Annotated in this window: 59 protein-coding genes and 1 pseudogene (2 of these 60 cut by a window edge); 23 read left to right on the forward strand and 37 right to left on the reverse strand. The window is 35.7% G+C overall.

Annotation, left to right across the window (positions count from 1 at the left end):
* A protein-coding gene (locus IPH52_01695) for a DUF393 domain-containing protein (protein MBK7053755.1) crosses the window boundary here: on the forward strand, window positions 1-61 show its final stretch. Its footprint begins 389 nt before the window's first position; 61 of the gene's 450 nt are visible here — the last part of the coding sequence; its start codon lies beyond the left edge, outside the window; it ends in the stop codon at window positions 59-61.
* Window positions 62-173: 112 nt separating this feature from the next.
* Window positions 174-821 (forward strand): hypothetical protein, encoded by a 648-nt coding sequence (locus IPH52_01700; GenBank protein MBK7053756.1) that lies wholly within the window; start codon window positions 174-176, stop codon window positions 819-821.
* Here the strand turns inward: IPH52_01700 and IPH52_01705 are convergent.
* Window positions 802-1482: an SPOR domain-containing protein gene (locus tag IPH52_01705; protein ID MBK7053757.1), complete on the reverse strand. Its 681-nt coding sequence runs from the start codon at window positions 1480-1482 to the stop codon at window positions 802-804. The two genes, IPH52_01700 and IPH52_01705, sit on opposite strands and share 20 nt — an antisense overlap.
* Window positions 1483-1914: 432 nt before the next feature.
* On the opposite strand from IPH52_01705, the gene IPH52_01710 reads away from it, so the two are divergent.
* The 4 genes from IPH52_01710 to IPH52_01725 all read left to right on the forward strand — a co-directional run bounded on the left by IPH52_01710 (window position 1915) and on the right by IPH52_01725 (window position 6582).
* The gene (locus tag IPH52_01710) at window positions 1915-3474 is read left to right on the forward strand and encodes a restriction endonuclease (GenBank protein ID MBK7053758.1); all 1560 of its coding nucleotides are present in this window, start codon (window positions 1915-1917) and stop codon (window positions 3472-3474) included.
* A 106-nt stretch (window positions 3475-3580) separates the two neighbouring features.
* Complete coding sequence (locus IPH52_01715; GenBank protein MBK7053759.1) at window positions 3581-4096, forward strand: hypothetical protein; 516 nt, start codon at window positions 3581-3583, stop codon at window positions 4094-4096.
* 115 nt (window positions 4097-4211) lie between these two features.
* Window positions 4212-4508: a hypothetical protein gene (locus IPH52_01720; protein ID MBK7053760.1), complete on the forward strand. Its 297-nt coding sequence runs from the start codon at window positions 4212-4214 to the stop codon at window positions 4506-4508.
* The gene (locus IPH52_01725) at window positions 4486-6582 is read left to right on the forward strand and encodes a hypothetical protein (GenBank protein MBK7053761.1); all 2097 of its coding nucleotides are present in this window, start codon (window positions 4486-4488) and stop codon (window positions 6580-6582) included. Before IPH52_01720 ends, IPH52_01725 begins: the two co-directional genes overlap by 23 nt.
* 2 nt (window positions 6583-6584) lie before the next feature.
* Here IPH52_01725 and IPH52_01730 read toward each other — a convergent pair whose 3' ends face one another.
* The 3 genes from IPH52_01730 to IPH52_01740 are packed head-to-tail and all read right to left on the reverse strand — an operon-like array spanning window position 6585 to window position 7842.
* Window positions 6585-7367: a hypothetical protein gene (locus IPH52_01730; protein ID MBK7053762.1), complete on the reverse strand. Its 783-nt coding sequence runs from the start codon at window positions 7365-7367 to the stop codon at window positions 6585-6587.
* On the reverse strand, window positions 7364-7615 hold the full coding sequence (locus IPH52_01735) for an SH3 domain-containing protein (GenBank protein ID MBK7053763.1): 252 nt from the start codon (window positions 7613-7615) through the stop codon (window positions 7364-7366). The genes IPH52_01730 and IPH52_01735 overlap by 4 nt, the downstream gene beginning before the upstream one ends.
* 14 nt (window positions 7616-7629) lie before the next feature.
* On the reverse strand, window positions 7630-7842 hold the full coding sequence (locus IPH52_01740) for a hypothetical protein (GenBank protein MBK7053764.1): 213 nt from the start codon (window positions 7840-7842) through the stop codon (window positions 7630-7632).
* A 166-nt stretch (window positions 7843-8008) separates the two neighbouring features.
* Between IPH52_01740 and IPH52_01745 the strand changes: the two genes are divergently transcribed.
* The 4 genes from IPH52_01745 (at window position 8009) to IPH52_01760 (ending at window position 10879) form a co-directional block, all read left to right on the forward strand.
* On the forward strand, window positions 8009-9163 hold the full coding sequence (locus IPH52_01745; GenBank protein ID MBK7053765.1) for a cytochrome c554 and C-prime: 1155 nt from the start codon (window positions 8009-8011) through the stop codon (window positions 9161-9163).
* A gap of 279 nt (window positions 9164-9442) precedes the next feature.
* Window positions 9443-10135 carry a 1-acyl-sn-glycerol-3-phosphate acyltransferase gene (locus IPH52_01750; GenBank protein ID MBK7053766.1) on the forward strand — a complete coding sequence of 231 codons (693 nt, stop codon included), beginning with the start codon at window positions 9443-9445 and terminating at the stop codon, window positions 10133-10135.
* A gap of 16 nt (window positions 10136-10151) precedes the next feature.
* The gene (locus IPH52_01755; GenBank protein MBK7053767.1) at window positions 10152-10595 is read left to right on the forward strand and encodes a CBS domain-containing protein; all 444 of its coding nucleotides are present in this window, start codon (window positions 10152-10154) and stop codon (window positions 10593-10595) included.
* Window positions 10596-10600: 5 nt separating this feature from the next.
* Complete coding sequence (locus IPH52_01760) at window positions 10601-10879, forward strand: HNH endonuclease (GenBank protein ID MBK7053768.1); 279 nt, start codon at window positions 10601-10603, stop codon at window positions 10877-10879.
* Here IPH52_01760 and IPH52_01765 read toward each other — a convergent pair.
* From IPH52_01765 to IPH52_01800, 8 genes and pseudogenes are all read right to left on the reverse strand, one after another.
* Window positions 10876-12165: an HDOD domain-containing protein gene (locus IPH52_01765; protein MBK7053769.1), complete on the reverse strand. Its 1290-nt coding sequence runs from the start codon at window positions 12163-12165 to the stop codon at window positions 10876-10878. The genes IPH52_01760 and IPH52_01765 overlap by 4 nt on opposite strands.
* A gap of 6 nt (window positions 12166-12171) precedes the next feature.
* Window positions 12172-12369, reverse strand: coding sequence for a hypothetical protein (locus IPH52_01770; GenBank protein MBK7053770.1), 198 nt, complete (start codon window positions 12367-12369; stop codon window positions 12172-12174).
* Between the two features lie 141 nt (window positions 12370-12510).
* Window positions 12511-13428, reverse strand: coding sequence for a glycerophosphodiester phosphodiesterase (locus tag IPH52_01775; GenBank protein MBK7053771.1), 918 nt, complete (start codon window positions 13426-13428; stop codon window positions 12511-12513).
* Window positions 13429-13540: 112 nt separating this feature from the next.
* Window positions 13541-14392, reverse strand: coding sequence for a hypothetical protein (locus IPH52_01780; GenBank protein ID MBK7053772.1), 852 nt, complete (start codon window positions 14390-14392; stop codon window positions 13541-13543).
* Between the two features lie 6 nt (window positions 14393-14398).
* The gene (locus IPH52_01785) at window positions 14399-15667 is read right to left on the reverse strand and encodes a phosphoribosylamine--glycine ligase (GenBank protein ID MBK7053773.1); all 1269 of its coding nucleotides are present in this window, start codon (window positions 15665-15667) and stop codon (window positions 14399-14401) included.
* A gap of 1 nt (window position 15668) precedes the next feature.
* Window positions 15669-18321, reverse strand: a pseudogene (locus IPH52_01790) (valine--tRNA ligase).
* Between the two features lie 37 nt (window positions 18322-18358).
* Window positions 18359-18613, reverse strand: a complete 255-nt coding sequence (locus IPH52_01795) for a hypothetical protein (protein MBK7053774.1) — start codon at window positions 18611-18613, stop codon at window positions 18359-18361.
* A gap of 116 nt (window positions 18614-18729) precedes the next feature.
* A complete protein-coding gene (locus IPH52_01800; GenBank protein ID MBK7053775.1) occupies window positions 18730-19155 on the reverse strand; it encodes a (4Fe-4S)-binding protein in 426 nt (141 codons plus the stop codon).
* Between the two features lie 465 nt (window positions 19156-19620).
* Between IPH52_01800 and IPH52_01805 the strand changes: the two genes are divergently transcribed.
* Complete coding sequence (locus tag IPH52_01805) at window positions 19621-19914, forward strand: hypothetical protein (protein MBK7053776.1); 294 nt, start codon at window positions 19621-19623, stop codon at window positions 19912-19914.
* Here IPH52_01805 and pyrE read toward each other — a convergent pair.
* From pyrE to IPH52_01820, 3 genes are all read right to left on the reverse strand, one after another.
* Window positions 19907-20461, reverse strand: a complete 555-nt coding sequence (pyrE, locus tag IPH52_01810) for an orotate phosphoribosyltransferase (protein MBK7053777.1) — start codon at window positions 20459-20461, stop codon at window positions 19907-19909. The two genes, IPH52_01805 and pyrE, sit on opposite strands and share 8 nt — an antisense overlap.
* A gap of 354 nt (window positions 20462-20815) precedes the next feature.
* The gene (locus IPH52_01815; protein MBK7053778.1) at window positions 20816-21910 is read right to left on the reverse strand and encodes a ferritin-like domain-containing protein; all 1095 of its coding nucleotides are present in this window, start codon (window positions 21908-21910) and stop codon (window positions 20816-20818) included.
* A 33-nt stretch (window positions 21911-21943) separates the two neighbouring features.
* Window positions 21944-22522: a TetR/AcrR family transcriptional regulator gene (locus IPH52_01820; protein ID MBK7053779.1), complete on the reverse strand. Its 579-nt coding sequence runs from the start codon at window positions 22520-22522 to the stop codon at window positions 21944-21946.
* A 137-nt stretch (window positions 22523-22659) separates the two neighbouring features.
* Here IPH52_01820 and IPH52_01825 point away from each other — a divergent pair, with 137 nt between their 5' ends.
* Window positions 22660-23376, forward strand: a complete 717-nt coding sequence (locus IPH52_01825; protein MBK7053780.1) for an HAD family hydrolase — start codon at window positions 22660-22662, stop codon at window positions 23374-23376.
* Window positions 23377-23545: 169 nt separating this feature from the next.
* On the opposite strand, the gene IPH52_01830 is transcribed toward IPH52_01825, so the two are convergent.
* The 3 genes from IPH52_01830 to IPH52_01840 are packed head-to-tail and all read right to left on the reverse strand — an operon-like array spanning window position 23546 to window position 26532.
* A complete protein-coding gene (locus IPH52_01830; protein MBK7053781.1) occupies window positions 23546-24544 on the reverse strand; it encodes an adenosine kinase in 999 nt (332 codons plus the stop codon).
* Window positions 24545-24602: 58 nt separating this feature from the next.
* Complete coding sequence (locus tag IPH52_01835; protein ID MBK7053782.1) at window positions 24603-25241, reverse strand: CoA pyrophosphatase; 639 nt, start codon at window positions 25239-25241, stop codon at window positions 24603-24605.
* Window positions 25225-26532 (reverse strand): HRDC domain-containing protein, encoded by a 1308-nt coding sequence (locus tag IPH52_01840; GenBank protein MBK7053783.1) that lies wholly within the window; start codon window positions 26530-26532, stop codon window positions 25225-25227. Before IPH52_01840 ends, IPH52_01835 begins: the two co-directional genes overlap by 17 nt.
* 28 nt (window positions 26533-26560) lie before the next feature.
* On the opposite strand from IPH52_01840, the gene IPH52_01845 reads away from it, so the two are divergent.
* On the forward strand, window positions 26561-28060 hold the full coding sequence (locus IPH52_01845; protein MBK7053784.1) for an amidophosphoribosyltransferase: 1500 nt from the start codon (window positions 26561-26563) through the stop codon (window positions 28058-28060).
* A gap of 24 nt (window positions 28061-28084) precedes the next feature.
* Here IPH52_01845 and IPH52_01850 read toward each other — a convergent pair whose 3' ends face one another.
* From IPH52_01850 to IPH52_01915, 14 genes are all read right to left on the reverse strand, one after another.
* Window positions 28085-28582, reverse strand: a complete 498-nt coding sequence (locus IPH52_01850; protein ID MBK7053785.1) for a DinB family protein — start codon at window positions 28580-28582, stop codon at window positions 28085-28087.
* Between the two features lie 3 nt (window positions 28583-28585).
* The gene (locus tag IPH52_01855; protein ID MBK7053786.1) at window positions 28586-29737 is read right to left on the reverse strand and encodes a glycosyltransferase; all 1152 of its coding nucleotides are present in this window, start codon (window positions 29735-29737) and stop codon (window positions 28586-28588) included.
* A gap of 46 nt (window positions 29738-29783) precedes the next feature.
* A complete protein-coding gene (locus tag IPH52_01860) occupies window positions 29784-30506 on the reverse strand; it encodes a hypothetical protein (GenBank protein ID MBK7053787.1) in 723 nt (240 codons plus the stop codon).
* Window positions 30507-30604: 98 nt separating this feature from the next.
* Window positions 30605-30895, reverse strand: a complete 291-nt coding sequence (locus IPH52_01865; protein MBK7053788.1) for a late competence development ComFB family protein — start codon at window positions 30893-30895, stop codon at window positions 30605-30607.
* An 8-nt stretch (window positions 30896-30903) separates the two neighbouring features.
* Window positions 30904-31362: a YkgJ family cysteine cluster protein gene (locus IPH52_01870; protein MBK7053789.1), complete on the reverse strand. Its 459-nt coding sequence runs from the start codon at window positions 31360-31362 to the stop codon at window positions 30904-30906.
* Between the two features lies 1 nt (window position 31363).
* Window positions 31364-32413 carry a DUF4340 domain-containing protein gene (locus IPH52_01875; protein MBK7053790.1) on the reverse strand — a complete coding sequence of 350 codons (1050 nt, stop codon included), beginning with the start codon at window positions 32411-32413 and terminating at the stop codon, window positions 31364-31366.
* Complete coding sequence (locus IPH52_01880; GenBank protein MBK7053791.1) at window positions 32410-34266, reverse strand: Gldg family protein; 1857 nt, start codon at window positions 34264-34266, stop codon at window positions 32410-32412. Before IPH52_01880 ends, IPH52_01875 begins: the two co-directional genes overlap by 4 nt.
* A gap of 2 nt (window positions 34267-34268) precedes the next feature.
* A complete protein-coding gene (locus IPH52_01885; GenBank protein ID MBK7053792.1) occupies window positions 34269-34997 on the reverse strand; it encodes an ABC transporter permease subunit in 729 nt (242 codons plus the stop codon).
* A gap of 8 nt (window positions 34998-35005) precedes the next feature.
* Complete coding sequence (locus IPH52_01890) at window positions 35006-35926, reverse strand: ABC transporter ATP-binding protein (protein MBK7053793.1); 921 nt, start codon at window positions 35924-35926, stop codon at window positions 35006-35008.
* A 67-nt stretch (window positions 35927-35993) separates the two neighbouring features.
* Window positions 35994-37106 carry a peptide chain release factor 2 gene (gene prfB, locus IPH52_01895; protein ID MBK7053794.1) on the reverse strand — a complete coding sequence of 371 codons (1113 nt, stop codon included), beginning with the start codon at window positions 37104-37106 and terminating at the stop codon, window positions 35994-35996.
* Window positions 37107-37192: 86 nt separating this feature from the next.
* Window positions 37193-37561: a VOC family protein gene (locus IPH52_01900; protein ID MBK7053795.1), complete on the reverse strand. Its 369-nt coding sequence runs from the start codon at window positions 37559-37561 to the stop codon at window positions 37193-37195.
* 72 nt (window positions 37562-37633) lie between these two features.
* A complete protein-coding gene (locus IPH52_01905) occupies window positions 37634-38635 on the reverse strand; it encodes a class I mannose-6-phosphate isomerase (GenBank protein ID MBK7053796.1) in 1002 nt (333 codons plus the stop codon).
* 20 nt (window positions 38636-38655) lie between these two features.
* On the reverse strand, window positions 38656-39084 hold the full coding sequence (locus tag IPH52_01910; GenBank protein ID MBK7053797.1) for a hypothetical protein: 429 nt from the start codon (window positions 39082-39084) through the stop codon (window positions 38656-38658).
* 61 nt (window positions 39085-39145) lie between these two features.
* Window positions 39146-40240, reverse strand: coding sequence for an endonuclease/exonuclease/phosphatase family protein (locus IPH52_01915; GenBank protein MBK7053798.1), 1095 nt, complete (start codon window positions 40238-40240; stop codon window positions 39146-39148).
* A gap of 215 nt (window positions 40241-40455) precedes the next feature.
* Here IPH52_01915 and IPH52_01920 point away from each other — a divergent pair, with 215 nt between their 5' ends.
* Window positions 40456-40860 (forward strand): MerC domain-containing protein, encoded by a 405-nt coding sequence (locus tag IPH52_01920; GenBank protein ID MBK7053799.1) that lies wholly within the window; start codon window positions 40456-40458, stop codon window positions 40858-40860.
* Here IPH52_01920 and IPH52_01925 read toward each other — a convergent pair whose 3' ends face one another.
* The 5 genes from IPH52_01925 to IPH52_01945 all read right to left on the reverse strand — a co-directional run bounded on the left by IPH52_01925 (window position 40861) and on the right by IPH52_01945 (window position 51192).
* Window positions 40861-43314, reverse strand: a complete 2454-nt coding sequence (locus IPH52_01925) for a SpoIIE family protein phosphatase (GenBank protein ID MBK7053800.1) — start codon at window positions 43312-43314, stop codon at window positions 40861-40863.
* Between the two features lie 153 nt (window positions 43315-43467).
* Entirely contained in the window at window positions 43468-46755 is a 3288-nt protein-coding gene (locus IPH52_01930; protein MBK7053801.1) for a response regulator, read from the reverse strand.
* The gene (locus IPH52_01935; protein ID MBK7053802.1) at window positions 46752-47351 is read right to left on the reverse strand and encodes a hypothetical protein; all 600 of its coding nucleotides are present in this window, start codon (window positions 47349-47351) and stop codon (window positions 46752-46754) included. Before IPH52_01935 ends, IPH52_01930 begins: the two co-directional genes overlap by 4 nt.
* Window positions 47311-48381 (reverse strand): hypothetical protein, encoded by a 1071-nt coding sequence (locus IPH52_01940; GenBank protein MBK7053803.1) that lies wholly within the window; start codon window positions 48379-48381, stop codon window positions 47311-47313. The genes IPH52_01935 and IPH52_01940 overlap by 41 nt, the downstream gene beginning before the upstream one ends.
* A gap of 12 nt (window positions 48382-48393) precedes the next feature.
* Window positions 48394-51192 (reverse strand): TonB-dependent receptor, encoded by a 2799-nt coding sequence (locus IPH52_01945; protein MBK7053804.1) that lies wholly within the window; start codon window positions 51190-51192, stop codon window positions 48394-48396.
* A 594-nt stretch (window positions 51193-51786) separates the two neighbouring features.
* Here IPH52_01945 and IPH52_01950 point away from each other — a divergent pair.
* The 9 genes from IPH52_01950 to IPH52_01990 all read left to right on the forward strand — a co-directional run.
* The gene (locus tag IPH52_01950) at window positions 51787-52380 is read left to right on the forward strand and encodes a transposase (GenBank protein MBK7053805.1); all 594 of its coding nucleotides are present in this window, start codon (window positions 51787-51789) and stop codon (window positions 52378-52380) included.
* Window positions 52381-52489: 109 nt separating this feature from the next.
* Window positions 52490-52795, forward strand: coding sequence for a transposase (locus IPH52_01955; protein ID MBK7053806.1), 306 nt, complete (start codon window positions 52490-52492; stop codon window positions 52793-52795).
* 441 nt (window positions 52796-53236) lie between these two features.
* Complete coding sequence (locus IPH52_01960) at window positions 53237-53770, forward strand: translation initiation factor IF-3 (GenBank protein MBK7053807.1); 534 nt, start codon at window positions 53237-53239, stop codon at window positions 53768-53770.
* Between the two features lie 26 nt (window positions 53771-53796).
* A complete protein-coding gene (gene rpmI, locus IPH52_01965) occupies window positions 53797-54000 on the forward strand; it encodes a 50S ribosomal protein L35 (protein MBK7053808.1) in 204 nt (67 codons plus the stop codon).
* Window positions 54000-54353, forward strand: a complete 354-nt coding sequence (rplT, locus tag IPH52_01970; GenBank protein ID MBK7053809.1) for a 50S ribosomal protein L20 — start codon at window positions 54000-54002, stop codon at window positions 54351-54353. The genes rpmI and rplT overlap by 1 nt, the downstream gene beginning before the upstream one ends.
* A 71-nt stretch (window positions 54354-54424) precedes the next feature.
* Window positions 54425-55144: a hypothetical protein gene (locus IPH52_01975; GenBank protein ID MBK7053810.1), complete on the forward strand. Its 720-nt coding sequence runs from the start codon at window positions 54425-54427 to the stop codon at window positions 55142-55144.
* 6 nt (window positions 55145-55150) lie between these two features.
* Window positions 55151-55459, forward strand: a complete 309-nt coding sequence (locus tag IPH52_01980; GenBank protein MBK7053811.1) for a cell division protein ZapA — start codon at window positions 55151-55153, stop codon at window positions 55457-55459.
* Window positions 55459-57393, forward strand: a complete 1935-nt coding sequence (mnmC, locus tag IPH52_01985) for a bifunctional tRNA (5-methylaminomethyl-2-thiouridine)(34)-methyltransferase MnmD/FAD-dependent 5-carboxymethylaminomethyl-2-thiouridine(34) oxidoreductase MnmC (GenBank protein ID MBK7053812.1) — start codon at window positions 55459-55461, stop codon at window positions 57391-57393. The genes IPH52_01980 and mnmC overlap by 1 nt, the downstream gene beginning before the upstream one ends.
* A 23-nt stretch (window positions 57394-57416) precedes the next feature.
* A protein-coding gene (locus IPH52_01990; protein ID MBK7053813.1) for a transglycosylase SLT domain-containing protein crosses the window boundary here: on the forward strand, window positions 57417-57671 show its 5' end (the start). 483 nt of this gene lie beyond the right edge of the window; the window shows 255 of its 738 coding nt (coding positions 1-255); its start codon is at window positions 57417-57419; the stop codon falls past the right edge of the window.

Genomic DNA, 57671 nt, shown 5'->3' on the forward strand with positions numbered 1-57671 from the left:
GTTTGGTAAAACAGAATCGTGTAGAATGCCTTCACCGGAATTAAAAGAAAGATTCTTGTAATTTTTCAAAATAGCATTCTACAATCTAATAAAAAAATGCGCTACTGCGTAATCATTTCTCTTTTTCTTCAATAAGAACCTAGTTTCAAAAGAGTTTTCCTGTCAGATTATACATGTTAGAAAAAAATAAGTCCATTCCTACTTCATCTCCAAGCGAGTTTGCTCAAAAGAGGCAGACCTATGTAAAGAATGATTTGGTTTCTGGAGAAAGTTTTGAAAAATATCTCGGGAATATTTTGTCCAAATTAAGTTACCTAACACATTTCCCAAACTCCGAGTTAGATGTTAGCACAGAAAATTATATCAAAGATTATTCATCCATTAAATTAAAACTTGCTAGAGCAAGTGATATTGAGTCGAAGATTACCGAAATTATAAATCTATACATTGAATGCAGTTGGAGAAGTATTGGATATTTCCTAAGAAAGAAAACCCATACTGGTCTGCCTCTTTTTAAATATGAAAATTATATCGCAAATCGTCCAAAGTCAACTCTGATTATAATTGGTCATGGGGGTAATCCATCTTATCCTGAGAAAGTTTTTGTGACTCAACTTTCTCAATTTATAGACTTTGGAGAAACGATTGAATATGAATTATTCAAAGGCAATAAAGCTAAACACAGCCCTCATCAAAGAGCCTTGCATTTAAAACATTTTACAATTTGCAACAATAAGGAAGAACTAACGGAGACTTTTCTCAATCAAATCAACAAACTGAAAAATAATAAGAACTCCTTTCTTAAAACTGAATGTTCTTAATAGACGCTTCTTCAAAAACTCCACCACGGAACTTCTTGATTTGTTTCAACACTACCTTTGCATCTTTAACGTTATAATAGTAACCTAAGTATAATTTGCCGCTAGAAGTGCGAAAGAGTCTTCCTTGAAATTCTTGTTGGTCTTTGATTAGACTCGCACCCCATTTGTTGGCTTCCTCCCTACTAAACGTGCCAATTTGAATAATGTAGTTCACTTGATTTAACTTGGGAGGAAATTTTAAATCTTTGTGAATTGTTGGAAGAGCAGTCTTTGTAACTTTGTTTGTAGCTACTTCACTTGTAAATCCATCGGAATCTGAATTTTCCGATTTATTTTCCCGTGCAGTCGTTTGGTCTGGAGTCTCAACGGATAACGCATTTTCAGAAGGGTTTACATTTCGAAATGTATTGCTCTCATTTCCCATGAAGTAAGATTCTTTTTGATCTATCTTCATTCCGATCACTAGCCCGGATGTGAAGAATAAAATTGCCCCAATGAATAAGTATAAAAAAGACAAAGGTTGATGATTTGAATTCAGTATATTTAAAATGGAACCATTTCCAGAACTTCGGGAACTTTTCCCCAATGGAATTTTTGGCTCACTAGAATGAGTTCTTCTATCTTCTCTTTTTAATTTTCTAGAGTAATCAACGTTTTGCATCTCTTCAAAGTCCCCGCTTGTTAGTCAAATTTTCGGCAAAAACCATAATTTTTATTGGAGAAATATTCAATAATACATAATATTTTTATGTCATAAAGAATTACTTCCGAGGAATGTCATCTGACAGTATTTTAAGCTCCCGATGCACTAACTATACTACCAGCAATGGTCTTCGGTATACTATTAAGTATACTCATAAAGCCGAAATCAGTATATTTAATACTATACTTGATAGTATTCTTGACAGTATCTTTGATGTATTCAGAGGCAAAGGTAACTGTGTAGAGTTTACCAAATCACAGGAAATTAGTTCTTGCTAAAATAGATATATACGGTAGTGTTCGCGACGGAAGGAAAAATGAAAATGGATTGTAAAAGCCATCTATTTTATCCGATAAGTAAGTAAGTGATTATGAGTGGAAAAAACTTTAAATGAATATTTATCTTTTTGTAGCTGTAGTTTTAGCCCTCGGTATCCTAGCCGTCGTATATTTTATTTTCTTTGGAACCAAAGCTAATATTGTAGAAAAGGCTCTTGCCCTTGCTGCAATGGGAAATTTTATCGATGCCAAAGCAACTCTCCGAGAACAATTGGATTTAGAGCCAAATGATTCTCGTCTACTCTATACATTTTCCAAAATCTATTCAATGGAAAATGATTTACTCAACGAAGTAAGCTATTTAGAAAAAGTCAAATCCATTGGCAAATACGAAAAAGAGTATCCACCGATTCTAGTCAACAACCGCATTGCGAACATCTATTATCAGCAAGATATGTTCGATGAGGCTTTTTTCTATTATCTCGACTCACTCAATTACGATCCAGTCAATCTTGAAGCATTGATTCGGCTCGCATTCATGGCGGTCGGACAAAAAGACTTCGATATAGCTGATAAATTTATGCGTCAAATCCCAGACGAAGAAGTAAAGATCCAATCTTACTTCATCGCCAAAGGAGTAGTAACCGCTATGCTCAACAGAGACAATGACTTTGAGTATTTTGAAAAAGCATATAGAATGGATACAAATTCTCCCGTTGCTGGTTTTTTATATGCACTCTCTCTTTCTAAGATTCGTAAATTCAAAGAAGCTTACGATATAGTAAGTCCAATGATTGATATGACGGCAGATGATTTAGTCCGTTTTACAATTTCCCAATTCATCATGACTCTAAATTCTTCTATGAGTGATTATGTATCGGCTATGGTAAATGCTAAAACTTGCATAGATATTGCTAAAAGAAATAACTGGCATCTAGAAACAGCAGAGTGTAATGCCTATTATGCAATGCTATGTATAGTTCTAAATAACTTAGACGAAGCAAGTGAATATTTAATTGAAGCAGAAGCCGAGCGAGTAGATGATTACGACATTATTAGCTTAGCTCAATACAAAGCAGATTTGGAAGACGGAACGGCTACTCCCGGTAAGACGTCAGCTCGTGGTTATAATTTAAAAAATACGTTAAAGGATCTTCCCGAAAGACTTTTTTCAAAGGAAAGATACTTTGAAATCTCTGGTCTAAAATCATCAGACACAGTAAACATTCGCGGAATCATTAATCAGGATGGACAAAAGATTATTTCTAAAATGAACCAATTAAGTCCAGATAAGATTTCTAAACTTAATTCCATGAAAGGAAATATTTTTAAAAATACCTGTATTAAAATTTTAGCTGAATATGGATATAAAGTAAAACGAGAACTACCTGCCTTAGAAGCGGAAGGGGCTAATTTCGTTTGCATCAAAAAAGGCGAAGAAGACGATAGAGCTGTTTTTAGAATTCGTAAATGGAAAAACATGACAATCTCAGATGTATTCTTAACAGAACTTCTGAATTCAATGTCAGAGCAAGCGGCTAATAAAGGTTATGTTATCGGATCTGCCGAACTCACACCCGGAGCCAAAAAAGTAATCAAGGCTAACGACGGTAAGCTTGTAATCGTCAACGGTAAAGAATTAGAAAGTCTCTTAGAGAAAGTAATGAAGTAAGAATTAAGATCACCACAGTGCACGGATGTCGTTACTCATAAAAGATTTAATATACTGAACAAAATAAAATGCACAAAGAAACTCGTTTTTTATCGTTTTTTTATCGGTGTTCATCGGTGGTAATCTTTTTGTTTTTCTACTTTCAAAGCCAGATTCAATTCCAGTCGAACTAAAGCATACTTATACCGATGGAAATAAAGTAACTGAAAAAGATTCCGAGCAGATAATACAAATTATGCGTAAATTAGTAGCAGCAGTAGAAGAAAAAAATGCATCTAATATAGTAAAAAATATCTCCAAAGAAAAAGGAGCTTACCTAGATGTAAAAGGGCTCTGGGATTATGAAAGTATTCTAGAAGAAATCAAAAAAGAAGACTCCTATCTCGAAGTATATTTCTTTAATCACGAAAAATTAGTAAAACAAAAACAATCTGAAAACGTATTCACTGTTCTAGAACTACTCCAACAATCCGGCGGAGTCGAAGTAGATTTATTCTTTGAAAGCTCTACCGCTTGCGAAGGAAAACTAAGATTCAAGAAAAATAAAAAGTTAGAGAAGGATATGAACAATCCCTACTTTTTAAAAGTAAACGGGAAGTGGTATTTGTATAGGTTATTCTAGGTGAGACATCTACCAAGAAATACTTCGAAATATTTTTTTTGTCTTATGTTTTTTTCACTTTCCATTTAGAATAAATCAGTATGCTTGTTTGTTACATAAAATAGGAACGACTCTTATGAAAAATATTTGTATTGTTTTACTAACCATTTTTATTTTTACAGCCTGCTTAAAAGCGAAAAAATCACCTTTTGATATTTCTACTCCGACGACAGGATTGATTTTCGGATTCGCGGCGAGTTTCGGAAGCCAAACCGCAAATACCGCGACTACCACTGGAACTGAAACAGGGACTACCACTTCCACATTTTCTTTAGGTGGAACAATTACCGGATTCACCACAGGCACTTTAGTTTTGCAAAATAATAATACCAATGACTTAACTCTCTCGAGTGTCGGCAACTATTCTTTTTAGCGGACTTGCATCGGGAGCTACCTATTCTATTTCTGTTAAGTCTCATCCAACCGGATTTGCCTGCACAATTACAAATGCAACAGGAACTCTAACGGCTAACGTTACGAATGCGAATATCACTTGCGCAACCTCTACTGCTACAGCTCTTTATTCATTAGGAAATACAGCTCAATCTTATTGGCTGGACTATGTTAAATCAGACGGAACTAGCCCACTGAATGCGACTGGGACAGCTTGCACTGGAACAGAAACCGGATTTTACAATGCATGCATTCATGCAGGAGAATTTAAAAAAATATTTATCCCAAATATTACTTCCTGTGATGGAATTACGGCTAGTGACTCATTATCCGCTTTCAATTGGAGATGTGTGGTTGCGACTGACGGTTCTGTTTCTGTAATTTCAACTGGACTTCGAGGAGATAAAGGATTATCCGATTTGATTGACTTTACTTCGCCTGGTAGTTTTAGGAATAATTCTGTGACTGTTCTTTCAAACGGTAATTCCTTATTAACCACTGCAACGGGTAAGTGGTGGGATAATCCGATAGTTGTCTCAAATGACGGTGGAACCTTGAGTGTGATTAGAACGATTTATATAGTGAACAGTTCGACTTCAACAAATAATACTTATTCTTTTTCATCAGGCAATAATAAAATGGCACTCATTGTTCAACCTGGACTTGTAAAACCAAATACTTTTGGTGGAGGTACAAATTGCATTGATGTTAACAGTAATCATTTTATTTGGATTGAAGGTAATTTCAGTGCACAGAATGGTGATCGAGTATTAGAATTTAATGGCAGTGCCACTAGATTTAATGTAATCAGGAAATTTAAAGCTTTCGGGAATTCTGCTGAGACTATATTCATTGCTTCGGGCAGTGCTACAGCTTCTTTTTTCACTGATATATCCGGAACAAATCTTGCCGCAACAGGTGGAACTTTTATCGCTTCGAACAACTCAAAGATTATTTTTAATAATGTGCAAGCTTATAATGTTTCTGGATTCGGAATTAGTATTAATAATGCAGATAATATTATCCAAAATTCTTTGGTTATGAATACGCTCAACAGTCCAATAAAATCATTGAACACTAGTAATAATCTTATGCAAAACATTTCTGCAGTTAATTCTACAGATCCACCATTCAATTTAGAAATTTCCAACTTTACTACTTCTATGAATATGCTCGCTGCCAATAGAAGTGGAGGAAACGGAGCTATAACAACGATTGGAGCTTCCAATAGCCCAAAGTATATTAATTCAATTGCAGCCCATGCGGGGACAGAAAGTTATACTGAAAGTAATACTACATCACAGTCTAAATTTAATGGAATCTTTAAAGTTTTTCCGGCTTCTTGTGGAGCCACAGGAAGTACAAATCCTGGGTATATAAATACTACGTGTGATAAAACTGGCGGAAGTGAAATAAATCCACAAACAGTTAAAGGTGGATTTACATTAGCAAGTTCCTTCGTAGGCAAACTATCTTCTGACTCAAAGAATGCAAATGGAGCAACTGGTTCTATTACGTTTGCAAGTATTACAGATTGGCTAAACTTTGAAAATCGATTTCGAGGTTGGGGACGACAAGGTAGTGCCTTTCCAAATACTGATCATACAGGCAGATGCTCATCGGGAACCTGCCAAATCTGGGACTGGTCTCTCAAAGCAACAGATACCGTTGCGCGTAACGTGAATGCATGTCCAAACGGAACGATAGTCGATACACACCAATGGTCAGCGGCTGCGGCTAACCAAGCATTTTGCGATGCAAATTACAAAGGCTCTGTTAGTTCTGCTGGATTTTGCGTTACAACTTTTCTACGTAACGCAGTAGAAATTTTCGGTGATGGTGTTGGGAATGAAAATGGAATTTGCGAATCTAGCGAAGAATGCTTGTATACCCCTAACATCGGAGCATATCAAGGACATAGTTCTGATTCTACTAATTCTTCGAAGCTAATACAGGCAAGCCAATCAACTGCAACGACTATAACTTGTGGAGATGTAACGACAGGCACTGTGTCGAATGTGAAATTGTGGAAGTATGATACTAACGGCTATTAACCTCACTCTTTTACAAATTTATCGTTTTGAAATATATAACTAGCATAGATGGTCTTTGTTTTCTCTGAATCCTTAGATTTATAAATTGTCACTCTATCTTCTTTTATATCTGTGGATAAATAATAGTAATCTCCATTGTCTTCATGCATTTCACCGCTTTCCACTGTAAGTATTTCCCTTGGTTTATTGTTTTGAATGACATAAAATACGTGCCGGCTACTCATTCTTCCGTTAAAATCGATTGAGAATTCTTCTATACCGTCTTTATTGAAATCATAAAATTCGATGCTATTCCAACCACCGGTAGTCTCAGAGAATATCTCCGAATACTCTCCGTTATGCTCTTGGTAAATCCTAGATAAATTATCGTAACCCTTATAGATAGCAGTGTTTGTATCTATCTTAACATATAAGAATGAGTATCCGCTCTCATTACTTCCCATTGGCTTTATAGTTACATTCCTTGTATCAAATCGATTGCCGACTTTTGCTTTTAATGTTTTAAATAAGCCTTCGTTCTCAAAACCAAACTTTTCTTTTGTATAGTCAGCTACACTCGGTCCGAAGTAATCTACCTTAGATGCCTCTATCCAGAAAAATATATTTCCATCTCTTAACATTGATTGCAATTCTGTTTCCGTATAACGATCTTTTACCTGGTAATAGATTTTTCCATTTACAGTTGCTTTGGTTAGAGCAGGAACAATATCTCCAACTTTAATTACATCAAATAAATTTGGATCGCTTTCACTTGTTTCTGCTTTTCCACCGGCAGGAGCATTCAAAAGTTCAGAAGTATCTTTATCACCATATAGCCATTAGCCACTTCTTCCTTCCATTCGGGATGCAATCCTGTAATTAAATATCCATTATAAGAAAAGCCAATTTTGCCGTCTTGGGTTTTTACTTTTACCCAATAATCGTATTTACCATCTATTTGTTGAGAACTAACGCTTTTTTCTAAAATGGTGACTTGTGTATTTTTGGGAAGATTTGTAATAATCTCTCCGGTTAATGTAGGACTCTTTCGCAATCGTAAAGAGCTTGCTAAAACATAATAAGGCTCAGTAGATTTTCGGCTTCAAAAATGGATATGCTATTGTCATAATACCCCGCTTTACTTACGTAGGCTAACTTGTCATTATACGCTACTTTATACCAACTCAATTTTTCATTGACTGGATCAGGAATATCTTTTTCTAATATTTGAAACTCAGTATTTTGTTTGAGAGATAAAAGAATTTTACTTGTTACATCCATTTTCTCATAGAGGCTAACAGTAGAATTGCCTGTAACATAGGATGTAAGTGGCTTAGCTAATTGATTTCCTTTTACAAGAGACAGAAAATAGAACTAGAAAAATGCCAAGGTAGTAAAAAAAATGTTTTCATAAATGCATCCCAAGATAAATTTTACTTACTCTTTTTTGATATTCAAAATCTGCAAATACTTTTTTGCTTTTCTTTTACTTTCGTGTAATTCTCACGAAGATACTTCCCTTCAATTTTCTAAATCTCTTTCACCTATCGTATTCAATTTACAAACAGATACATTACAAAACAAAGACTCGGGAGAAAGGTTACCCGATGCTAAGTCCTGTCAGATTTGTCATAAAGAAGTCTATGAAAATTGGTTTAACTCAAGACATCGAGTAGCATTTACAAATGAGCTTTACCATGACAGTCACGAGAGAGAACCAATGACTTGGTGTATCAATTGCCACGCTCCCTTTATAAATAAAGGGGATAATATAGATAATCCCAATCTAAGAATTCAAAAAGAAGATGGGATTTCGTGTAATGTATGTCATGTGCGCGAAGGGAAAGTTCTAGTCAGTAAGCTTCCCTCTATAAATAAGAATAGGAAAAACCTATTGCATGATTATAAGATCAATGCAGAAATGGATAAATCAGCGTTATGCGCAAATTGTCATCAGTTTAACTTTCCAACGATTCTATCGAGCAAAGACAAATCAAAGTTTGCCTATTCCCATCTTCCCATGCAAAATACAGTTGGGGAATTTGAAGATTCTTATTTTAAACTATACGGAGAATGTCAGAGTTGTCACCTTGAGCGAGATACATCTAGAACTCATAAATTTTCAGGTGGTCACGACAAAGAACGATTAGCCGAGTCTATATTTGTAACAGGAGAAAAAATTGGAACTCATACAGTATTGCTTTCTGTTATGAGTGTTGGAATTGGTCATTCTTTTCCAACGGGAGATTTATTTCGTGCCTTAAAGATTAAAATCAAAGATGCCGAGACTAAGTTACTATTGGCAGAATTAATTCTTAAAAAAGACTATCAACTGACAAAAGCGTCACCTAACGTGCAAAAAGACTCACCGGCAATGCACTTGATTTCTGATACCACAATTCCTCCAGCAACAAATGATAATGCTTCTAGCAAAACATTTACAATACAAATTCCAGATAAGGTAATGCTTTTAGACGCAGAGTTATATATGGATTATCTGCACGGAATCAATCGCACCCAAACAAAGATTCCTATTGAGAATACAATCCTTCCTTTTAAAAAAGTAAAGATAGAATTAAAGGAATCTAAGAGTCAAGGTTAGTTTTCTAAGCCGAAATCGAATGCTTTTATAGTTACATTCTAATTCTTCAAATTGAATCGTCAATTCAGAAAAAATGCCTATACATTCATCGTTTTTGAAACTGGGAAAAATTATTAGAAAGGTCGATTTTTCATTGACTAAAAGAAAACGGATTCAAACAATAAGAACTCATATTCGAATAGGAGAAAAGCCATCAGAGAATTCTTTAAAACCCCCGAATTAGGTGCAGCCCTAGCAAAGGCTTTTAAAAAAGGTCCGGAGAATTTATTGCTCCATGCCTTGCCTCGCTATATTGGTGACCATCTTAGAGAGTTTACTATGCTCGAAACAGAAGGCTTAGAGCATGTTCCTAAGTCTGGTCGTGTTATGATCGTTCCGAATCACAGTGGACTGCTTGGTTGGGACGCAACTGTTCTACAAAATGAAATTTTGCGTGAGAAAAAAAGAATCCCACGAACAATGGCACATGCATTTTGGGAGTCATCTCCGTTCCTAAAGACATTTAGCCGAAAGATGGGACTCATCACAACAGACTTTAAGTTAGCTGTTAGGACTCTCAAGAAGAACAAGCTACTCGTGATTTTCCCCGAAGCTGAACATGGAAATTTTAAACCGTCACATAAGATGTATCAACTCGCCGATTTTAATCCCGGCTTTGTTGCACTTTCCCTTATGACTCAGACACCTATCGTTCCAGTTGCAATTCTTGGTGCAGAAGAAAACTATATCAATATTGGAACGATTGATTGGTTCGAAGATCAAATAGGGGCTAAGATTCCTATACCGCTCAACTTACTTCCGCTTCCTTCCAAATGGAAGATTAAGTTTTTAAAACCAATCAGTCTGAATAAATACACTCGTAAAGATGTGAAGAATGAAAAGTTTTTAGTAGAAGTAGCACAAAACGTGCGTTTTAGAATCCAAGCCGCAATTCATAAAGAATTGGTCACTCGCGGTATATTCAAATTTTAACAAGAGGTTAGAAATTATGGTAGATATAGCAACTTTAAGTAGAACAGAATTATTAAAGAAATTAAAAGTAGAAGACTTGATGACTCGCGAAGTCTTGACTATTGATTACGATGATCTCATAGGAAAAGCGGCTAGACTCATGATTGAAAATCATGTTCATAGTCTACTCGTATTAAAATATGGTAAACCAACTTATATGGTTTCTACCTATGACTTAATCCGAGTTTCTTACGAAGAAGCATTCAATGAGACTAACGCCGATATGCTCCGCACTCCCGTCGAGACTCTCGTAAAAGGACAAAACCTTGTATCGGTTACTACGGATACTACGCTATTAGACGCTCTTTCTTTATATGTTCAATATTCCGTTCATTCTCTTCCCGTCATTGATGATGGAAATGTAATGGGAATCCTGACTCTTATGGACTTAGCTAAGTGGTATAAAAAGACCCACGAATAATTTTTGTGAATACAGAAGAATCATTTTGGTCTGATGTAACAGACGAAGAAATTTCGAGAGAAAGAAAAAAAGCAAAAGAACTAAAACAATCTGCCTGGTGGAAACAGAAACGTTCCTCAGGCATTTGTCATTACTGCGGGAAGAAATTCCCTGTAGATCAAATTACCATGGATCACCTAATACCTCTTATCCGCGGTGGAAAGTCAATAAAATCAAACTTAGTTCCCGCCTGCAAAGATTGTAACAACAAAAAGAAACACAACCTTCCATTCGAAATAAACTAAGTCAACATCTCAAAGAAAGGATGATCTTTTATCATCTCATAGTAATCTTTCTGAAATGATTCCTTTACTTTATCCGTTGCATTGTAGGCGTGGAAAATACTTTTCTCTATTTCTTTTTCTTCTTCTCTGATTTCATATCCTAGCATCTGATAAGCAAGAATTCCTGCAAGTCTAGTAATTCTATCCATATGTGAAACCCTACCAACATCTTCATGAGAAAAATTCTGATGAGTGACTACGTCTTGTAAGCCTTTAGGCATGTTCCATAGCTTGAATACTTTACTTCCAATCTCTACATGGTCAATATGAAATACTTCGCGCTCTAATCCAAGCAAGTCTTTTCCTTCTAAAGTTGAGGTCTTTACCATATCACTGTATTGGTCTGAGTAGCTCAAAGCGAGAATTGTCATTCCAATCTTTCTTAATAAGGATCCAAGGAATACATCGTCTTTAAAACTCTTCATACCAAGCGGAATAGAAATATCATAAGCAATCAGAGCGGATAATATCGGTAATTCTTGAAGATTTTTTTGAAAGACTTCTCCTTTTAAATTTTTACTGAACTGTTTATTGGATTGCAAAAGAACTAAATTTTTTACAGTCTTCATTCCCAATAAAGTAATAGCATCCTTTAAGCTATGGACTTTACCGGATCTTCCATAAAATGCAGAGTTAGCAATTTTCATTATATCGGTAGTGATTGCTTTATCCGGACTTATGATTTTTTCTAGCTCTTCACTTCCTCCGCTTGGATTGGATGTATCAAAGGTTGTTACTTTAATAGCAACGGCTGGTAAAGGAGGAATAACAAGATTCGCCAAGTTAATATTAGCCGGTGGAGGAGTATCCTTCGGATGAATATCATCTCTTCTTCCCAATGCATAAGATATTTTTTGAATTACTTGCGCACGATTGTAAGGCTTTTTAACGAAGGTATCTATCTTTAATTGGATTAGGCTTTGTATAACATCTTTATCCGTAGAGGCAGATATTACAGCTACTTTTAAATCTGTATACGAATGGCGGATTTCTTGAATTACCTCTACGCCACTCATATTGGGCATGTTAATGTCAAGGCAAATGATGTCTGGTTTGTTCAGGGATTCCTTTAAATAAAAAAGTAAGTCTTCTCCATTAGCCGATTCATATAAAATTTCAAAACGCTCTGACTGCAAATATCTCTTTAAGAGATTTCTATCGACTGTAGAATCTTCTGCAATCATCACCTTATACGGTTTAAAATTTTCAGGATTTAGACCAAGAGGAATGTGCTCTTCGTTCATCATAGACCTCTACTTAAACGTAATTCTTCTAGCCTGCTCTCTGTCAGCGGGATCTGGAATCTCTTCAAGAGTATTATACTTGATTCCATCAATTTTATAGCAAATCTCACCATTATCGTTTTCAAAAGTGATTGTCTTTGAATAACTATGTGAATAAGGATTTGACTCACCTTTTAAAAATTGTTTTACTTTATCAAGAAAACCCATATGCATAGACCTCTTCATTATATTTCTTATTCATTTATTTTTTTCTGACTGAACTGATTTGAGTCTGTCTGGATAATCAGAAATAATTCCATCAACACCAAAAGATATTAGCTTTTTCATTGAATCTTTATCATTTATTGTCTAAGGGATAACTTTAATTTTACTTTTTCTACAAGAATCAACAAACTCTGCATTTACATATTCATAATAAGGAGAAATTATTTCTACTTTTAATTCTTTTGCTCTTTCGATGATTTTAGTTTTAGGACTCGCGAATCCAGAGGATAATAATAAATATTCCCACTTAGAAGGAGCGAATAACGCTGATGTAAGAATTTCAGGATTCAGTTTTTTAACTTCCGGCAATACTTCTAAAACAAAGGATTGAACTGTTGTCTGCTTTACAACTTTTGCCTCTTCTATTGTATTTACCATTACTCGCGCGTATTCTAATACTTCCTCTTTGGTATAATCTTTCTCGTTTAATTTTGTTTCGATATTAAACAAAAAAGGTTTTGTGATTTTATTTTCTCTTTCGTAGTCCTTAACAAATTGAAAGAATTCTTTTAAAGTAGAAAGCTTTGTTCCGGGAACAAGTGTCTGTTCGGGAAAGCGACTATTTTTAAGTGAACCACAATCTAGTTCTTTTAATTCTGCTACTGTAAAATTCTTAACAGGTAGAAATTCAACTTTAGCCCCATTCGACCATTTACAAATTTCTGGATTTAGCTTATCATCGTGGTGGATAATAAGCTGTTTGTCCTTGGTCAGCACTGTGTCGAGTTCAAGAGTTGTCATTTTTAAGTCCATCGCTGCTTTAAATGCAGGTAGAGTATTTTCAGGATAAAGACCTCTAGCCCCTCGGTGTCCTTGCATATCTAATTCGGTGATACGCGAATTTTCTTTTACTTGAGAAAAAGAACAATGAATGAAAAAAAATAATACAATTAAAATCGAAAATCTCATTTGATAAAAAAAACTAAACAGGTAAGTAGACTTCCTTTTTAACGGCATTAGTGATTTGTAAATCATATGCAAGGAGTCCTTTTTCGAATTCATAGAAACTAGTGTGAAAGGGAAAGGATTTTAAGTAAAGAAGGATTTTTAAGAATTAAACTGTTTTTGGAAATTTATTGACCATTGAAAATATGGGCAACTTTTTTAGTGAATCTCAAACATTGTAGAATAAGTAATCAGATTGTTTTTTCTTTTCAAATTCCCAATTGAAAGAAGTTTCTCGCAGTTGCAAACTTTTTCCTTCTACTGTAGAAACCAATTTATACTTTTCCACCTCTCCGAATTCTTGCGGTGCTTTTTTTAAAACATACTTTCCTGCTTTAATCTCTTCTAACACATGCACAAAGAAAGGATCATGTTCAACTCTTGCTAATTCTTGCATGGCAAAGTAAAATGTAGTTAACCCCTTATAATACCAATCTACAATTTTATTCATACCCGGCTGCCAGAGCTGCTCTAGAAAAAATTCATTTTCATGAATATAGGATTTTCCCTTGAAAGGCTTTTGAAGGATACGACTCTTCGCATAAATTTCATGATTGAGGTCACGATCAGATTCCCCTTCGTAATCAGTGCCAATCCATTTAATCCAGGCTTTCTTTTCTTTCGATGGCATCAGAGGAAGAAGGGCAAATAGATAATTCTGATCTTTAAAAATTTTTTCATGAGAGAGAAAATCCAGAATTTCAAATGGAATTGTAAAGGCACCATCATTCCATTCGATTATATAGGGAATGTCTTCAAAGTAGGCGTAATCGGTTGGAATTTCCGAGATAAGCGCATCCCCGAATTGCGAAATGAGGAAGACAAGAGAAATGACTTCATGCTTTTTTAAATTGGAAAATACTTGCACAAAGTTGCATTTAGTCTTGAGCGCTGACTGAATCATTTGGTATTGTTGCTTTTCAAATTGGTTTGCAGAAAGAATAAGACCAAAGTTCTTTTGGAATTTAACAAGGGAATTCGTCTTGATTAAATTTAGATTTCCTGAAACCAAAAAAGGCATAGAATTCTATAAAGCCCTATGGCAAATATCTGTGCGATAAAAAGTATTATCCTGCGGATTTGCTTTTATATAAGAGTAAGCATTATTAACCGCTGTCCTCAGATTCGTAGCATAAGAGCTAATGCCAAGTATCCTCCCACCAGTAGAAAGAAGTGTTCCGTCTTCACCGCGATTTGTGCCTGCATGAAATATTTCCACTCCTGCCATCGGCTTTGGTAAGTTCAACGGAATATTCTTTATATAGTCATTTGGATATCCATTAGCCGCCAAAACTACAATGCAAGATGCTCCCTCGCGAAGAGTGATTTCTTTTTTAGTTAAATTTCCTTTTGCTGATTGTAAAAATATTTCTAGTAAATCATCTTGAATTAAAAGCATTAAACTTTGTGTTTCCGGATCTCCGAACCTACAATTAAATTCAACGACTCGCGCATAACCAGATTTATCCACCATGAATCCTGCATAAAGTAGTCCCTTATAAGGAAATCCTTTTTTACGAAGTCCATCAAGCATTGGTTGAAATACTTCTTTTCTTACTTGCGCATAGACTTTATCTGTTGCAATCGGTGCAGGACAATAAGCACCCATTCCACCGGTATTCGGTCCTGTATCTCCATCATAAGCTCTCTTATGATCTTGAAGCGCTGGAAGTATAATAAAATTAGCCCCATCGGATATTGCAAAAATAGAAGCTTCTTCTCCTTGCATAAATTCCTCAATGACTACCTTAGATCCACTTGCCCCAAATTTATTGTCTAGAAAAATTTCCTTTAATGCGTTTAACGCTTCTTCCATTTTAAAGCAAACAGTCACGCCCTTACCGGCAGCAAGTCCATCTGCTTTAATCACGATTGGCACGCCTTCTTTTTCTAAATAAGACTTTGCAGAATTATAATCTGAAAATGTTTCATAGCGAGCAGTCGGAACTCCGAACTCTTTCATGAGAGTCTTCGCAAAATCTTTAGAGCCTTCTAACTGAGCACAGTATTTAGAAGGACCAAAGCAGGGAATACCAGCTTCTTCTAACCAATCTACAATTCCATCTACAAGTGGCTCTTCGGGACCTACTACGACTAAATCAAATTTTTCTCTTTGAATAAACGATACAGTGCTTGCTTTGTCTTTTAGATTCAAGGAAGACATCGGTAGTAGTTCCTCTAACGGAAAACCACCATTACCCGGATATACCTTTAATTCCTTTAACAAAGGAGATTGTCTCAGTTTATAGGCTAACGCCGATTCTCTACCACCACTACCTAGGAGTAATACTTTCATACTAGTTTAGCTTCTCCATACTTTTTAAAACTGTTTCTAATTTTGATTTCAAGCCATCCATTTTTTCTTGCTCTTTTGCGATTACTTCTGGTTTGGCTTTGGAAATGAATTCAGGGTTGGAAAGCTTTTTATTAATCTTTTCCATGTCTGATTCAAGCGTAACTTTTTCTTTATTTAATCTTTCGCGCTCTTTACCAAAGTCAATCATTCCAGAAAGAGGAAGAATAATTTCGCCGCGAGAGAATGCAGCAATCGAGTCTGATTGCTCTGCCGCATAATCAGGAGTAAACGATAATTCTTCAGCACGAGACAACTGTAAGATAGAAAGTTTTTCTTCTTCGATGATTGCTTTTGTCAATGCATCTTTTGATTTAATAATCATCTTACATTTCTTATCAGGTGGAATATTTAAGTCTGCTCGAACAACGCGAACTTTAGAAACGATTTCGATTAAGAGTGAAAGCTTTTCTACTTTAGTAGAATCTCCAATTGTAAAAGCCTTAGGCCAATCTGAATTAGTTAGAGCTTTGTCAAAGAAAACAGAATGAATTTCTTCTGTGATAAATGGCATGAAAGGGTGCAGTAAATTCAGAGCGGATAATAGCACATGCACTAGAGTCTGTCTTGCGGTTTCTAATGATTTGTCTCCAGACTTTCCGTAAATGCGCGGTTTCACAAGCTCAATATACCAGTCACATAAATCGCCCCAAATAAAATCGTAAATAGATGCCGCCATTTCATAAAAGCGATATTCGCTATAAGCCTTCTCATAAGCTGCTAAACATTGATTAAAACGATCTAGAATCCAAGCATCACTTGATTCTAACTCAGAAGGATTGATTTCTTTTAATTGAAAATTCTCAGGGAGATTCATGAGAATAAAACGACTGGAGTTCCAAATCTTATTACAGAAAGAACGATATCCATCTAGTCTGCTTTCATCGAATAATATGTCTTTGCCTTCGGGAAGTGTAGCAGCAAGAAAAAATCGAAACGAATCTGTTCCATACTTGGACATCATATCGAGCGGATCAATGGTATTACCCAGTGACTTACTAAATTTCTTTCCGTGTTTATCGCGAACGAGCCCGTGGATTAAAACTTTCTTAAAAGGAATAACTCCATCATTAAACTTAAGCCCAAACATAATCATCCGAGCCACCCAAAAAGAAAATAATATCAAATCCTGTAACTAGAATAGAAGTTGGATAAAACTTCTTCCAATCTTCTGTCTTCTCAGGCCAGCCAAATACGGAAAACGGCCATAAACCGGAAGAAAACCAAGTGTCTAATACATCTTCATCTTGCGAAATTTCTTCTTTTTTCAAATTTGGATTTTTAGATTTTAATAATTCAAATGCTTCGTCAAGACTCTCCGCTACAACCATACTGCCATCAGGAGTATAATAGGCAGGAATACGATGACCCCACCAGAGCTGACGGGAGATACACCAATCTTTAATATTTTCCATCCACTCGAAATAAGTCTTTTCCCACATCTTGGGGATAATCTCTATTTTCCCGTCACGCACTACTTCCATTGCTTTGTCTGCGAGTGGCTTTATCTTAACAAACCATTGTGTAGAAAGATAAGGCTCAATTACCGCTCCTCCTCTCTGGTTGTGACCAATAGAGTGAGTGTAGTCTTCTATTTTTTCTACTAGATTTAAGTTTTGTAAGTCTTCGATGATTTTCTTTCTAGCGGCATAACGATCTAAGCCTTTATATACACCTGCATTCTCGTTCAGAGATGCATCCGTGTTCATGATATTAATCGGTGTTAGCCCTAAACGTTTTCCTGCTTCGTAGTCATTTGCATCATGTGCAGGAGTAATTTTTACTAGACCACTACCAAATTCTTTGTCTACAAACGTATCAAAGAGTAAAGGAATTTCCCTGTTCATAAGAGGCAAAACAAGAGTAGCCCCTTTCTTAGATGCATAACGCGGATCATCAGGATGAGCACAAACTGCAACGTCTCCAAGCATTGTCTCGGGACGAGTAGTGGCTACTACGATGTAGTCGGAAGTTCCTTTGATAGGATAACGTAAATGATAAAGATGACCCTTGGTCTCTCTGAATTCAACTTCAATGTCGGAGATCGCGGTCTTTGTAACCGGACACCAATTGATAATTCTTTCTCCGCGATAAATTAATCCTTCTTCATAAAGCGAGCGGAATACTTTGATGACAGCCTTTGATAAGCCTTCGTCAAATGTGAATCTTTCTTTTGACCAGGTTACACTTTCGCCTAGCATCTTTTGTTGGTGAGTGATTTGTCCGCCGGACTTTGCTTTCCACTCCCAGACTTTGTTTATAAATTCTTCTCTTGTGAAATCAGTGCGGCTTTGTTTGTTAGCCGCTAATTGTTTTTCGACAACAACTTGAGTTGCAATCCCGGCATGATCCATTCCGGGAACCCAGAGAGCAGCCTTCCCTTTTTTTCGCTCAATGCGAATCATTATGTCTTGGATCGTATGATTGAGAGCATGACCGATATGAAGTGTCCCTGTAACGTTTGGTGGCGGGATGACAATCGAAAATGGATCTTTCTTTGAATAGTCTACTTGGAAAGAATTTTGTGCTTCCCAATATTCAATCCATTTTTTTTCTACAGCCTGTGGTTCATATCTATCGCTAATTTCTTTTTTCATAATGCTAAATTCTCTTGGTGACTAATCGTTGTTAGTCTTATGTATTTTCTGTAATGTCAAGTAAGACGTGTTTGTTTTTGATTGCGAATGCCATAAAATCATTTTCACTCACAGCCATACGAACAGCAAATGGTAAAAGATGATATACAGTCTTAAAAATGGTTTTCATCTGCTCATCATTTTTAATGATATCTCTAGCCATAGGACCTACTTTTTCTATGACATATTTCTTGATGAGCGGAATGTTTGACTCGAGAGTTTTGATTACAAAATCTGATAATTCTTTGTCCATTGCTTGCCTCGCCACGTTAGTGCTCTAATGATTTACAGCCTCTATTTAAACAGATTTTTGCAATACGCTTTAGAGACAAGAATTATTAAACGTTACCCCTTAATACTGATTCAATCTTAGCCTTGAAATTCTTTTTTTACATGAGAGCCATCGCAAAAAGGTTTATTTCCAGAATGCCCACATCTACAAAATGCTGTAGTATTATTTTTTAGCGTTTTGTTCCCTGCCTTATCTTTTACTTCGATGGTTCCATAAACTAGAATGGGACCGTTAGGTAAAATTTCAATTTGCGTTTTAACGGTTTCTTCTTGTAAGCCGACATCTGAATTGTGATAATAAGACAAAGCTCCCGAAGGGCATTTGTCAATCTGTGTCATAATTTCCTTGGAGGAACTTCCCTCTATCTTCACCCAGGGTCGTTTCTTTGGATTGAATACTGACGGTAAACCCTTAAAACAAATAGCAGAGTGAATACAAACTTTTGGTTTCCATACGACTGTAATATCTTCGTTGGAATATTTTTTTGTAATGTCATCTTCCATAAGCGCTCCTTTTTTTGTAATACTATTTTTATGAATCTCAAGCAATGAAGTTAGAATAATCTTCGTGATTGACTAACTAAAACTAAACGGAATTTATTTTACAACAAATATTTTTTCAGAATCATTACGCAGTTCAACGCCGATTGAAGATAATGTGTAAATAAGCGCTATTTGCCGCATTCACCTTGAAAGGTTCCAACGTGAGATTTAATACTTTTGTTGAAAGCTAAGTCGGGGTAGTTTTCGTTGTCATGGTGAGCGTGTCGAATCCATGCTCAATAGAAATAGTATCCTTCGAAGCCCTAGTTAGAGTATAAGAGAAGCCCTTGCTAGGTGGTAGTGTGTGTATCGTTTGGTTATAGGATGGTAAAAGGAAACAACTAGTTCGAAATGATTCCAGTAATTTCTATTATCCATCTCATTATTTTTGATTGACAATCAAAACAGAGGCTCTAGGTTAAATGCATGGATATAAGAGATTTTTTTGAAACTAAGATTTCAAATTTTAACGGAAACAATAAAGTAATTGGAGTTCTAAAGAACGGAGAAGAAGTCGTTGTTGCATTCGAGGTTACGGGATTAAATTCCGACCAAGTCCAAGACTTCACGACAGGAATGATTTTTAACTTAAGTCAATTTAAAGAATTTAAAAATTACTCGGGAAATTTTGTTTATAGCAATACGAAGAACCATCATATTAAGCATAATGGCTCTTATGTGCATGGTGGACAAAACATAAAACGCTGGCAGTCTAAATAAAATCTGCCTTTTTAAAAACTGGATACATCTGAATACCGGCAGAGAGTAATGCTTCTTTGCCGCCTTCTTCTCTATCTAAAATACAAATTCCAGATTCTACTTTTATACCTGCTCGTCGAAGTGCCTCTACTGCTTTCAACGTAGATCCGCCTGTAGTAATTACATCGTCTACTACGAGACAGGATTTTACTTTGTCAATCTGCCCTTCAATTTCTTTCTTAGTTCCATGATCCTTTGTTTCTTTGCGAACGATTAGCGGATAAACAATCTTACCCTGTCTGAAATATTCCAGACTGAGTGAATAACTGATTGGATCTGCTCCAAGGGTCAGTCCCCCAACGGCTTCCGGTTGAGTTCCTAAGATTGTAGGAATATGCTCATTAACCACATAATCCGCGAATAAGGAAAGTCTATCAGGAACTAATATGATTTCTTTGCAATTAAAATAGTGATGGGATTTCTTTCCCGAGGCAAGTGTAAATTCCTGTTCGGAATATCTATACGCATAGGTTTTTATGAAATGATGTAGCTCGTCTTTTTTACTCATAAGGAAAGATTTTTTGAATATATGAAGAAGTCGAGCAGTAAAATCAGATTTTTATTTCTTCTAAGCTCTGAACAAGTCAATTTATTTTAAAAATTCTTTCATTGAAAAAATAAGAGAAATGAATGCCTTTGAATTCTAAATATATATCTTCTTTTGAAAGATAATATTTAGTAACCCTACGCAAGAGAATAAAACAGGGTTTTTAATCCAATCAAGAATATTAGATAAATCTATTAAATCAATAGTTTAACCGGGTTGGTGAGCGACTAAGCGATGGGGGACGAACCCACCGTTAGTGTAAACCCCACCCCGGGGCGGGGGGGGGCCCCCCCCCCCCGGGGGGGGGGGGGGGTTTTATTTAAAGAAAGGTTGTCCAGCAGACTTTCCATCTTGATAACGAAGAAGTCCGAGTGCTTCGTATTTTGGTTTGATTCGATCACTCAAAAGTCCGATAGCTTTTAGGTTTGGAATTAATCTAGAAAATAGCGAAATTCTAAATTCAGACATGATGTCAGACTCGACAACCATCTTTACCCAATTCTCTCTAGAAATTGTATGACCAAAATACTCTTCGTGGAATTCGGTAAACAAGAAGCGGTTACGTAACATTATGCTCACTTCATACGCCCAATCTTCTCTATCTCTACGAACATGCTCAGGACATTCTTTTGTATAAAAGTCTCTTAGAGCTTCCACACCATAATGCACATGGCGTGATTCATCTGAAATTACTTGTTTGAGAAGTTCGCGAAGAAGTGGTTCTTTTGTTAGTTTATAAATCAATCCAAATGCACCGAGAGCAAGTCCTTCAATCATAATTTGCATTCCTAAGAATTTTAAATCCCAATCTCCTGTGCTTGTAAGAGCGTGGATAACAACGAATAGATTGTCATTGATATGATACAGCTTATGAAGTTTTGTATCAATGTATTTATAGAAGACTTCGACGTGTCGAGCTTCATCCATTACTTGTGTTGAACCATAATACTTTGCTCCCATCCAGGGTGTTGCTTCTACAGTCATCGCAGCAGCGTGTAATGCACCTTGTTCTCCATGAAGAAATTGAGATAGTAGCCAGGCAATTGTCGAGTGAAGCATTTCTTGTTTTTTCTTTTGATCTACCTTTCTATACATGTCTGTTCCAAACATAGGTTGTAGTTTTTCTGGAAATATTGGCATTTCAAAGTTCTGCGGATCAACATTAGTATCCCAAGCTAGATCGTCAGCATCCCACTGACCTTTCTTTGCTTTGGTATATAGCTTTTGAAATTCTGGATTTCCAAAATTACTATACTTCCAATCATAATGAATGCCATGCTGAGACTTGATGTCTATTTGATCTCGTCTCCCTTCTTGCATTAAATAACCTGAAAAGGCAGAGGGAAATAAATCCCATGCAACCTTTACGTTTCTACTCGCCATGTCTGTAATGTCTAATATTGTAGCCATTCCTCTTACCTCTTTTTTAGTTTTTAATATTTGTTATGAAACGTTAGTCGAAATAGATCCTATGAAAGAATCTAACATTTGTTTGATTAATAAAAAAATCTCTTCCTTTTCCTTGTTGTCATTGTGAATCATACTTTGAACCACTAGACCGAGGCAAAAGGTAAACATAGCCCCACTCGCTGGTGAGTCTCCAAAGCCAATTAGCTCACCTAGCGACTTACGGTAATAATTCGCAATGTCTCGAATGAAATTTTCAGGATCTTGCAAACCATTTTGTCTATAATAGTCAATGATTAGAAAAAGGACATTTTGAAAAAATATTTGGTTATTGGAAACGTATTGAAGTAGGTTATGAATTCTTTCATCAAAAGACTTTGTTCGATTAAATCTTTCTGTTAAAATGACAACTTGCTTACGGCTCAGTTGAAAAATCATTTGTCGAAAAATCTCTTCTTTACTTGGGAAGTAGTGGTAAAGCGTTCCAGTAGAAATTTGGAGTTCCTTTCCAATTTCTCGCATTGTCACGCCTTGAAAGCCGCCGCGGGCAAATAAATCAAAGCATTTATCTAGTAATTCCTCTCTGTATTCATCGTGATTCACTATCTTTGGCATAGGGTTCTCGCTTATTTATAACAAATGTTATAAATAACTTTATTTTAGAACGGATGTTCGGTCAACAAAAAAAACTAATTTTACTACGAAAAAAAATCAACTTGCCAATTACCTACTATTGATGAGAAAATGAAGCTATGACACTATTCCTAGACCTTGATAATACCCTTTACGATGCAAAATATGCCTATAGCTATACAATTTCAAAACTGGACGAAGAATGGATTCGCAAAGGTAAACTAGGAAATTTTATCAGTCTCTACGAAAAGGCAAGACAAATCACTAAAGTTGATTTAAAAGATCATAGTTCCAATCGCTTGCGTATTCTATATTTCAAAAAGATTTTCGATGACATTGACGGCAAATTGAATATAGACGCTACTCTAGAGCTAGAAGAATTATACTTTAAGAATTTTATACAAGGAATTCAAAACTACGTAAAAGCAAATCAGGCTAATTACAAGTTGCTGTTCAATCGGTTAAAAGAAATCTCAAACCAGCACAAAATATTCTTACTCACAAATGAAAACCTTCGCACTCAACTGATTAAGCTCAGTGCTTTTTTTCCAACCAACATTCCGATTCAACTTTTGACATCAGAAGAAATTGGAATAGAAAAACCGAGTTCAGATTTTTTTAAACGTGCATTAAAACTCTCAGGTTCGAAACCTTCTGAATGTTTGATGATTGGGGATAATCTCGTGGATGATATTAAAGGCGCACTCGGACAAAAGATTCCAAGTGTTTATTTAAAATCTATTTTCGGTGATATAGAATATTCAAAGACTAAAACTATAAGCGGTAAAAAATATACAGAAGTAACTAACGTTCTAAAAGCACTTTCACTTTTTTAAATTGGCACTGCACAATGCAGTCAAATTAAGATTTTTTTACCACAAAGAGCACGAAGTTCACGAAGGAGTTATTATGGAATCCTGTCTTTTCTTTGCGTTCTTCGCGGTTAATTTCTTCTTAGTTTTCTTAAGTTTACAGCATTGAAGAGCTATTAAGTAGTTATCCGAGTTAAGCCATTCCCGCTAATACATGATGGTGATCTTTTAATGCAATGGAAAGTCTTGCGCCAATCTCCATAATCATCTTGGAGGCAACGTAATTTCCCCATTTGCAAGATTTGGCAATTGAGTATCCGTGGGTTAATCCGTATAATACGCCAGCAGCAAATGCATCGCCAGCTCCATTTGAATCAACTGGATTGTGAACTGGGTAACCTGTTACAGGAGACACAATTCCATCAACTGCGATAAATGCGCCGCGTGAACCCCAAGTCATAAATACCAAATTACACATAGTTCCTAGTTGCATGATCGCATCTTCTGGATTGTCTGTTTGAGAAAGAGCCATTGCTTCATCATGATTACAAAATGCTATGTCTACAAATTCCTCGGTGAGTTTTACAAAATCTTCTCTAGAACGATTGACACAAAATGGATCGCTGTAGGTAAATGCCACTTTGCCGCCGTTCTTCTTTGCAATTTCCATTGTATGAATAGACGCATCTTTTGTATTCTGTCCATCCCAGAGATATCCTTCTACATAGGCAATTTGAGAATCTTTGAGTCTTTCTTCATGAATATCGCTTTTTGTTAAACTAGATGAGATTCCTAGATTGGTCAACATCGTTCTGTCTGCATCAGGAGTAGTGAGCACAACGCAAGTTCCAGTTTTACCTTCTCTAGAAGGTGGCACATCAAATATAATTCCAGCATGTTCCATATCCTTTTTGTAAAATCTACCATGCTCATCATCCGCAACCTTTCCGGTATAACATCCATTACCCCCAGAGTTTGCGAGCGCAATCATAGTATTTGCCGCACTTCCTCCAGAACGTAATTCCAATTTGTGTTCTTTTAAAAAATTTAAAAGCTTATTTTGACTTTCCGTATCTACTAAAGTCATAACACCTTTTTTAATTTCTGCCTTATTTAAAAAATCGTGCTCAATGCTTGCAAGAGTATCCACAAGAGCATTTCCTACACCAAATACATCATATTTCTTTGTCATTTACCTACTCACTTTTTGAGGAACTAATCATGGCAGAATATGATTTGAATTAAATAAATCAACTCTTTTTCGGAGGAGAGAAGAATGGCGGTGAATGTAAATTTGCCTTAACAAGCTCAGGCTTTTTTTCATAGCCACAAAAATCTTTTAGAAAATGATACAGGATATGACAGGTCGCCCCCCATAACAAGCCTTGCGGCAAATCAAAATAGTAAATATTAAATCTTCCTGACGGATGATTATTCCATTCAATTGTATAAAAAGGAGCGTGCAGTAGTTCTTCTAATTCAATCTGAATCATAAAATCTACTTCGTTTCTATTGACGTTAAAATTGAAATCGCCATTGTAAACTGAAATGTAAGGGGTAATATGAAAACCTGTTCCTGTATTCAAACCATTATAAGAACCAATGATTTCAAGTGTTTCGCGCCGCTCCCCTGTTTCTTCTTCCCATTCTCGCAGGGCAGTTTCGAGTAACGTTCCATCAGACTCATCAAACTTTCCACCGGGAAAAGAAATTTGACCTGCATGACTCTTTAAATGTTCACTTCTCTTAGTAAGAAGAATTCCGGTTTTATGATTCCCGGTTTGATAAAAAGGTAAGACCACAGAAGAAATCTTTAATCCATTTGATGAAATCTGTGGAAAATTAGTATTAGCCAATAACTCTTTTATTTTATCAAACTGTATCTTCAATTTTCTCGCTATCGTCTACAATCTCATTTTTTTCATTGGAAACAGGTTCAGCTTTATTCTCTTGTTTGGCTTCTTTTGGTTTGTTCTCTTTCTGTTTTTGATTTTGTTGCTCAGGCTTTTTAACTCTTTTTACCTTACTCAAAGGAACTAAATGATTTAATAAGTCATCATAACTTTCATTTTTCAAAGCTTTCAAAATAGAAGGACCATAATTTTGCACTTTCCATTCAGACATCAGTGAGAGGGCACGAAGCTCTTCTAAAGAATTAATTTTTGAGCGGATAATCAGGATTAGATTTTTATTTGAAAGTAACATCGTGTGATCGATATTTCTTTTTTTCATAATCTTATCTCTCCACTTACGCAATTGCTTAAATAAAGATTCTTCATCCGGTTTTAGTTCGTAGTCTAGTTTAGGAATATCAACTTTGTCGAGTGGTGTGCCTGTTGGGTTTTGTAAAATTTTAAAAAGTTCTGCTCCATCTTTTTTCCCGAGCAGAGTAACCAAGTTATCCTCACTCAATTCTTTCTTGACAATTTTTTCAATCGTTTCGTTATTTATTACTCGAAACGGAGCTTTGTTCATTCTCTTTGCTTTGTCATCTCTAAACTGCAAAATATCGCAAATGCCTCTTCGTTCTTCAGGAGAGAATTTATCTATGTTTGGAAATTTATGCCAGTGAATTTCATTTGTGACTTCTTTTGCTACATACGGCTCGTCAGCCATTTTTTCAAATTCAGAAATGGCTTCGTCTAAGATATTTCTTTTTTCTAACTCTGCTCTCATTGTAGTCCAGATAGATTCTAGATAAGCAGTATCGAGTGCGGCATATTGAAGTTGATATCTGTCTAACGGTCGTTTTTCCCAATTTGATTTTTGTTCTGTCTTAGAAAGAAAAATTTTATGATAGTATTCGACTAGGTAGTTCAATGAGTTATGCTCTAACCCAAGAAGCTTAGAGGAATACATAGTGTCAGCGATATTTTTAAATTCGAAACCAAAATCTCTTTTCAAAGCCTTAATATCATCAATTGCAGAATGAAATATTTTTAAGATAGAAGGATTTTTAAAAACGCCTGAGAGTGCTTTGATATCAATTTGTGCCATTGGATCTAAAATGAAATTTTTACCATTCGCAGAAATTTGAACTAAGCAGACTTTCGAATAATAAGTGTAGTAACCAGAAGATTCGGTGTCAATAGAGATCATCTTAGAATTGGCGAGGTTCACGACGGCAAGTTCTAAACTCTTTTTGTTATCGACGAGTATATATTTGGAATTGATTTGCATGTTTTTAATACAGTAAAATTGTATACCTATGGAAAATTCTAAGAGTTCTAAATTTAAAACCCTCACTTCTATCCAAAATAATATAACAACCCATGATGACAAACCAAAAGAGGAATGTGCTATATTCGGAATGTATAACAATGCAGAAGCTGCCAATTTTACCTATTTGGGGCTGTATTCAATGCAACATAGAGGTCAGGAATCAAGCGGAATCGTTTCGACCGATGGTGACAATCTCTATCGATATGCTGGAATGGGGCTAGTTGCCAATCTATTCAACCAAGAAAAGCTCAAAGAACTCAAAGGTCATGCAGCTATAGGACATAATCGCTACTCCACAACCGGAGATAGTTTTTTACGAAATGCACAGCCAGTTCGTGTGGAATGGCATCTCGGCGGAATCCCCCTTGCTCATAATGGGAATCTTGTAAATTCCTATGATATAAGAAAAAAACTCGGCGAAGAAGGAAGTATCTTCCAAACCACGATCGATTCTGAAGTAATCGTTCACCTCATGGCAAAATCCAAATCTAAAGTTCTTCTTGACGCACTAGCCGAAGCTCTTCGCCAAATAGAAGGAGCATACTCCTTGTTAATCTTAACAAATAAAATGTTAATTGCGGTGCGAGATCCAAATGGATTTCGTCCCCTTGTTATGGGTCAAAAGAATGACGGCACAATCGTGTTTGCCTCTGAGACTTGTGCTTTTGATATTACAGACACTCATTATGTGAGAGATGTTGCTCCTGGAGAAATGGTAGTCGTTGATAGCTTTGGGGTTAAGTCTTATTTTCCGTTCACTGAGCGCAAACACAGTCTATGTATTTTTGAATTCATTTACTTTTCTCGTCCTGACTCTTATATTTTTGGCGAATCAGTTTACAAGGTCCGTAAAAAATTGGGTGAATACTTATCGCGCGAACTTCCTGTTGAGGCTGATGTTGTTATACCGGTGCCAGATTCTGCGAACATTGCAGCCCTAGGATACTCCGAAGCAACAGGTATTCCTTATAGAACCGGTCTTATCCGTTCACATTATATTGGTAGAACATTCATTGAACCAGACCAAAAGATTCGTGACTTTGGTGCAAAAATAAAATACAACGTTGTGCGCGAAGTCATTGACGGCAAACGCGTAGTAGTCGTTGACGATTCAATCATGCGCGGAACTACAAGTCGAAAAATTGTAAAAATGATCCGTAACGCAGGGGCAAAAGAAATTCATATGCGAATTTCTGCTCCACCAACTGTTTCTCCCTGCTATTATGGAATTGATATACCTACGCATAACGAGTTAATTGCGTCTTCTCATACAATTGAGGAAATTCGAAAGTATCTGCGCGTTGATTCTATAGCATATCTCAGTATGGAAGCAACGCACAAATCAGTAGAGCAAGATGTAAAGAATTCAAATTATTGTGATGCATGTTTTACTGGAAAATATCCAATTAAATTTGATACATCAAAGCATAGTAATCAAAAGACTTTGTTTCAAGAATTTGGATTAGAGAATACAGCGAATTATTAAGACTTATCTTGCGAAAATGAGTTACTAAATATGTCCTCTGTAGGCACGAAATGCATTCCAAGTAATCTGAGCTTGACCCATATGACTTGCTTCGTGCCAATTGAGTAAATGAAGAATTTCTCTATGAGTCTTTTCTGCGGCTAAGTGAGGTTTGTCTTCAATTTTTTCTGGAGAGAGAGATTCGAAGTAGTTATGATACGGACTAGTTGTAGTTTCAAGTGCGGATAATATCTCTTCGACTTTGACAATAATCTTGGGATTAGGAACAGAGCCATTTCCATAAGCCTTTACTAAATCAGGATACTTTGCATCTTGGTTCAGTATTCGAAAGTTGAGATAACGATCATATGTCGCTGCACAGTGCATCAATTGCCAGGCGATATGCGCTCTTCCTTTTCCAAAAGGCATACTCCATTGAAGTGCTTCTTGTGCATAAGGAGTAGCTTCGATTTCTTTAATAAAGCCAATCAAACGGGAACGGATGTATTTATGTTGGTCAATCAGTGTATTAATTTCATTCATATTTTAGCGATTCTTCTCTTGCCATGTAAAATTTTTATTCAAGAAATAATTTCCAGCCGTTGCTAAAACGATTCCTGCGAAATTACAAAGATAAGTTAACTCAGGAAATAGATATTCAGGAAATGTATCTTGAATCAATTGATAGGTAAATCTCCAAACAGAAATTTGCACAATAAAACCAATGATAGAAACTATATTGAATTTAACAAATCCCTTTACGTTATCCGCAAGCCCATTGATCTTTGAATCACTAAACGTCCATAGATTATTGATTATATAATTACTCAATACACTTATTTCAAAACCAAATGCAACAGCAAGAAAAGGCTTTGTAAAATTATCATAATAGCCATGTGCACTTGCCGGATGTAAAAAACTCATGGCAATGAATTGCCCAAATAAATTTACAAATACACCGGTTAATCCAGTGAAACCGTATTTTAAAAATGTAATAGAAATAAAATTTCCAAATCGGATATCATAAAGTGCTACAAGATAATTTTGAATTACCGAGCCGGACATTTTTGTTTCGCCGTGAATGCGAGTTTTAAAAACAAAGCCAACTTCTTTTGCGCGAATTCCTTTTTTTCTAGCTAGAAATTCTAATAGAATTTTAAATCCACGCGGATTAATCACAGGCACTAGCTCTTCATATAAATCTCTTCTTAAAATAAAGAATCCCGACATAGGATCTCCAACAGGTATAGGAAGCATGATCTTTGCAAGTAGAGTTGCGCCTTTACTCATCATCTTGCGGATAATACCCCATTCTCCGTAACCACCATCACCCACAACACGACTTCCAACTACTATATCATGACTGGCAAGTTCGCCAATCATCTTAGGAATAATGTTTTCATCATGTTGCAAGTCTGCATCCATCACGCCAAGGTATTTGCCATTAGCCAGTGCCATACCGTCAAGCACAGCAGAGCTGAGTCCTTTTTTGTTGACTCTTCTTAATACTCGCACTCTCGGCTCTTCCGAAAATTTTTCTTGGACAACTTTCCAAGTTAGATCTTTAGAGTCATCATCTACAACAATGATCTCAAAGCTAATCTTGGAAGCGGATAATAGAGATATAACTCTAGGAATTAGAATGCAGATATTCTCTGCTTCATTAAATGTTGGAATTACTAAGCTGAAGTCTATCATTTAAAAATTTTATTGTGGAATTACGTTTGCTGCATTGCAGTTGATTTTACCGGAAATAGTAATTGGGGTTGAACCTGTCCAGCAGTATTATTTGAAACCAAGTACCAATTATATAATCTTGCGTAAAGCATTTCGTGGTAGTTATACTTGAAGTGCATTTACCATCTCCTGTGGTATTACATTCAACTGGAGTTGTTGTATTGCTTGCACTGCTTGGTGTAAATGTTCCTCTTAAGTTTAAATCTACAATTAAAAAAGTTAAATTCTGTGCAGCATTATTTGTTTCGTCTATATAGCCTAGACTCTGTCCTGTCCATTTCACCGTTCCTTGTGTCCCTTTGACTGTGTGTCCAAAAATTCCACCGGTTAATGTAAAACCTTGTTGTTGATCTAGCGCACCTTGGAATTGGTTGGAGTCGTATTGAAACTTCATAGTCAACGTTTCCCCAGTTTTAAAAACCAATTGGCTTAAGATAATTCTTCTAGATGTAGAAGTTCCTGTTGTTCCCGTTGTTGGAACCGCTCCCACCCCACCTGGAGTAGGCGTTGCTCCTGCCGTTGTCCCGGGCGTCGCAATACCACAGTTAGTCGTTAAGGATTTATCAATGTCACGAGTATTAAAATATGCCACTGAGCCTTCAGGACCAAGAAGAGAAGTGATTTCCGGAAATGCAAGCTTCGTCTTGTTCTCATCTTTGCTCTTGAGAGAAATATTTGTATTGCAAGATATGCTTGCAAGAATCAGTAATAATAGAATTATTTTATTCATAACTACCTTCTATCGTTTAGACATCGACTCGAACTTCAAGTAGTTTTTTATTTTCCAATCTTGTCATCCCCGAAATTTTCTGTCGGGGATGACAAAACCTATTTAACATAATGAATCGGATTTGCTTCTACCTTTTTAATACCGGCAAAGATTGCATTTCTAATTTCTTCGATGGAAAGAAGGTATTCCGGCTTCTTTCCTTTTTCCGCATAGATAGGAGGCAGTTGATTGAGAGCGTAAGCAAAAACATCTTGAACTGAAATTTGTTCCCAACCCCAAGCAGGATATTCTTGAATAATATTCTTTAGCTCGTTTCGAATATCTTCTTCCACGGAGTTTGCAACTTTACTCGTCCATTTCTCGATGTGAACTACATTTGATTGGCTCATAGGTTCCTCTATTTAGTTTTCTTCAAAGTCTTTTTTGGCTTCGAAACTACTTTCTTTGTTTTCTTTTTCTTCTCTTCTTCGAGATAACTGAGAAGTGCATCAGGTGTCATGAATAAATGAGTGTGATCTTTTCCAGTTCTAGAACAAGAAGACGCAGAGTAGTCTTTACATAGTTTCGGACGAGTTGGATAAATTCCACACTTTCCATCGCTTTGTAATTTTGTGCAGGGGGTAATAAAGAGTAAATTCCAGCCTTTGTCGTTATCAATATAAATCTGAACATTCTTGTGCAATAGATACCAAGTGTATAAGTCAATTTGATCTTTTGAGCGAGGCTTTTGAATATCAACAGAAACATACCTACAACAGCCTGTGCATTTACAACAAATCTCTGACTCGGTCATCTTATCTTCGTTTTCAAATTTTGGAAATACTAACGGAGTATCCCCTTTTGTTAATTCGAGCATTCTATTTTCCTTTTGGTTCTGTCCATTCAGGTTCAGATTGAATTTTTTTTAGCAAGTCAAGCATTTGTGAAACTGACTGCTCGGTAGTATAAGAAGGAGACTGTGCTGTAAGTTTTTCGACTTCTTTTAAAACCGGATAATAGGATTTATTTTTCAAATCGACTTTAGGGAAAAGCTTTATTTTCATGCGCAATCCATTTATTAAAAAAACATCTACTTGTGCGAAAGTCTCTGATGCAACAAGCTCCTTAGCTACAGCAAATCCTTCTCCGTCTGGCTCATCAGGAAAAAGTTCGGCTTTAAAGGATTGCAAGTAGGCAAATAGATTGGCTCCATCATTTGGATTCATTCTGAATTTTCCATTCACAACTTTATACCATTTACTGACTTGCACGCCATTTTTTACTTCAGGAATATTTTCAACCGTTAGGCGAATTCCATTTGCTTGAAATTGAATGCGAGCGATTTCAAATTCACCAAATCGTGTATAATATCTTTCTCTCAGTTCAAATGGAGAATTGGAAAATTTTTGAAAGATATGAGAGCCTGCGGTAAATAAGTCTTTGTCGCAAAGTAAATAGCGATACGACTTATCACGAGTTTCCTCTCCAAGATAAATTTTCTTTTCTATCTTTGAAGAGCTTTTTATTTCTAGAGAGGGAGAAGTCTCTGTTGAAATTTGAAATTTTTCAAGTAACTCTGGCTTGGCAGAATTGATTGACTTAGTAGTGAGCACAGACATTTCTGTAAAAAGATTTTTTACATTGTAATTTCCTTCATACAGATAAGGCTGCTTTGTATCGGTGTCAATTCCTTCAAGAGTAAAATGCGGCGCAGTCTTAAGTCCTGTTTCTATCTTTTTAAATACTATTTCAGAAGAAAAAAATTTTGAAAACTCTGAATTATTCTTAGGCGGAATATAACGAATCTCTTCTGGCTTGATTTTCCAGTAGCTTACATCCGTTAGCCCTTGTTCATGCCTTTCTTCTGATAGAAAGAATACAACGCCTAAAATAACAAAAGCTAAACCAATAAGTAAAATCTTTTTCATTTCTTACGCTTCCTTACAATCACATAGAACGAGAGTAAAGACACTACCAGCATTGGATACAGGAATAAACCAACTGACCAAATAATTATCTTTTGTGAATCTGAAATTGAAATAATCTCAAGCTCTTCTTTCTTTGGAATAATTTTTTCGGTAAGAGGAGATTGGTTGAGCCAGTTTACGCTATTGACTGCAAGGATAGTATTTAGATTGTATTGCAAATAACGGTTTGTAATCCAAGAAGTTCCCGAATAGATTACGATTCGAGCAGGATTTTCCGTCTTAGCAGGATTAGCCGCATCTTCCTTTGTAGAAAGAATTGTTCCGAGGATAAAACTATTTTGTTTTTCCTCTTTGTCTAGTTTGCCATTTTTATTCAAATCAGCAAATGCACTAAATCCTGATTCTAGAAGAGTCCAATTGGTTAAAGACGTGTTAGCCGTTGGCTTGGATTCAAAGTATCCATTTCCAAAAAACAAAACTCCTGTTTCTTTTTTAGTGAACAACTCTTCAATCGGATGAGCCTGAAATTTATTGGCGATAATTTCGGGTCTACCCTCAACTTGCCGCAGGTTCTCTTTCTTATATACAAGACCTGCTTTTTCAAGAAGCCAGGAAAAATCCTCTGTTCCTGCCGGATCTATCGTGATAAATAATTTTCCATTTCGCTCTATGTAAGAAAGAATAGTATTACGCGCTGTTTCGGAAAAGGCGAGAGTCGGTCCTGCAATAAAAAGAACCTCTGCATCATCCGGAATTTTTTCAGGCCAGCCCTCTGTAAAACCTAGCTCTTTGATTTGATAATTGTAAAAAGCGAGAACATTGGTTAGCTTTGTAATCTGTTCATCGGGCAAATTCTGAAAACCCGCTCCATAGCGTTCGCCATTAGACGCTGTAAAATAAATATTCTTTCGCGAAGTGGAAACATTGATAATACCCTGCACAAGTTTACGTTCAATGCTCTCTAAGTCTTTCTTTGTCTGAACAATTACACGCTCTTCTGTATACGGATTTGCACCCGAATCTGTGACAGCTTTAAGACTTCGAATCAAAATAATTCCATTCGAAACTTGCGGATAATCTGCCATTAACTCCTTTTCAACATCTGCATTTATAAACTTAACAGAAATAAAAGGACTAGCAGATTTTAATTGATCTAGAATAATTTCTACTTCGGGACGAATAAATCCAAGTGCAAAACTTTCCTCTCTAGTTCTATCATCCGATTCCAAAGGACGGGGGAAAAATGCTGTTACCTGTATTTCTTTTTTAACTTCTTTAAGAATTTGTCTAGATGTTGGGGAAAAAGAAAATTTACCAATAGCACTTAAATCAAAATTATAATTCTTTTGGACTGCAAAGTAATTTACAGCGACGAGTAAGGGGCTAATCCAGAGAAAACTATAAATCGTATTTTGTAGAATGGAATTCTTTTTTATTTTAAGATTGTGATATGCCTGAAAGGATTGGCGCGAGATTTCTAATAGAATTGTAAAAATTAAAAATGCTAGGGAGCTAAGAATGATTAAGATTAAAAGAAAATCTCTTACCTTGGGCAGAGAACTTGCTTGCTCGGCAATCCCCGCTTCCGTCGGAAAATCAAGATACTCCCGCAATTGATAGAGCAAAAATGAACTTAGCCCAATGCCTGAAACAAGAAAGCGCATTCTTCTTTGCGTATCCACTTCTTCTGTGCGAGACTGAATGAACCTATAAATCAAATCTGCCGAAACAAACAAGACTGCGATAATACTCCATAGAAATTTTCCAAAGGATGAAGTAAATGCGTCAGCCGAAATAAAATAAACAAAAAGGGAAACGAGAGAAATAAATGGAAAAAGTAAATTCAAATTCATTCTTATCCTACCCAACGTCTAGATTCAAGTGATTTGATTGTGAGATATAGAAATGTAAAAATTCCAGAAAAGAAAAATACAAATCCCGAAAGTGGAAGCACGCCTTTCGAAAATGCAATGAAGTGCGAAAAAATATGCAAATGAAATAAAATCGAGCGAGTCTTTGCTTGAAATAAATGTGAGAAAAATCCCAATACCCAGAGAGTCATTACGATTAATACTGCGATGAGTAGAGATAGCATTTGATTTTTTCCGAGGCTACTCCCGAACATCCCCACCGAATAGATGAAGCATCCTAAAAGAAAAACACCAGTGCTGCCCGTAAAGAAAATATAAAGTGGAGCCTTCCAGAAAGAATAGAGTAAAACTGGAAAGAGTCCATTGATGAAAACTGTTATGATAAAGCATACGAATGCGCCAAATAGGAATTTACCCACAACAATGTCCATATCAGAAATCGGAGAAGTGTAAAGTAATTCCATCGTGCCTTTGTTTTTTTCTTCTACTATACTTCCCATTGATAAGATCATCATAGAAATGATAATCGTTGACATGAAGCTAAAGAAGGTAATAACAGTTGCCTCTTCGTAATTATTACTTCCGTGAAAATTTGAAATCAAAACAAGAAGTGCGTTTAAGACAGCAGTTCCACCAAGAACGAGGGCAGCCATATAAGTATTAAAGAATAATTTACATTCTTTCAAAAAAATCCATTTGATATTTTGCATAATAAAATCTCCTAGATACGATCAATAAAAAATTGTTCGAGAGTTAGATCTTCTTTCTTCAATAGTTCTAACTTGAAATCTTTTGTATGTAATCCAAGTAGCAATTGATCTCGATAGGAATCGATGTCTGTAGGTTTTACCGAGAACAGATAATAGTCCTTATTCTCTTCGACTATCTTTACAATCGCCTCTTTCGAGATATTTTCAAGGAAGGATTGACAGGCTATTTTCGAACTGCTTCTAAGTCCAACATGGAGTTCAGAAATTTTCTGCATTTCATTTTCTAACTGAGTGCGAGAATAATCATAAACCAATTTTCCTTCATGCAAGAATAGAAACCTATCACATACCAAATATACTTCCGAGAGTATATGACTGGAGATAATGACTGTATGCTCCATTGATAGATTTTTTATTAGGTGGCGGATTTCTACGATTTGCCGCGGATCAAGTCCACTGATCGGCTCATCCATTATAACCACTTTAGGATTTCCTAATAGCGCCTGGGCAATACCAACTCTCTTTCTAAATCCTAAGGAGAGATGAGCTATGAAGGTATCTTTGACATCTATAAGATTTGTCGTCTCACATACACGTAGAATTTCAGAAGAAATATCTTGAACTCCCTTTATATGTGCGACAAATTCTAAATAGTCGCTAACGGTAAAGTCTTCGTAGAGTGGAGGGGTTTCAGGTAAATAGCCAACTTTTCGCTTAATTTCAAGAGGCTCCGTAAATGAATTCAATTCATCTATCCATACCTCGCCTTCATTTGGAATTAAAAATCCACTCAGAATTCGAATCGTGGTAGTTTTACCGGATCCATTTAAACCCAATAGACCAACGACCTCGCCCTTATTGATTTGAAAATTTAAACCGCTAATGGCAACCTTTTCAGAATAATATTTTGTTAGATTTTGAACTTTAATCATAGACTTAGTTGAAACATAACTCAAAAAGCCTTTCTGTTCTCAAGTAAAATTTTTTGTAAATTAGTGGCTAACTTGATATATACTTCAAATACGCCATTACAAAATCATCCAAATCCCCATCCATGACTGGTTGCACATTTCCTGTTTCCTGATCTGTGCGATGGTCTTTGATTAGATTGTAAGGATGAAATACATAACTACGAATTTGCGAGCCCCATGCGATGTCTTTTTTCTCACCGGATTTTTTTTGGCTTTCTTCTTCGGACTTTTTCTTTTCTAGTTCGTAAAGTTTTGCTTTTAGCATTTTCATTGCAGTAGCACGGTTTTTGATTTGCGATCTTTCGTTCTGACATTGGACAACAATTCCAGTTGGAATATGCGTCATGCGAACGGCTGAGTCTGTTTTATTGACGTGCTGACCACCTGCTCCTGAAGAGCGGTAAGTATCGATTCGCAAATCTTTATCTTCTACAACAATGTCAATATCGTCTTGTAATTCAGGAGAAACGTGCACGGAGGCAAACGATGTATGCCGACGCTTATTGGCATCAAAGGGAGAAATTCGCACAAGTCTATGAATTCCATTTTCCCCTTTTAAATATCCAAAGGTGTATTCTCCTTGCACATGTAGGGTAACATTCTTTATCCCCGCCCCTTCTCCTTCTTGATAGTCAATCATATCTACACGGTAGCCTTTCTTTTCGAAATAGCGACTATACATACGAAATAAGATTTCTGCCCAATCTTGACTTTCTGTTCCACCAGCACCCGGATGGATATTAAAGAACGCATTATTGCCGTCATCCTCTCCACTAAGCGACCCTAAGAGTTCTAGCTTTGTAAACTCTTCAAAGAGTCGCGCATAATCTTCATTCAACGCTACAAGAGAAGCTTCGTCCGAAGACTCTTCTAAAGTCATTTCAATCAAGTCTGGAAAATCTAAAATTTCTTGTCTAATCGCGAGCCATGGGTTTAACTTTTTTTCTAAAACATTTTGCAGTTTAGATATTTCCTGTGCCTTATCGGCATTATCCCAAAACTTTGGCTCTTTCGCTTGCTCTTTATAAGAGGCTACACGATCGTAGTCGGTCTGAAGATTTAATGATTTCCATCGAGAATTAAAATTCTCTTGGAGTTCTTTACTGAGTTTAATAAGTTCTTTAGCTGGCTTTATATCCATAGATAGACCTGCGATGTAAAAATAAAAAAGGCATCCCAAGGAAATAGTTTCCTCAAAATGCCTTCTGTGCTTGATTGGAATTTAATTCAGGACTGGTAGAAAATTTCTATTAAATTATTGTCTGGATCTTTGAATACGAGAGATTCGCCTTTACCGGCACTCTCAGGACCTTTTACGATCTTGATTCCTTTTTCTTCAATTTCAGAAATCGCCTCGGTAAAATCATCCACATCCATAACAAAGCTAAGAACAGGAGTTACACTTCCGCTCAACTGATTTTCTACTTTATCAACCTGAACTAACTTAACCTTAATCGGATCGAGAGTCATGATTGTAAATTTTGAATTGGAGTCGTCTAGGACTTCAAAATCAAATAAATCAGAATAAAATTTTGCTGAAGCTGATAAATTTGTTACAGCTATGCTTACGTGGTCAATACCTTCTACTATTATCATTCCATAAACCTATAATCTTTTTTACCAGTTTGGCTGAAAAAGGCATGCTGTCCATTGAAAAATATTTCCCTCTCACAAATAAGTAACCCAATCGGAACCAACACTCATAACAGCCAATCGAATGCTTCCCGAAATCGGTTTAATTTTTATGTCCTCTTGCATTGCCTGTGCAGTTATAAGGAAGGTATTACCTGTTTGCAATTTTTCAGAATCAATTTCACACTCACCAGAAATCATATAAATAATCTGGAAAACTTTTTCTTTTGAGGAAGGAGGAATGTTTATTTCTTTCGAAAATTCTAAAAGTTCTAAACGAAATTTATCATTCGCTGCGAGAACCTTTCGATCTCCATTTTCCCAAGATATACTTTCAGGTTGAATGATTTCTTCACCGGAAGATTTTTTAAAATTCAAAACATCTAAAGCTTTTTCCAAATGAAGCTTTCTCGGTTTTCCATCATCACCTAACCGTCCGTAATCGTAAACACGGTAGGTTGAATCAGAGGATTGCTGGACTTCTAAAAGTAAATTTCCCCCACCAATAGCGTGAACTGTTCCAGGATTAATCATGAATGCATCCCCTGCTTTCGCTTTTACAGATTGAAGACAGGATTCCGCCTGGTTACTCTCGATTAGCTTCGCATAAAGGTGACGATCCAAGGCTTCACAAAACCCGCAAACAATTTCAGCACCTGGATCTGTTCCGAGAATAAACCAAGCTTCTTTTTTGCCCGAGCTTTCGGGATCTTTTTTAGATGCATACTCATTGTCTGGATGAACTTGAACGGATAATTTGTCTTTTGCGTCAATGATTTTAACTAATAAAGGAAAGTCTTCTTCGGGTTTAAACACATCGCCTAGTATTTCTTTTGTATAAGATTTATACACTTCTCGAAAAGTTTTTCCTTTTAAATTTCCATTTTCGATAATAGACAAATCATTCCCATAATCAGACACTTCCCATGATTCGCCTATATTTCCATCTGGAATATTTCTTCCAAGGATAGTCTCGAGTTTGCGCCCGCCCCAAATTTTGTCTTTGTAAATTGGTTTAAACTTAAGTATACGTTGCATTGTTTTTGAATTATAGAAATCTACTTCTTGCTTTTTTCTTCTTTAGCGGGGAGTGCTCCACTAGGATTTAATTCAACATGAACTTCCGTTTTATTTTTCACCGGTTTATACATGGAGCCTGTCGCATAATCAATAATTATCCCTGGCCAGCCTGTGAATAAACTCAACCAGAACCATCGATTGATTCCTCTCTCTAAAACAATGTAATTATCATCGTATCCCTTGGTTTCAAATTTTAAGACAGTGTCTCTTCTCATATTTACATCAATTTTACAGGGAGTTTTGTATTTTCCTATAACCAGCAAAGCATCCTGTGCAGTTACATCTGCATTGCTTGGATTTGAAGTGACTGTATAGGTATAGCTGTTATCGCTAAACATCGTTGCACAGTTCACAAAGAATAAGATCGAAATTAAATAAATAATTGTGATTAGGTTTTTAGTCATCATAAGTATATTATCATCCTTTATAAAATTTGAGTCAAACTTTTTTCCGTTTTTGAAGGCTTGCCTACTCCGGAATTTGCATTTCTACAATCAGCGGCAAATGATCTGAAATCGCAGCCGTATCTTTTTGTCTTACAACATAGGACTTTGTCAGGATTCCATTCGAATGAAAAATATAATCAATGGTTCTATCCGCTTTTCCTTTTGCATCTGGATCGTTGGCAATATGTGTATAATAAAGCTCTTTGTCTTTGCCTACCATTGCTTCGAGAGGAACAGCTGACTTGAATGAATCAAATAGAACTCCAATTTCAGATTTTGGTGCGTAAAACTCTTGATGGGTTTTCATAAGTGTAGACAAATCAAAATTAGGCGGAAGTAAATTAAAATCACCTCCAATAAACCATTCTACTTTCTCAGAATTTCTTTTGTTGAAAAGATTTTTTAAATATTCGACTTGTCTTTGCATAGTATCAGAGCCATGAGCAAATGCATCTAGATGAGTATTCATAGCAGAGATATATTTAGAATTTGAAATAGGCATTTTAGATTCTAGGACTGCTCTCTTTAAACCAAATTGTTTTGTAATTGGATCTGCGGGGATAATGGCTAATGCATGACGAACTGCGGATTCAATTTTATATTTGCTTATAGTAGATACTTTCAATCCAGTAGAGCCTTTTACTCTAGCATGTGGAAGATATTTATTTCGCCAATAAAAAGCAGAGGCACTACAAGAATATTCTTCCGGCAAAAGTTTCATCAATTCCACGAGCTGATCTTGGTTATCCGTTCTCTTTGCATCTTCATCCATTTCTTGTAATAGAATCACATCAGGACTTTCATCCTTAATCACCCGTGCAACTTCTTTAAGAGTAGTTAAAATTTCACTCGCTTCCGGTCTTTCATGTGGTCCGTCCCCTTTGGGAACATCAAAGAAAAAAACATATTTCTTTCCTGCCATGAATTGCACATTCCAATTAAGAACTTTCAATTTTTGTCCAGGCTTAAGTATTGGCGGATTTGCCTTGCAGGTTACTTTTTCTTCCTGTAAATCAGAAGGATGATACGTTAAACCATAAACGAGAGCAGAAATCCCGACGACTCCTGCGATTAGAATCACAAATAGACTGAGCAAAATTTTCTTTAATATTTTCATTTAATTCCTCATGTAAAACTCAAATTTTAGGATTGTAACATTTTTGTAAAGGCTGATTTAGTTTTATCATCGGTATCTACTGAGTTTGTTTTGCTTCAGTGTCGGCGCCATTTGTTAGTTTATCGAACCATGGCAATCCTTTGGGCATTGAGTAAAAGACATTGACAATTCTAGTTTGTGCAACTATGTTGCACAAATAGAGAAATAAAAACAGAATGTTAACCAGTCTCAGAAAGAATTTTTCCAATTTAGAATCCATTAGCGCTGTAGGAATGTTTTTATCCCTTGCTTGCGCAATACACTGTATGGCGTTTCCCCTTATCATTCTAATTGCTCCCCTGGCTGGAGTTGCTTTTTTTGAAAATGAGATGCTTGAACACCTTTCCATTTTGACTTCCGTAATTATTGGGGCATACACCCTGTTTACCGGTTACAAAAACCACAAAAACTTTCATTTGATTGCATTTTTCTTCCTGGCAATCCTAGTTTTAATAGTAGGTATTTTTATTCCTATCACATTTAAACCCTGGGCAGATGCTCTCGGTGCTTTCTTAATTGCATCTGTATTATTCTGGAACTTGCGGCTAATGCATGTTCACCAACAGAGTTGTAAACACTGATTACTCCTCAATCAAAAATATCTTCGCAAATTCTTTTTCTCTTCCGCCTTCTGGAATTAATCCAGCAAGATATTTAGCACGCTCCATATCTTTCATTCTAAAATAGCAATGAGCTAGATTGACTAGATTTCGAATATGACCTGGTTCTCTTAGTCGAACTCGCTCTCCTGCCTTTATTGCTTCTTTGAAATTTTTTACTTTTTTATAAGCGTAAGATAAAAGAAAAATAGATTCTGTATCGGAGGGACTCAGTGTTAGGTGATCTTCTGCGATTAAGACTGCTTCGCTAAATTTCTTTGCCTGGATGAGGGATTTTATTTTTTCTCGTGCTGAATCGTTTTCAATGATTACTTCATGGTTTGAAAATTTAATACTCATGAGCGACAAATCATCTGTAATCTCTCCTTTTTTATAAAGGATATCTACAATAGAATGAATATCTCCTTCTGATTGTTCAACGGTTCCGAGAAAAAGAGTATGGTCATAATTTAGATTTTTCTCGCCTGTTTTTTCATCGAGTAGAATAATGTCATCGCGCCCATCAGAGCCATTGATTACAATGTCGCCGTCTTTCATCTGAAATATTTTTACATAAATATAGCTCTGTGCAATTTCAGTTCCCAATTTTCTAAATATAAAATCTTCATCTATAAAGCTTGCTTTTCCGTCCCGATAGATGATACTCACGGGATGCTCTGCATTGATAAAATACATAAGACCTGTTCTGTTATCTATTAGCCCCATTACGATAGAAACTAACATAGAGCCTTGAAAGCTTTCGAATACTTTGTGTAATTCGATAAAAGAATTCTTAAGCCACTTTTCTGGATATTCATCTTGCACAACTTTACTGAGTCGTGTTCTTTCTAGAATAGAATCAAATACCGAGCCCATCACAAGAGCACCGCCCGCGCCTTGCATGGATTTACCCATTGCATCTGCGTTGAAGAAAACAGTCATATTCCGCCCGCGTAGAATTAAACTCTCAGCACGACAAAGATCTCCTCCTAAATCAGAGACTTTGTTTTTAAACTCAAAAGTCTTTTTTTGTTTTACAATAAAGTCAATAGATACCTGGTTCTTTTCAGCATGGTTCTTACCCAGTGGTTTAATTAGAAGAGATGTTAAAAAATAATCTCCGTCTTGTGACATTTTTAATTTCTTCACATTCTCCAAACTAAGACTGAGTTCTTCTGTCCGAAGAGCAACTTTCTTTTCTAAGTTTTCATTTAGCTCTTCTACTTCTTCTTGGAGTCGAACCGATTTGTTAGCGAGGATAATGGCTAAACTTGAAATAAAAAAGAAAAAAGCATATCCCATAATTTTAGGAAAAATAAAAACACCTCTCGTGCTTAATGTATCTACGACAAGTGCGCAAAAAATAACAGCAACTCCAGAGAAAATAAAAACTGCATCTATATTTTTTTCTCTCATTCGAACTATCAAAAAATAGAAAATGAAAATCATATATACAATCCATATTGGCTGAACGATTGTAGTATTGATAAAATTATAGTGTCGAATATTAGTTATAACTACTTCATAAATAAAAATTGAAAATAAAATTCCATCTGCTATTTTCTGAGGGATATTCCATTTAAATTTGAATAATTGCCTTATAAAATGTGCAAATATTGGAACTACAGCGACTATTACCATGTATTCACATTTCTTAATCATAGCAAAATCAAAATGAAACTCATTGCGTAATTGATTTCGCATTATTTGATAGAGCACGAGCATAATAGTGAATACACCAAAAAAAAGATTTTCCTTCTCTTTTCTTCTTCTCGCAAATAAAAATAAATAATAAATCCCAACAACAAGGTAAATCATCAGCAGAACAAGTTTTACGTATTCGAAGTTGATAAAGCTCTTCTCTACCATTCGTGTTGGACCAATTTCTGTTTTGTCTTGCTCTATGCCCATTGAACCGAGAAAGTATTCTTCTACTTCGATTAATAGTATATTTTCAGCACCTTTGCGAAGTAGATTATCTGGAATCTCATAAATTCTAACCTTGTCATAGCCAGATGGATAATTCTGACCGAACTCTCCAGTCGCACCGATCAAAATCCCATTGAAATAAGTTCTATCTCTATCGCTTATCGTTCCAAGACGAATCGAAACGGAATTAGTATTAATCGTTGGTGGAAAAATAAAAGTTTTAGCAATCCAAATTTTATGGAGTTCTGGCTTATTATAATTAGCCTTAACAAATCGAGAGGGAATGGTATGCGCAATCCATTCGATTTTATTTTCCCCTTTCTCTAAAAAATTACGGCTAAATTCATCTGGATTCAAATCTTCCGTTGAAACAAACCAATTTGAATTTTTACTGCTATCTAAATTAGTGATTTCTTCTAAGGAACTAATAACTTGTGGAATAAATTTCTTTTCCGCTTGAGAGTGTATTTGCGTGAAAAAGGAAAAGATAAGAAGAAATTGAATCATTTGTCTCATATTTTTTTGCCTCAGATTTCAGGAAAATAAGAATCCATAGAATTTAAGTAAGTTTGCAAATTTTTCTAATTTGGTCAAATGCTAAATTAAACTTTTAAAGAAAATATCCATTTTATTAGGTTTGTGTAAAATCTATGTCTCCCTTTAGTGCTTTAAATCTCGAATCATTTTATATTTTTCCCAGAATTCATCATTCGGGACTAGACCAATTTCATCTTTTGAATATTTCGGTTTTATTCGAAGCAAGTAATACATCATTACTTTTCCTTTATTTTTGGCATCTATCTCGCCACGATATTCGCATTCAAAAAAATCTTTCACTAGTTCATACGTCGCATAAGAGATATTAACCTTTCCGGGTGTTCCACTTGATTCCATACGGCTTGCGGTATTAACAGTATCGCCCCAGACATCATATGCAAATTTCTTTTCGCCTACCACCCCTGCCATCACAGGACCAGAGTGAATACCAAGGCGTAACTCCCAGTAAGGTATATTCATTGCTTGTTTTATTTCTTTCATCTGACGCATGAAGCTTTGAATTTCTGCGGCAGCGAGACAAGAATCGATTGCATGAGTTGCGTTTACTTTTGGTATGCCTCCAGCACACATATAGGCATCCCCGATCGTCTTTAATTTTTCTAGATTATTTCTCCCTGTTATCTTATCAAACTGAGAAAAACAGCCATCCAATTCTTTGATAAGTTCCTGCGGAGTTAAATGTTCTGCAATCATTGTAAATCCTTTAAAGTCTGTGAACATGATACTCGTTTGCTCGAAGAGCACAGGTGTGACACTTCCTTTTTCTTTTAGCTCTTCCGCAACTTCTTCAGGAAGGATATTCAGTAGTAACTTATCAGATTTTTTACGCTCTACCTTTGCTTCTTCTGTAGCTTCTTGCGAAACTTTATATAGATTCGCATTCTGTATCGAGCCAGCGACTTGACCGGAAATTTTTTCTAATTTTTTTTGTTCTTCTTTCGAAATTTCAGTAACGTCTCTAGCTTTATGAAGGCATAAAATTCCAATTGCTTCTTTGTATATCAGTAGAGGTATTTCAAAGAAATAACGAAAGTCAGCTTTTTCTACTAAGTCATGATCAATCGACCCAAAAATTGGATTTGCATTTAAAGGCAGATAAATAGTTTTTTGAAGGCTATAAGTAATATATAAACTACCCGAATCTTCCGTAAATGGAATTCGAATGTTTTGAAAATAGGATATTGATTCCGGTGATAAGGTATTCGAGAAAACACAACCGTTGTAAAATTCTTTTTTTTCGAAATCTACTAGCCATAAAAAATAATCTGTATAATTGTATTTAACTTCTAAATAAGAAATCAAATAAGTCATTACGCCAGTTAGACTACTTACTGAATTTAGATCACGAATGAGTTCATTGATTTCCTCTACTTCGGATTTTGCTTCCGCCAATTCCTGTGTGCGCTCTTCTACTTTATGTTCTAGATTGAGGTTATACTCTATTAGTTGCTCAGTTTTTTCTTTTAGTTTAATATGAACGCCCACGCGGGAGAGTAATTCTTCTTTTGAAAATGGTTTTACAATATAATCATTTCCCTCTGCATTGAAGCCTGCCATTAAATCACTGGATCTATTTTTAGCAGTTAAAAATAAAACAGGAAGTTCATTCATATCATATTTTTCTCGGATTTTTTGACTTACTTCAAAACCAGTCATCATCGGCATCATTACATCTAAAAGAACAATATCGGGTTTCTCATGTTCTAATGCAGCTAACGCTTCTTTGCCGTTATTTGCCGTAGTTACCCTGTAACCTCTAAGAGAAAAATGATTTGATATAACTTGTAAGTTGATTGGCTCATCGTCTACAACTAAAATATGATTTGCGCTACTCAGATTTAGATGATTCAAAATAGGATCAGGGTTTTCTAAATTCACATGTATAATTTCTGGTTGATTATCTTCCACAGTAGAAATTAGTTCTGTGACTCCACTCTCTTCATTTTCTTGCGGCTTCTCATTAGTAACCGGCAAAGTAAATATAAATTTAGAGCCCTTTCCAAGTTCTGATTCTGCAAATATCTTCCCACCCTGTAATTCTAAAAGTTGTTTTGTAACAGATAATCCTAGTCCAGTGCCACCATATTCTCTTGTATTAGAAGTATCTACTTGTTCAAAAGATTCGAATATAGTTTCCAATTTATCCGCGGGGATACCGATTCCTGTGTCAATGATAGAAATTCGAATCAATGGAATCGATTCGGTGGTCGGCAAATTCAAATCAGCCGCAATAGTTACTGTTCCTTCCTGTGTGAATTTAACAGCATTTCCAATGAGGTTATAGAGGATTTGCTGCAAGCGGTTTTCATCTGCTAGAACCGCCGGAGTGTCTTCAGAAATATTATTGATTAGTTTTAGATTTTTGTTTTTAATTAGGGGTTCTGATAATCTTAGAATAAGATTCGTGACGGAATGAATATCTACTGGTTTTAAATGGATATGCAACTCTTTATGCTTTAACTTAGAAAAATCTAGAATATCATTTACTAAGGATGCTAGCCGTTTGCCGCTCGAAATAATCAGACTTAAATTCTGGACTCCAGATTTTGACATTTGTCCCGAAACTCCATCTAGAAGTGATTCGGCAATTCCAATAATACCATTCAAAGGAGTTCTAAGCTCATGAGAAGTGTTTGAAAGAAAATCATTCTTTAATTCATCTGTCTTTTTTAAAGCAATTGCCATTTTATTAAAATCATCAGCAAGTTCTCCGATCTCATCTTTACTACTAATATATATCTGATGATCTAAATTGCCTGTTCGAATTGTTTCGACTCCTGCCTTTAGAACTTGGAGCGGCTTTGTGAAATAATTGGAAATAAAAAAAGTAAATACGATAGATATTAAAATAATAATTATACTATAAATTATAATTTGCCTTTGAATATTGTCTACATGATGAAATAATACTCGCTTGTCAAAATCGAATATGGCTGCGCCAATTCTCATTTGCCCCTCTTCATGTTCAATGAATATGGGATAAGTAAAACGCAATAGAAAAGTATTTTCAGATTTTATTTCTCGATAACTTAATTTGGTAATTTCTCTAATGTAATCAATTTCTGATTGAGAAATTTTCTTTCCTTTATTGCTATCAATTGTGCCTTCCACATATACGCCATCTACATTTATAATGTCGATACTTTTTAAACCTCGAATTGAATCCGTATCCATACCATGAATTACGCGATCAGTTCCTTCATAGGTTGAATTCATAAACAATTCTTCTTTTGCCACGTTGGAAATAATTTCAGATAAGCTTTCGCATAACGCATAAGCATTTTCTACAATAATCTTTTGACTCGTTACAATTGCTAACCAAGCTAACGGAAGCAGTGTCACGACAAGCATGAGAAAGATAATTAATACCAGTTTATATCTTATTTTCATTTTAACAATTCACAACCTGCAAGTTTTTCTTTTCTGCATCTTATTAGTTTTTCATAAGACTCTTTTTTTATTTTGGAAAGTCTTAGATATTCTGTTGCTACTTTATTATCTGGATCTAACAAAAGAACATTGTCAAAAATTTCTATAGACCGTGGATACTTTCTTGTATTATAGGCAGACAATCCTTCCTGAATAAAACTGTTCGTCTTACTATTTTCAATTCTTCTCAGAGCGGCTAATTCTTCTTTTGCTTTCGTGTTCGCTGAATAGACTTTCACAGCCTCCAAGTATTTTCGAATAGCATTAAATAAATCTCCTTTCTTATAGGAATTATTTGCTTGTGTCCTTATTTCTTCACTGTCCGAAAGAATTGCATTCTTATGCTTCTCTCGTATCTCTTCGTTTTCTGGATAGATTTGTAGAATCTTTCCGTAATACTCGGAGGCTTTTCTGTATTCCTTTTTATTGAAGGCATTCTCTGCCAAAGAATTTATTTTTTCAAATTCATCTTTGTTTAGAATATATCGAATTTTCCTTTGATAATATATTGCAGTTTCATTGGTTGGCTCTGACTTTAAAAAGTTTTGAAAACGCATTACTCGCGGATTGATACAAGCCTTTATAATATAAATCAATTCCAAGACTCAACAGTTTATCAGACTCTACTTTATTCAAGACCGTCTGTGGAATTTGTATGCCAGATGATTTTGCATATTCCTGATTTAGATAAAGCCTTCGACTTTCAGGAACTGATACAGGACCTATATGACATTTTGTTTTTTTAGTTAGAAGGTCACTTCCCAATTTTCCTGTTTGCTCTCCTACGCTCGTATAGTCGGGGATAATGGCAAATGTCGCTCCAATATCAACTAACGCAGGATAATATGTCATGAGTATAATCCCATTTTTTTTACAATACTCGGATATGGCAGAAAAATTTTCTTCTCCATAGATGGGATCAGGAACAAGTAAAAATGCATCCGAGCCAGCTACTAAATTTGCGAATGTTTCCGCAAACTCTTCATTAGACCCAACGGAGGAAGAGTTTAAAATTAACTCCTGGTAAATATCTTCGTATTCCGCTTCTTGTATCATATACTTTGCCTCGCTGATACTGTAAATGGAATATACCTTCTTTGCGTTTGGTTTTATTTCTTTGAGTGTTTTAAAATATTCTTTGACAGGGATTTCGAGGTCGTATCCGCAAAGATTTTCTTTTTTAGTGAATAAGGTTCTAGAAGAATTTACAAAGGAAAAAAGAATCGGTGTATCCTTTAACTCTGCAATCGCAGCATTCGTAGCCTCTTTCCCAAATGTAACGATGAATGGTTTTTTAGATTTTTCATACTCTTCAAAGAAATTATTTTCCTCTGATTCTTTTGATTGAATATCTTGTAAGAAAACAACTTTTGATTTACCTTTGAATGATGATTGAAATCCAGTAATCCCTTTCATGTAGAGAGCATTCGTAGAAGAAACAAGTATTATTATTTCTTCATTCTCGTTTGGAAATATACTTATAGAAAAAAATAGAATTAGGATTACAACGAGGCAAATACTTAGTAAACGCTGTTTCTGTTTAGGGAAAAAAGTTGGATTATGAATGTTATTTCTAGTATACTTCATTTTATTTCCCGATCAAAATGTTAGTGTCAAATTAATAAGGAAATATCTACCGGGTTGCGGTAAAATTGAATTTCGATAATCCGCCGATCTTTCCCAAAACATGTTTCCACCACCGGCATACTCTACTCCGGGTTGTAAGTAAAAATGATTTAACATATTTAAAACTTTAAAGGTAAGAAATCCATAGCTTTCAAAGTTTACGGTAAATGCACCATTCAAAAGAAAATAGGGATCTACTTTAATACCTTGGTTCCGTAGCGGATTCGTCGAATATAACCCTCGCTGTCCAATATAATTTCCTCTGAGGTTAATATTGAATCGCCCGAAGAGTGGTAAATTAAATCCAACGTTGAATTTATTCTTAGCAATGTCTCCTGTATGATAATACTTTCTAGTTCTTGGAAGAGGCGTTTGTGTATCTGGATAAATTAAATTATCGTAAATGCTTTCATATTGTCCAAACATGGTAGTTCCATTCTGAAAAGTTCCAGTCTCCCGATTGAATGTCGTGCTGCTTAGAGATTCTGTGAACGTATAATTAAAGAATAAAGAAATTTTATCGGAGGTAGGGATGGGGTTTTTCAGATAGTAATTGATTTTCCATTCCGCACCATAAATTCTTTTTCCAAATATACTTTGTGTATTGAGTTCAATGACTCTGTCATATCTGCTATAATAAGTATTGATTTCATTGAAGAAATTTTTCCCCTGTAAAATCCATATAATTTCACTAGATCTGATTTTTTCTGGTCTCAAATATGGGTTAGGTGCAGCGCCTAACGACACTCCACCGTCTCCGTAGATTTGAGCCATAGTTGGTTCTTGAAAAGCTTCCCCGTAAACCAATTTCAATGATTGCATTCGAGTGTATTTGTAAATTGCGGATACTCTCGGATTAACCGTGCCTCCATAAATTGAATTTTGATCTTTTCGAATCCCTGCGCTGAATCTAAACTTATCTAAATCGGCAATTGCCTGTGTATATCCACCTAAGTCCTCGATGGATGTAGTGTTCAAAGGATTCTGTTTTTCGGATGGCATAGGGGCTATTGGTAATTCTTTACTTGTTGAAGATACTACAGAGTAGCCGTTGGGATATTTATCTGGATCGTTTGGAAGAGAGGAACTAAACACATTGTAATAACCAGCAGTGTCAAATTGTTTGCTTAACAATCTACTTGTTAGATTTACTCCACTGTTGAATTTAAGATTTCGAGTAACCTGAAATTCAAAAAGTTGACTGACTCCGGTAGCCTTATTAATAGAAGACCAATTTGTATTGCTGACTAAACTGTCATCTCCATTTGGGTAGGATTCCGTCCAATCTCCTTGTATATTGTGGTATCGATTGTAGACTTGTGTGAAGCTTCTAAATTTATTTGCAAAAACTTTTTCATATTCCGCGTAATAGGTCTTAGCGTCATAACCCCAAGAAGAATTGTTTTGAACTTGATCACCAGTATACGTTGCCCCAAAACCTTCTTTTGTATTATAAAAAATAATTCCTAGTTTAAGACCTTTATACATGATACTTCCAAGCAAACCATTGTCTAAAGTTGGATCATGGTATTTTCCAAATTTTTTTCCATTGGCTGAATAATCTAAAACAGGACCCCAGTTGGCTGGATTGCTATAAAAGTAGTTATTGGTATAACTATCAAATTTTCTTTGAGATAAATCAGGCTCTTTACTTTTAAAATATCGTAATGATGCGGCATAACTAAGTTCGCCTGCTTTTCCAGTCACTGTAGCGTCTATCGCATTTGTATCAAAGCTACCGTTTTGCAATGAAATAGTCGTATTCGTTCCATCTTTTTTTAATTCAGAACCATTTTTTGTTATGATATTAATAATACCTTGAGAAGCGTTAGGTCCATAGACAACGGAAGAAGGACCGTAGAGGACTTCGATTTTTTTTATACCTGTAATTGGAAACTGTCGTGACAAAACAATATGCTGATACCAAAGTTCGTTTTGGGGTTTACTATCAATCAAGAATAGTATTCGTTGCCCGCCGGAAGTTCTATATCCTCGCATATACGGCTTTACATATGTTGAGCCATTTGTATCAATCACATCAAATCCTGGCAGGTCATTAATGATTTCGGGTAAGCTGGTGTAGCCTCTACTTCTAATTTCTTCTTCTGTGATAACCATAATAGTTGCCGGTGCATCGAAGATACTTTCTTTACTTCGGGAAGCGGTTTCTACTTCTTTGCCTGCCATGATGTCGAAAGTATCTTTCTTAATTATCTCCTTTCCTGATTCAGGAAGTCGGAATTGTAATTTTTTAGAGAGAGGTTGATTGATAAGGTTGTCATTAATTCCCTGATGTTGGACTTTCTTTTCAGGGTTAAGCCTCAGTTGAATAGAAAGTTTTTTAGAGACCTCTTGGATTCTATTTGTGTCTAATTTTTCAATTTCAATCGGATCATATTCTATATTGGAACCAGATTCGTAATCGAAGGATGCACTGTTTGCATCAATGATAACACCTTTTTCAATCGAATACAATTGGGTAAAAATATCTAAGGGCAGCTTGTTGGTTTTTCGATAGTATCCTCCAATATGTATTGTTGCCCCAAGACTTTTAGCTTCTTTTAAAGATTCATCCAAACTACCTTTTAATACTCTTACCTCAATATTGTCTTTTTCTAATTCAGAACGAACTTCTTGTAGTAGTCTATCCTCTAACGTTGGGTTTCTTTCCGATTCAAATGGTTCAAAGTTTGATATAGTAATTATTTCTTTTGAAAAAATGGAAAATGAAAAGAAAAATAAAAAGCCTATGAATTTAAAATCTCTTCTCATAAAAAAAAATCTCTCTTAGATTTAGTATTCAGGATAACAAATAGTAAAATGAATATAATTTATTCACCCCACTCAAGGTAAATAATCGTTGCCTCATAAATCTAGGGTAGGCTTTGCGCCTAACGTCTGTTTTAATACTGTAAGCAATGAGCATTACTGTTAAAAAACACTGAAAGCGAAATATAAACTTTAAAGCAATCTTTTTTTTAAAATGATTCTCAAATTAATTATCTGATACTCTATTCAGTCTTATTTGATGAAATCTCGAACGATAGCCGACATAGTAACGTAGTAAATTTATCTAGAATTCACAATGGTTATTATTAATGCGACTTTGTCAAATCGCGATTGAAATAAAGATTTTACACACTAAAGGATTTAAAATATTGTTCGTGTGGATTTCATACTTAACGAGCGTTCCGATTTATTTAGAGGGTATATAGATTCTTTCGATTCATTATGGGTAAGGAAAGAGCAAAAAGAATATTTTGAGAAGACCCTAAAAGGTTTTAGTTCAGAAATAAAGCGTAAAAAATATTGAAAAAATTTCCGAAAAGATAATCGAACAGGATTATCAAAAACCTTCACCATTTCATGACGACTTCTCCTTGGGACAAAAAGGAGATGAATGAAATTCGGATTAATTTTATGCGAGAGCATAGTGACTCTTATCCAACAAAGAAAGCAATACTGGTAATTGATGATTCGGGGGTTGTAAAAAGAGGTAGCTCGACAGAAGGCGCAGGCTACCAATATATTGGTCAAGTTGGAAAAGTGGCTAACGGCAACGTATTCGTAACCTCACATCTAGTGAGTGAGTTTAAGCATTTACCTTTAGACATAAAAGCTTTTATTCCAGAAGATAAAACTAAAACAAAAGAAGAGCAAGAATTTGCGACAAAGATAGAGATTGCAATTTCCTTAATTGAAGAAGCTATTAGACGAGGTGTCAAATTTGAGTTTGTTGTTGCTGATGCATGGTATGGTTCTAGCCCTAATTTTACTGACTATTTAGAGGCTAAAGGCTTAAAGTATATCGTAGCCATTAAGAGTAATCGAAATATATTTTACAAATTTCCTAATGATTTAAAAAGCAGTGAGCACAAGATAAGTGAGTTAGTTACATATCGAACGACCCTAGGGAGTGAGATGTCTAAACCTGTAAATAAAAGTATCACATATATCTAGCGTATGACGCATTTCGACCCTTGGATATTCAATTATCTGATGGCTCGATTAAGAAAATTTTTTTGTTCGGATGGATTTGAAAGTAAAAGGATTAAGCGGAAAAAGAAGAGTGATAATTGAAACTGATAGAATTGGTGATTGGGAAAATGCGGAAGTAAGTTATTTTATTTCCAATGCCACTGAATTGCGCGATAACACTGTTATCCACTACTATCACAGAAGAAATTGGATCGAAGTTTTTTATCGAGAGGTCAAAGACTTTTTAGGGGCTGATGAATATCAAGTAAGAAGCATAGATAGAATTCTTCGACATTGGACGTTATGCATTGTTACCTACAGTATGATGCAATGGCTACAGCACGGAAAAGCAATCAAAGAATTCGAAAAAAAAAAAAAAACGACTGACTTTCGGTGACGTTCAAACCGTATGCAGAATATATTTAGAAAAACGAATAATTGAACTCGCTACTTTAGATCCTACTATATTTCTAAAACATCTTGATGGAATTTTAGTAGCCCCCTAAAATGACAAAGTAGCATTAAAAAGAGTTGTTACCTAAGAGCCACATAGAAGGAACGTAAAAGCCACACTTCATTGCCCTTACTAGGCTTGATGTGAAGGTGCTTTTATTCTAGAATCATCTTCAAGGGCTTCCGATTGCCCTAAGCCCAAGATAGGAGCCCTTCTTGACCCATATTGTGATATCATTATCTTATTGAATGGCTTAGAAAGCATAATGACTGTCTCTGCTTTTGTTTGTTTTTGTATTTTCTACTGCAATTTCCAGTACAAGATAAAAAATTTCTTGAATTTGTTTCGAGTGATAAAATGATGTTAAACTAGTCCGGAGAATGAATGCATAAAAAGCCAAATATTAGAACGAACGATAAAATCAATAGTCCTAAAATCAATGAACAGATTTCAGGTCCCAATGTCCGCTTAGTTAGCGATACCGGGTCTGAGGTTGTCACACTTGAAAGTGCCCTAAAAAAAGCAGCAGAAGAAGGATTAGATCTCGTTGAAGTTTCCGTAGGTCAAGACGTTCCTGTCGTTAAAATTATTGACTATGGAAAGTTTCGTTTTGAGCTTTTAAAGAAGAGTAGAGAAGCTAAGAAAAAGCAGCATGTTATTACGATTAAAGAAGTAAAACTTCGTCCTCGTATTGGTATTCATGACTATGAAATCAAGAAGCGACAAGCCCTAGAGTTTTTAACTAAAGGTGATAAAGTGAAAGTGACCCTTCGCTTTAAGGGTAGAGAACTTGCCCATGCTGAACTCGGAATGAATGTAATTGTAAAGATGATAGATGATTTAAAAGAGCATGGAACGCCAGAGAAGTCTCCAATCCATGATGGTAAGCAAATTGTGGTTTTAATTAACCCAAAATAAAGGAATATTTTAGTTAGGACAATCAAATGCCAAAGATGAAAACAAACAGAGCCGCTGCAAAACGGTTCAAATTTACAAAGAATGGAAAGATTAAAAGAGCAAGCAGTTACGCTAGACATAAGCTTTCTGGAAAATCACCTAAAAGAAAACGTAATTTAGGTGGAACAACAGTTATGCATGAATCTGATATGGGACGTGTAATTAAGTTGTTACCTTATGGAGGAAAATAATGGCTAGAGTAAAAAACGGAACAATCCACAAAAACAGAAGAGTTAAAGTATTAAAAGCTGCGAAAGGATTTCGCGCTGGAAGATCTAAGCTATATAGAACTGCAAAAAGTGCAGTAATGAAAGCAGGCCAGTGGGCTTACAGAGATAGAAGAGCGAAGAAGAGAGATTTCAGATCTCTTTGGATTACAAGAATTAATGCTGCTGCTCGTGAAAATGGTGTATCTTACTCTAAGTTTATGGCATCTCTAAAAAAACTCGGAATTGAAATGAATCGCAAGACATTAGCCGATATTGCATACAATGACAAAGAAGTTTTCGCTGCAATCGTAGAAAAAACTAAACTTGCTGCTTAAAATTATTTTTTCTGGTTGCAATTACTTTCTTTTTAGTATTATATGACCGAAACTAATTTAGGAGATTCCGTATGATTTCACTTGAAACAATCGAAGAGCTAGAAACAAAGATTATGAAGGCACTTGAGCTGATTTCAGACTTAAGAGCCGAAAATAATCGTCTAGAGTCTGATAATGAAACTCTTCGATCCGAAAATGATCAGATGAAGCTTGCTATGGAAGAGAAAGAGCGAGAAATTGCTTCCCTTCGTGAACAGCTTGCTCAATCCCTAAAAGAATTAGAAGAGTTTAAGTCTAAAGAAAAGAAATTAGATAACAAGATTCATGATATGATGAGTCGCTTAGATAATCTATCCTCTTACAAGAGTGTAGATTCTTCAAAATCTTCAAGTGACTCTTCTACTGTGCAATCAGCTAGTTCAGTAACACCAACACCAGAGCCGATTCCTACAACACCTCCACCTACAACGCGCGTTGAAGATCATGATCCTTCTGAATTTGAAGAAGACAACGATGAAATAATCCTTCTAGACGATGATGAAGATGAGATTACAGAGGCTGCCTCTGTATCCTCTACTCCTGAGCCAGTTGCAGAAGTTCATTCAGAGCCTGTAGTTGAGACAAGAGAAGAAGTCCCCGTTCATTCTCCTGTTCCTCCTGTAAGTGATGAGAATTCTCTCATTGATGACTCAGATGACATTATAATTGATGAGACAGACGATGATTCTATCAATGTTTTTGATTCTGACGATGATGATGACTTCCTTATAATTGAGGAAGAAGTAAAGTAGTTTAAAATGGCCCAGCCAATTACACGTACCGAAGTTACCATATTCGGATCGTCCTATTCTATTTCCGGAGAGACTGATCCGGAGTATGTACAACGCTTAGCAAAATTCATAGACAGTAAAATGCGCGAGTTGTCCGGATCTTTGCCAGGAGCAAGCGCACAGAAACTAGCAATTCTTGCAGCGCTTAATATTGCAGACGAGTTTTTTCAATACAAAGAACTAAATAACGAAGATGATCTTTCTCGTCTGTATGAAATGAAAACTAAAAAAATGATTTCGATGCTCGATGAGGGACTAATCGGAGATATCTACTAATCGAATCTGCATTTTCTTGGTACGATTCCAACACGCTTTATTCCAATCAATTTAACGACATCTACTGGTCAGCCCAAGGCGGACTAAAAGAAAAGGAATATGTATTCTTTGATGGCAACAATCTAAGCAATCGCTTCAATCAGAAAAAATCCTTTTGTATCTTCGAGTTTGGCTTTGGTGCTGGATTGAACTTCTTTCTTACTAGAAAGAAAAATCAAAACCAACCAACTACCGGACGCATTCAATACTTTGCCGTTGAGAAATATCCAATTCCATTTCAATTAATGGAATCAGTTATGAAAAAAGAAAAAGAGATTCAGGATTTATCCGAAGACTTCTTACCTTTTTATAAAAATATTTCGAGCGGTTACAATCAATTATCCTTTGAAGGAGAAAACTTTGATTTAATCCTAATCATTGGTGATATTGCTGATGTTATTCAATCGTTTCATGCTAAAATAGATGCTTGGTTTTTGGATGGTTTTTCTCCATCTAAGAATCCAGAAATGTGGACAAAAGAAATATTTTCTTTTATGAAAAAGAATTCGAAGAAAGGAGCTAGCCTTTCTACATATACAACAGCGGGATTTGTTCGAGAAGGACTGACTGAAGCAGGTTTTCAAATAGAAAAAGTAACAGGTTTTGGAAATAAGAAGCATATGCTAAAGGGGATAATTCCAATTATTCAACAAACCATATCTTTTAGACCCTGGTTTCGAATTCCAAGATTTACTTCGGAGAGCAAAGAAGTAGTCATAATCGGAGCAGGACTTGCGGGAACTTCTCTTGCCTTCGCATTATCTCAGAAAGGATTTAAGATTACAATCATAGAAAGGGAAATTCAAATTTCATCAGGAGCTTCTGGTAATCCAGAAGGAATGTTTGCACCTCTTTTATCAGGGGAAACGTCTGACTTAAGTGAGTGGAATTCAGCGGCATACAAAGAGTTTGCTCAATTTCTTTCCATACACAAGTCTCAATTGCACGGAGTATTTCGGCAAATTGGAGTTTTTCAAACAGCGAATTCGGACGAGGAAATGATTCGTTTAACAAAAGCTATTGAGAATTTAAGTATAGATTCCAGCGAAGCGATCCTTGCGGACAAAGGTTATCCTTTTAAAGGAATATTCTTTCCAAAAGCAGGCTCAGCAAGTCCATTTCAATTGTCTCAAACTTATTTAAAACTCGCAGGAGGAAGCGTAAAACTGATATTATCCACTTCTCTTCTAAATATACAAAGGGAGGGAACTCATTGGAAACTAACGTTTTCCAATGGAGAAGTGTTAGAGTCAGATACAGTAATCTTTGCTAATTCTTTTGATGCGAAGGATTTTGTAGAGGGGTTGGATAAAATAAAAAAGGTGAGAGGGCAAATTCTTTATTATCCGTCGCAGAAATTTCCTGAAAAGCTTGATTCAGTTCTATTGCATGAAGATGGCTATATAGTTCCAAATGTCAATGGTATACATATTATAGGCTCTACTTTTGATCCCTTTGATTCCTCTCTTGATTTGAATATTGAAGATAATATTCATATGCTCCAAAAACTAAAGACACTCTTTCCAAAAATAAATCCTGAAGATGGCAGAAGTATGCTGGGAAGAGTTGGTTTTCGTGCTATGAGTTCTGATCATCTGCCAATGGTTGGACCTATTCCTGATAGGACTGAATTTGAAAATGATTATTCGGATTTATGGAAAGCGAACATGTTTAAAGATTATCCGAATGGAAAGTATTTGCCTGGACTTTATGTGTCGTGTGCGCATGGTTCTAAAGGAATACTCAGCTCTTATCTTGCAGCTAACGTCATTGCATCTATGCTCGCGAACGAGCCTACGCCGATTGATTCGAAGCTAATAGATAAAATCAATCCTTCTAGATTTACAATTCAATCTTTTGTCACCACTCCTAAAAAATCCTTTTCATCTAAATAAGGTTTAAATATGTAACATTAGAGATGCAGAATAAAAAAAATTTTCTTTTAGTAATCCTCTTTATCGTTAGTTGTCTTGACAATCGAACTACTAAGTTAATCGAAAAATCTAAATACTATTATCCGAACGAGGAAAAATTTCAAGAACTAGTTCAACAAGTTTCAAGTAAAGAAAGAATCGATTGGATGTTTGCAAAGGCAATCATCATCAAAGAATCTCACTATGCAGATCATCTTGTTTCTCTTTCGGGAGCCGTGGGGCTAATGCAGCTTATGCCC

This window comes from Leptospiraceae bacterium, from assembly GCA_016708435.1.
GTDB lineage: Bacteria > Spirochaetota > Leptospiria > Leptospirales > Leptospiraceae > UBA2033.

What these genes read in the sequence shown, in the direction of transcription:
- IPH52_01700 (MBK7053756.1), top strand. Translation starts at nt 174, where the DNA reads ATGTTAGAAAAAAATAAGTCCATTCCTACTTCATCTCCAAGCGAGTTT.
- IPH52_01705 (MBK7053757.1), bottom strand. Translation starts at nt 1,482, where the DNA reads ATGCAAAACGTTGATTACTCTAGAAAATTAAAAAGAGAAGATAGAAGA.
- IPH52_01710 (MBK7053758.1), top strand. Translation starts at nt 1,915, where the DNA reads ATGAATATTTATCTTTTTGTAGCTGTAGTTTTAGCCCTCGGTATCCTA.
- IPH52_01720 (MBK7053760.1), top strand. Translation starts at nt 4,212, where the DNA reads ATGAAAAATATTTGTATTGTTTTACTAACCATTTTTATTTTTACAGCC.
- IPH52_01740 (MBK7053764.1), bottom strand. Translation starts at nt 7,842, where the DNA reads ATGGATGTAACAAGTAAAATTCTTTTATCTCTCAAACAAAATACTGAG.
- IPH52_01755 (MBK7053767.1), top strand. Translation starts at nt 10,152, where the DNA reads ATGGTAGATATAGCAACTTTAAGTAGAACAGAATTATTAAAGAAATTA.
- IPH52_01765 (MBK7053769.1), bottom strand. Translation starts at nt 12,165, where the DNA reads ATGATGAACGAAGAGCACATTCCTCTTGGTCTAAATCCTGAAAATTTT.
- IPH52_01770 (MBK7053770.1), bottom strand. Translation starts at nt 12,369, where the DNA reads ATGGGTTTTCTTGATAAAGTAAAACAATTTTTAAAAGGTGAGTCAAAT.
- IPH52_01775 (MBK7053771.1), bottom strand. Translation starts at nt 13,428, where the DNA reads ATGAATTCGAAAAAGGACTCCTTGCATATGATTTACAAATCACTAATG.
- IPH52_01780 (MBK7053772.1), bottom strand. Translation starts at nt 14,392, where the DNA reads ATGCCTTTTTTGGTTTCAGGAAATCTAAATTTAATCAAGACGAATTCC.
- IPH52_01785 (MBK7053773.1), bottom strand. Translation starts at nt 15,667, where the DNA reads ATGAAAGTATTACTCCTAGGTAGTGGTGGTAGAGAATCGGCGTTAGCC.
- IPH52_01795 (MBK7053774.1), bottom strand. Translation starts at nt 18,613, where the DNA reads ATGGACAAAGAATTATCAGATTTTGTAATCAAAACTCTCGAGTCAAAC.
- IPH52_01800 (MBK7053775.1), bottom strand. Translation starts at nt 19,155, where the DNA reads ATGGAAGATGACATTACAAAAAAATATTCCAACGAAGATATTACAGTC.
- IPH52_01805 (MBK7053776.1), top strand. Translation starts at nt 19,621, where the DNA reads ATGGATATAAGAGATTTTTTTGAAACTAAGATTTCAAATTTTAACGGA.
- pyrE (MBK7053777.1), bottom strand. Translation starts at nt 20,461, where the DNA reads ATGAGTAAAAAAGACGAGCTACATCATTTCATAAAAACCTATGCGTAT.
- IPH52_01815 (MBK7053778.1), bottom strand. Translation starts at nt 21,910, where the DNA reads ATGGCTACAATATTAGACATTACAGACATGGCGAGTAGAAACGTAAAG.
- IPH52_01820 (MBK7053779.1), bottom strand. Translation starts at nt 22,522, where the DNA reads ATGCCAAAGATAGTGAATCACGATGAATACAGAGAGGAATTACTAGAT.
- IPH52_01825 (MBK7053780.1), top strand. Translation starts at nt 22,660, where the DNA reads ATGACACTATTCCTAGACCTTGATAATACCCTTTACGATGCAAAATAT.
- IPH52_01830 (MBK7053781.1), bottom strand. Translation starts at nt 24,544, where the DNA reads ATGACAAAGAAATATGATGTATTTGGTGTAGGAAATGCTCTTGTGGAT.
- IPH52_01840 (MBK7053783.1), bottom strand. Translation starts at nt 26,532, where the DNA reads ATGCAAATCAATTCCAAATATATACTCGTCGATAACAAAAAGAGTTTA.
- IPH52_01845 (MBK7053784.1), top strand. Translation starts at nt 26,561, where the DNA reads ATGGAAAATTCTAAGAGTTCTAAATTTAAAACCCTCACTTCTATCCAA.
- IPH52_01850 (MBK7053785.1), bottom strand. Translation starts at nt 28,582, where the DNA reads ATGAATGAAATTAATACACTGATTGACCAACATAAATACATCCGTTCC.
- IPH52_01855 (MBK7053786.1), bottom strand. Translation starts at nt 29,737, where the DNA reads ATGATAGACTTCAGCTTAGTAATTCCAACATTTAATGAAGCAGAGAAT.
- IPH52_01860 (MBK7053787.1), bottom strand. Translation starts at nt 30,506, where the DNA reads ATGAATAAAATAATTCTATTATTACTGATTCTTGCAAGCATATCTTGC.
- IPH52_01865 (MBK7053788.1), bottom strand. Translation starts at nt 30,895, where the DNA reads ATGAGCCAATCAAATGTAGTTCACATCGAGAAATGGACGAGTAAAGTT.
- IPH52_01870 (MBK7053789.1), bottom strand. Translation starts at nt 31,362, where the DNA reads ATGCTCGAATTAACAAAAGGGGATACTCCGTTAGTATTTCCAAAATTT.
- IPH52_01875 (MBK7053790.1), bottom strand. Translation starts at nt 32,413, where the DNA reads ATGAAAAAGATTTTACTTATTGGTTTAGCTTTTGTTATTTTAGGCGTT.
- IPH52_01880 (MBK7053791.1), bottom strand. Translation starts at nt 34,266, where the DNA reads ATGAATTTGAATTTACTTTTTCCATTTATTTCTCTCGTTTCCCTTTTT.
- IPH52_01890 (MBK7053793.1), bottom strand. Translation starts at nt 35,926, where the DNA reads ATGATTAAAGTTCAAAATCTAACAAAATATTATTCTGAAAAGGTTGCC.
- prfB (MBK7053794.1), bottom strand. Translation starts at nt 37,106, where the DNA reads ATGGATATAAAGCCAGCTAAAGAACTTATTAAACTCAGTAAAGAACTC.
- IPH52_01900 (MBK7053795.1), bottom strand. Translation starts at nt 37,561, where the DNA reads ATGATAATAGTAGAAGGTATTGACCACGTAAGCATAGCTGTAACAAAT.
- IPH52_01905 (MBK7053796.1), bottom strand. Translation starts at nt 38,635, where the DNA reads ATGCAACGTATACTTAAGTTTAAACCAATTTACAAAGACAAAATTTGG.
- IPH52_01910 (MBK7053797.1), bottom strand. Translation starts at nt 39,084, where the DNA reads ATGATGACTAAAAACCTAATCACAATTATTTATTTAATTTCGATCTTA.
- IPH52_01915 (MBK7053798.1), bottom strand. Translation starts at nt 40,240, where the DNA reads ATGAAAATATTAAAGAAAATTTTGCTCAGTCTATTTGTGATTCTAATC.
- IPH52_01920 (MBK7053799.1), top strand. Translation starts at nt 40,456, where the DNA reads ATGTTAACCAGTCTCAGAAAGAATTTTTCCAATTTAGAATCCATTAGC.
- IPH52_01925 (MBK7053800.1), bottom strand. Translation starts at nt 43,314, where the DNA reads ATGATTCAATTTCTTCTTATCTTTTCCTTTTTCACGCAAATACACTCT.
- IPH52_01930 (MBK7053801.1), bottom strand. Translation starts at nt 46,755, where the DNA reads ATGAAAATAAGATATAAACTGGTATTAATTATCTTTCTCATGCTTGTC.
- IPH52_01935 (MBK7053802.1), bottom strand. Translation starts at nt 47,351, where the DNA reads ATGCGTTTTCAAAACTTTTTAAAGTCAGAGCCAACCAATGAAACTGCA.
- IPH52_01940 (MBK7053803.1), bottom strand. Translation starts at nt 48,381, where the DNA reads ATGAAGTATACTAGAAATAACATTCATAATCCAACTTTTTTCCCTAAA.
- IPH52_01945 (MBK7053804.1), bottom strand. Translation starts at nt 51,192, where the DNA reads ATGAGAAGAGATTTTAAATTCATAGGCTTTTTATTTTTCTTTTCATTT.
- IPH52_01950 (MBK7053805.1), top strand. Translation starts at nt 51,787, where the DNA reads ATGACGACTTCTCCTTGGGACAAAAAGGAGATGAATGAAATTCGGATT.
- IPH52_01960 (MBK7053807.1), top strand. Translation starts at nt 53,237, where the DNA reads ATGCATAAAAAGCCAAATATTAGAACGAACGATAAAATCAATAGTCCT.
- rpmI (MBK7053808.1), top strand. Translation starts at nt 53,797, where the DNA reads ATGCCAAAGATGAAAACAAACAGAGCCGCTGCAAAACGGTTCAAATTT.
- rplT (MBK7053809.1), top strand. Translation starts at nt 54,000, where the DNA reads ATGGCTAGAGTAAAAAACGGAACAATCCACAAAAACAGAAGAGTTAAA.
- IPH52_01975 (MBK7053810.1), top strand. Translation starts at nt 54,425, where the DNA reads ATGATTTCACTTGAAACAATCGAAGAGCTAGAAACAAAGATTATGAAG.
- IPH52_01980 (MBK7053811.1), top strand. Translation starts at nt 55,151, where the DNA reads ATGGCCCAGCCAATTACACGTACCGAAGTTACCATATTCGGATCGTCC.